Below are 55690 nucleotides of genomic sequence, written 5' to 3' on the forward strand. Positions count from 1 at the left end.
ACATTCCGATGCACATCACCGGCGGCGTCGGCATGATCCAGCTGTCGATCCGCAAGCAGTTTCCCGATTTCGTGCCGCCGCCGCGTCGCCGCGCGGCGATCGCCGAAAGCGCCGGCCCCGGCGAGAGCGAATATACCCGCTATGATCGCCGTGTCGCCGACATCGCCGTGGATTGGCTGCGTGATGCCGCGACCTCGGAAACACCCTGGGTGCTATTCGTCAGCTTCGTCACGCCGCATTATCCGCTGGTTGCGCCGAAAGAGTTCTTTGATCTCTATCCGGTCGAGCGGATGCCGGAGGCGAAGTTCGGGCCGGGCTCCGGTTATCAGCCGCATCCGTGGCTTGCTGACCTCACCGCCGGTGGCCCGCCCAGGCCGGAAGACCAGCGCGTTGCCTACGCCGCCTATCTCGGCCTCATCAGCTTCATGGACGCGCAAGTCGGCCGCGTGCTGGGCGCGCTCGATGCCGCGGGCCTGCGCGACACCACGCGCATCATCTACACGTCGGATCACGGCGAGAATGCCGGGGCGCGCGGCATCTGGGGCAAATCCAATCATTATCAGGAGGCGGTCGCCGTTCCCATGATCGTGGCGGGGCCGAACGTTCCGGCCGGAAAGCTGTCGGCGACCCCGGCCTCGCTCGCCGATGCCTATCCTTCCGTGCTCGACTGCGCCGGCCTGCCTGCGGAAGCCGGCATACCGGGCCGCTCGCTGTTCGAGCTTGCGACGAAGACCGACGATCGCGACCGCATCGTGTTCAGCGAATATCACGCCGCAGCCTCGCCCTCGGCGTCCTACATGATCCGCAAGGGCCGCTTCAAATTCATCTACTATGTCCGCTTCGCGCCGGAGCTGTTCGATCTCGAGGCCGATCCGGCGGAGAGCGAGAACCTCGCCGCACGGCCTGAATATGCGGCAACCGTCCGCGAACTGGAGGCCGAGCTCCGCCGCATCCTCGACCCCGAAGAACAGGATCGCCGCGCCAACGAGGCGCAGCGGCTCCTGATCGAGAGCAAAGGCGGCCCGGACGCCGTCATGGCCAATCTGCCGACCAAGAAGCTCTACACGCCGGTGCCGCCCGAACTGCTGTCGTAAGCGAATACGGAGCGCAAGATGAGCAACGTCTCCTCCGTATCCGCAGCGGCCGTCGAGAGCAGCGGCGCGCTCATTCGCAACCGCTGGGTTCGCATCCTCGGCGTTTCTTTCGTGATGTATGTGCTGGCCCATGTCGACCGTGTGAACCTGTCGATGGCGGCACCTTACGTCCGCGAGGAGCTGTCGCTGTCGCCGGCAAGTCTCGGCTTTGCCACCGGCCTGTTCTTCTGGGGCTACATCGTCCTGCAGATCCCGGCCGGCCGCCTGGCCTCGACCTGGAGCCCGAAACGGGTGCTGCTGTGCCTGCTCTTGCTGTGGAGCTCGGCCTCGTTGACCACCGCCTTCGTCCACACCCAGACCGAGCTCAGCATCAATCGCTTCGCGCTGGGACTATCCGAAGGCGGCGTGCTGACCTGCACATTGGTGCTGATCCGCAACTGGTTCACCCGGGCCGAACGTGCCCGGGCCAACGCGCTGTTTCTGCTCAGCCTGCCGATCGGCCCGATGATCGCAAGCCCGATCTCCGGACTGATCCTGTCCTATGCGGATTGGCGCTGGATGTTCGTGATCGAGGCGGTGCCTGGTTTCTTCTGGGCGCTGGTCTGGGCCTGGGCAATCGACGATCGCCCGCAGGATGCAAGCTGGCTCACCGAGGATGAGCGCGTGCGGCTCGTCCGGCAACTGGCGGAGGAGGATGATGCGACGGTGCGTATCACCGGCCACTGGCTGTCGACGCTCTGGCATCCGAGCGTGCTGCTGCTGGCGCTCTATAATTTCTTCGCACTGATGGCCGAGTGGGGCGTCAATTTCTGGTTTCCGACGGTGCTCAAGGAAACCGGCCTGCCGATCGGCGTGGTCGGGCTGCTGGCCGCATTGCCGCCGGCGCTCGGGATCGCGCTGATGATCGGCATGGCTGCCAGCTCCGATCGCCTCCGCGAGCGCAAATGGCACATGATTGGCACCACCGCGCTGTCCGGCCTGCCGCTGCTGGCCATGCAGTTCACCGGCGGCGGCGCGATGTGGACCGTGCTCTGCCTGTCGCTGGCAATCGCGATCTTTCTCGGCCGCTTCGGGCCGTTCTGGACCTTGCCCGGCGAGGTGCTGCCCCCGACGGTGATCGGCGTCGGTATCGGCCTGATCAACGGCGCCGGCAATCTCGGCGGGACGGTCGGTCCCTATTTCTTCGGCGTGGTGAAGACGCAGACCGGCACGTTCACACTGGCGCTCGCCGCGGCCGGAATCTCGCTGGTGCTGAGCGCGTTGATCGCCGTGCCGATCAGGGCAAGACGCGCGCCGTGATGTCGGGGCCGGCTCGTCGCACGTGACCGGCTCTGTTATAGATTTCGGGATGGAGCTTCGACATCTCGAACAGATCGTCGCGGTCTGCCGCTCCGGCAGTTTCAGCGGCGCAGCCAAGGCACTCGGCATCGCACAGCCGACGCTCAGCAAGAGCATCAGCCGCTTGGAGGCCAAGCTCGGCGTCAAGCTGTTCGAGCGCACCAACGCCAATGCGCGGCCAACGGTCTATGCGCAGTTCGTCGCCGACCACGCCGCGACCCTGCTCCAGAACGTCACGGCGCTCAGCCATGAGCTCGAGCAGATGGCCAAGGGCGAAGCCGGGCTGTTGCGTATCGGGGTCGGACCCGCAACGCGGCTGCGTCCGCTGCCGCAATTGATTCGCAAGGCGACGGAGGCCTTCCCGCAGCTTCAAATCGTCACCCGTTATGCCGGGCCGAATCTGATGATGCGGGCGCTGCGTGCAGGAACGTTCGATGTCGTGTTCTGTCACCGCGAGATCGCAGCGTCGCAGGCCGACCTGATCCGGATCAAGATTTTTGAGGATCGCTACGTCGTCGTGGCGCGGCGCGATCATCCGGCCTGCCAGGGCACGCCGCTGTCGGCGCAGGAATTTTCCGGGCTGCCGCTGGCAAGCGCCGGGATCACGCCGGACTTCGGCGCCTGGCTGGGCGAGCCCGGCGACCACCGGCAGCGCAAGCTCGAGGCGTTCCTGTCCGACGACTATGACCTGATCAAGCAGGTGGCGCTGATGCCGGGCTATGTCGCGCGCGGCCCGCGCTTCGTGTTCGAGCAGGAGCTGGCGCGTGGCGATCTCGTGGAAATCCCGCTCGAGCGGGATTTCCAGTATGAGTGCTGGATGCTGACGACCAGCGCGCTGTGGCGCTCGCCGATCGTCAAGGCCGTGGCGCGCCTGGCGAAATGACCGCTACTGCGCGGCGGCTTCGCGCTTGCGGGCGGCCGTGGCGGCGGCGTGCTCGCGGTCCATCACGGCGCGGCAGCCGGGGCTGACCTGCGACCTGTTGCGGACCATGCAGGCGGTGATGCGCGGGATGTCGGGGATTTCACTGGAGCACAGCCGCATCGCATCGCCCGAGCACATCTGCTGCGCTTCGGGCGAGAAGGCGAGGCCGGGCGATGTCTGGAGGGTGATGGCGGCGGTGGCGAAGGCCAGCAGCGAAGCGATGGTCTGGTAGCGTGTCATGAAGAACGGATCCCCGAGTTCCGTGGGTTGAACCACTTTGTTTTGGGGCGCCGCACGCGGTTTGACCTGCCGCATGTCACAACCTTCACGCCGGGAACTCAGTCCCGCATGTGGTCGCTCGATCTCTTGATGTTCGAATCGGAAAGTGCTGCGCCGCCCGATTCGAGTATGCGCCAAAGTCGCCAAGCTTCAATGGGAGATGCGAAGGAATTCGCAGCTGTTGCGCGAGCGTCACGCAAAATGGCGGCGCGAGCTCACATGCCGTGGCTCGCGAACACCTTGCTGCATGACCTCGACAGCTTGGCGCGGTTGGCCTGCAGGCAGCCTTGCACCGCCCCGTCATTGCCGAGATCCTTGCGGCACAGCCGCGAGGCATCGCGCGAGCAGGCGTTCTGCTCCTGCGGTGTGCCCATATGGCCCTGCGCAAAGGCGGGTGCGTTCGACAGGCCGCCGAGGGCCGTGAGGGTGATCGTCGCCAGCAACAACAGTTTACGAGACATCGGCGGCTCCAGATCTGACAGGTGAATTTCAGGTCCTGTCTGAACTCGTCGCCTTGCCACTTGTTCCCCCAAAGGCGCCCGTAGCCGCTATCCAAGGTTCCCGCTGCGCTGCTATAAAAGCCGCTGAGGATGAGGAGTCATCGATGAAGCGCTATCTAGTGTTTGCACTCGTTGGCCCGTTCGTGGGCGGCTTCCTGTTGTTGCTGACGACGACCTACCAGTCCGGCTATTGGACGCAGACCAATCTTGGCGAGGTCGGCAAGCTGTTCGTCGTGTTCTTCAAGACGCTGCAATACAGCTATCTGTTCGGCTTCCTGCCGTCGCTGATGATCGGCGCGGTCGATGACATCCTGATCCATGTCAGGCGGATCCGGCCAGGCTTGCGCATGCTGCTGGTCGGCCTGGTCGCCTTCATCCTCGCCGCGTTCACCTACGGCTCGCGCGGGGCGGATTCGGGTGCGGTGCAGTTCGTCCTGTATGGCCTCGTCGGCTTCGTGCCGTCGGTGCTCTCATCCTGGTTCGTGCACCATTATGTCGAGGAGCCGCAACCGGCGGCAGCGACGAGCTGAGCGCGCGACCTTTGGACTCGAGGCAGCAACCTCTGCTGCGCCCGTGCGTTTGCTGATGGCATGACCATGACCGACGACGACATTCTCACGCCACGCAGGTCCCGTTCCGGAACGCATTCGCGTGCCGACTTTTCGGGCCGCGAGGCGCGTGGACCGATCATCGACCAGGACGGCCAAGAAATCCGCCCTGAGCAGATCCGTTCCGAAACCCTGGAGCAGGGGTTTCGAGAGTTTCGCTTCGAATTCGGGCAAGGCAGCCCGTTCGGCAATCTGACAAGGGAGCAGCGGATCCTCAGGCTCGAGGCGATCGCAAAACTGCTCGATGTCGCCTTCATCCTGCCCGGCACCAATATCCGCTATGGCATCGACGGGCTGATCGGCCTGATCCCCGTCATCGGCGACATCATCACCACCGCGATCTCGCTGTGGCTGGTACGCGAGGCCCGCGCGCTGGGCGCGCCCTGGTACATCACCGCGCGCATGCTCGGCAATGTCGCGATCGACGGCGTGGTCGGCATGGTGCCGCTCGCGGGCGATGCCTTCGACGTCATGTTTCGCGCCAACATGCGCAACGTGCGCCTGTTGCGCCGCTGGCTCGACAAGCAGCCGCGGATGTAGCTCTTCGCCCGTCCTGCCTTCCTCTACGTGTCCCGGACAAGGTGCGGCGCGTCAGCGCTGCGCCGCAGAGCGGGACCCAGAAACCACCGGGGATGTCGACGCGTGGCCCCGGCTCTGCAGCGCACCGCTGTAGGAGCGCTGCCATAGCGCGTCGTAGACGCGCGTAAACGTGCTGATGGCGTCCGGGGCACGAAAGTCGTCGCCTCGCTTCCGTAAGCGGGAGAACCAGAAACGCAAAAAGCGCGACAGCCTTTCGGCCGTCGCGCTTCCTGCGCACATCGGACTTTGCGAAAAACTTACGCCGCGTCGGCGTCGGTCTCTGCGGCCGGCGCCGGCTTGGGGCGGCGCGGCAGCGGGAAGGCTTCGCTCTCATAGAGGGAGCGGATGCCGTTCTGATCGAAACGAGCTTCCTCGACCTGGAGATACGCGCCGTTCAGCGAATCCGTCGGCAACTGCTCCATCGCGAACTGCACGGCCTCGGCCGCGGTGCCGAACCGGCGATAGGTGAAGCCGGCACGCTTCTTCTTGCGGATGGCAGCGGGGAAGAGCTCGGCGGAAGTATTGAAGTTGAACGGACGCAGTGGACGCATGGTCAAAGACCTCGTGATCTTCTCTGGGGCTTTAAGCGCGTGGGGTTTGGGAGGGCAGGGGCCGCGATGGAGCGGGCCCGCCGCATGTCATTTTCGCCCCCTAATATAGGCTGTTTTGACAGAAATGCGACCCCTGCGATGGGAGATGATGAATCCGCGCATGGCAGCCCCGCAGGGGCTATAATCCAAGTAATTTCAATAGCTTATATGGTTTACAATTTGCCAAGAAGCAGCAGGACGATCAGCACCACGAGCACGACGCCGCCGATCCCCATGCCGGAATGGCCCATGCCGTAGCCATAGCCGCCGATCCGGCCGGACATGCCGCCCAGCAGATAAATGATCACCAGGATGATCAGGATGGTCCCGAGTGACATGGCATCCCTCCCTGGCGGCCGCCGGATAAGGCTCACGGCGCGCCGCCATAGAAGAAAAGCATATCGCGGCGCCGGGTTCCATGGCGGAACCAGGCGCCGCGTCATCTTATTTCGGCTCGAGCTTCAGCGCTGCCGAATTGATGCAGTAGCGCAGGCCGGTCGGCCCCGGTCCGTCCGGGAAGACATGGCCGAGATGGCCGCTGCATTTGGAGCAGAGCACCTCGGTGCGGATCATGCCGTGGCTGCTGTCCCGCTCCTCGTCGATATGGCTCTCGACGGCAGGCGCGGTGAAGCTCGGCCAGCCGCAGCCGGAATCGAACTTGGCATCGGATTCGAACAGCACGTTGCCGCAGCCGGCGCAGACATAGGTGCCGGCACGGTGATCGTGCTCATACTCGCCCGTGAAGGGACGCTCGGTCGCCTTCTCGCGCAGCACCGCGTATTGCATCGGCGTCAGCTCGCGCCGCCACTGGTCTTCGCTCTTGACGACTTTGTCGGTGGTTTTCGTCTTGGTGTCGGGCATGGGTCTCCCGTTTTTCTGATGGTCTTGCGATCAGTTGGTGGCTTTGCTGGCACTCACCAGCGTCGGCTTCTCGATGTAGTTATCCGCGAACAGCTTTTTCAGGTTCTCGACCTTCGGGATGTCGTTATAGGCGATGTAGGGCTGGTTCGGGTGCAGCGTCAGATAGTCCTGGTGATAGGCCTCGGCCGGATAAAACGCCTCCAGCGCACTGATCTTGGTCACGATCGGCTTGCTGAACACCTTGGCGCCGTCGAGCTGGGCGATATAGGCCTCGGCGATCTTCTTCTGCTCGTCAGACGTGGTGAAGATGGCCGAGCGATATTGCGTGCCGGTGTCCGGTCCCTGGCGGTTGAGCTGGGTCGGATCGTGCGCCACCGAGAAGTAGATCTGGAGGATCTTGCCGTAGGAGATCTTCTTCGGGTCGAACTTGATCTCGACCGACTCGGCGTGGCCGGTGCGGCCGGTCGAGACGGTCTGGTAGTCGGCGGTCGCCTTGGTGCCGCCGGCATAGCCGGAGACGGCGTTGACGACACCGGCGGTGTGCTGGAATACGCCCTGCACGCCCCAGAAGCATCCGCCGGCGACAACAGCAGTCTGGATCCCGCTCGCGGGGCTTGCGTCCATCGCAGGGGCGGGGATCACGACGGCGTCTTCTGCGGCCCGGGTCGGGGCGGCAAAGCCCAGCGACAAGGCGGCGGTGGCGGCGAGCAGGGACAGGACGGAGCGGCGCATGGCGGATCCTCTTTCGGAAGGCCTGACAGTCTAGGGCGGTTGAGGGCGGGCGAACAGCCTGCCCGGCGATTTCGGACATTTCAGATACGGACCGACCGGGCGATTGTTACGGCCGGGGCGACACGAGTCCGTGAAAAAGCCGCGCCCCGCAGCCCGGCTTGGCGGGATAGGGAACTCCGGCTAGATGAACCGGCGCGATCGCCGTTCCGACTCAAAAATGTGGTGGCTGGAGCTGATCTGACAACATGCTGCGCCTCGTCCCCCTGATCTCGGTCGTGCTCCTCGCCGGCGTCGCGATCGCTGCGGCCGAGCCGCAAGCCGGCGACGATCTCGCCATTTGCCGCGACCGTCAGGCCGAGACCCAGGCGCGGGTGACGGCCTGCGAGAATCTGCTCAACGCCGACCGCGTCACCGGCAAGGACAAGTCGCTGGCGCTCGTCGTTCACGGCAACGCGCTGATCGGCAAGCACAACTACGACAGCGCCATCGAGGCCCTGTCCTCGGCCATCGAGCTCGATCCGGACAATATCGGCGCCATCAATGTGCGCGGCGTCGCCCACGAGCACAAGGGCGAGGACGATCTCGCAATGGCCGACTACAATCTCGCCATCCAGAAGCGGTCGAATTTCGGCTTCGCGTACAACAACCGCGGAACGATCCAGCTGCGCCGGGGCGCGCTGCAAAGTGCGCTCGACGATTTCAACCTGTCGATCAAGTACACGCCCAAATTCCTGTTCGGCTGGACCAACCGCGCCCGCGTGCGCACCCTGATGAAGGACTATGACGGCGCGATCGCCGATTTCGCGGAGGCCGAGAAGATCGATCCGACCGCGCAGCAGATCGCCAGCAATCGCTGCATCACCTATGGCCTGATGGGCAAGTTCGACCAGGCCCTGGCCGATTGCAACGGCCTGATCGAGAAGCAGCCCGGCAATGTCTACGCGATCAACAATCGCGCCGACGTCTACGTCCTGAAGGGCGATTTCGACGGCGCGCTGAAGGACTACAATGCGGCGGTCGAGCTGAACCCGAACAGCATCCGCGCGCATTCCGGCCGTGGCCAGCTCTACGAGCGCAAGAAGGATCTGGCCCAGGCCCGCGCCGACTATCGCGCCGCGGCCTATTCGCTGACGAAGTTCGACGAGCCCGACGTCGCCCGCGCCCGCGCCATCGCGCAGGAGCGGCTCGCCGCGCTGACGCCGCAAGTGCCCGTGGGCGCGCCCGGCGGGCGCCGCGTTGCGCTGGTGATCGGCAATGGGGCCTACAAGAATGTCCATGCCTTGCCCAATCCGCCACGCGACTCGAAGCTGATTGCGCGCGTGTTGAAAGATGTCGGCTTCCAGACCGTGATCGCGGCCAGCGATCTCACCCGCGACAAGTTCTTCGATGCGCTGAAGGCTTTCGCCGACGAGGCGGAGAAGGCCGACTGGGCGGTGGTCTATTATGCCGGCCACGGTTTCGAGATCGGCGGGGTGAATTATCTCGTCCCAATCGACGCCAAGCTTGCCGTCGACCGCGATGCCGAGACCCAGGCGGTCGCGCTGGAGCAGGTGATCGCAGCGGTGGGCGCTGCGAAAAAAGTCCGTCTGGTGATCCTGGATGCCTGCCGCGACAATCCATTCGCGCCGGGCATGCAGCACACGCTGTCGCTGAAGCTGGTCGAGAAGGGCTTTTCCAACATCGAGCCCGGCGCCGGTTTCATGGTGGTCTACGCCGCCAAGCACGGCGAGACCGCGATCGACGGCGACAATGGCGCCGACAGCCCGTTCTCCACCGCGCTCGCCCGCGAGATCAGGGTGCCGAAGGTCGAGATCCGAAAGCTGTTCGACATCGTTCGCGACGACGTCTGGTCCGCGACCAGGCACGTGCAGCAGCCGTTCACCTACGGCTCGCCGCCGGGGAGAGAGGATTTTTATTTTGTCGCGGGGAAGTGAGGGCGGCGTGCGGGGTGCGATGTTAGCGTCTCACATTCAGTTGTCGTCCCGGCGAAGGCCGGGACCCATACCCCCAGGTAGGAGTGCGGGGCAAAGCTGGCAACTCCGAGTCTTCGCAAAACGATCGCTGCGGCGTATGGGTCCCGGATCTGCGCTTCGCTTGTCCGGGACGACGAGCGGGGATTGACGCCGCGGCGATACCAAAGCATCGCGCTTACACCACGATACTCAACCGTTTCGCCGCGCGCGTGATGCCCGTGTACAGCCACCGCTGCCGCGACTCCTGAAACGCAAAGCTCTCGTCGAACAGCACGACGTCGTCCCATTGCGAGCCCTGCGACTTGTGCACGGTCAGCACGTAGCCGTAGTCGAACTCGTCATAAGGCTTGCGCTGCTCCCAGGCGATCTGCTCGACGCCACCTTCGAAGCAGTCGGCGCGCACCGAGACCTTCGTCACCTTGTGCCCGAAATCCTCGTCCGGCGACAGCCGCATCGAGAGGATGCGCGATTTCGAGCGCGAGGCGTTGCGTGACTTGACGCGCCACAGGCCGCCATTGAACAGGCCCTTCTTGCGGTTGTTGCGCAGGCACACCAGCTTGTCGCCGGCGACCGGAAACACGTCCTCGATGTTCTGGCGCTGGCGCACCCGCATGTTGTAGGCGCGGCGGGTGTTGTTGCGGCCGACCAGGACCTGGTCGGCGCCCATGACGCGATCAGGATCGAGTTCTTTCCGCGACACCACCTCGCTCTCGCCGTAGCGGCCGATGTCGAGCTCGCGCCCCTCGCGCACGTCCATCGACATCCGCACGATCGGATCGTCTTGGGCCTGGCGGTGCACCTCGGTCAGCATCGCGTCCGGCTCTGAATTGGTGAAGAAGCCGCCGCCCTGGATCGGCGGCAGCTGCGCGGGATCGCCCAGCACCAGCAGCGGGCAGTCGAATGACATCAGGTCGCGCCCCAGTTCGGCGTCGACCATCGAGCATTCGTCGATCACGATCAGCTTGGCCTTGGAGGCCGGCGCATCGTCCCACAATTCGAAGCTCGGCTGCTCCTCGCCGGATTCCCGGGCGCGGTAGATCAGCGAATGGATGGTGGAGGCTTCGTCGCAACCCTTGTTGCGCATGACGAGCGCGGCCTTGCCGGTGAATGCCGCAAACTTCACCTCGCCGTCGACGCCTTCGGCGATGTGCCGCGCCAGCGTGGTCTTGCCGGTGCCGGCAAAGCCGAACAGGCGGAAAATCGGCGGCGTGCCGTTCCGGCCGGGCTTGGCCTTGAGCCAGTCGCCGACGGCCTTGAGAGCGGCATCCTGATGCGGAGTGAAAGTGGCCATATCTGTCTTGAGGAGGGACGGAATCGGGGCGATTCGTCGCTCCTCAAGGTAACCATTCGACCCACCCTTTCAAGGCAGATGAGCGCTCGAGGATCGATGTGGGCCACCTCTCCGATCCGCGTCCTTCCGCCGTCCCTGCCGGCCTCGTCGGCGCTGAAATGAAGGTCGGGTAAAGGCCTGCGTTGATTGATGCAATTTCGTGCAGCGACGATGCAGGGCTTCATCGTTTCTCGAGCGTCGGCGCGATGCCTGGTTGATCTAGCGCAAGGTGATCTCGACGGCACGAACCTATGTTCCGCAGCGGTGACAATGGCGTCGACCGAGATGCGCCCGAAGGGGCGCATCTCCTGGACAATTCCTGAAGCGGGTCTGCCCGCGGGGATTCGGATATGCCGAGACCAATGTCACGACGCTCGCTCTTCTCCGCCGTTCTGCCTTTTTCATCCGGCCGCGACGCGCTTGTGCCGCGCATGGAGGATGCGCGCCCCGAACAGGTGGCGACCGTCTCCAGTGCGAGCGCCTGCGTCGAAAGACATGGCGTGGTCTGTCGCCGGTGCGTCGAGGCTTGTGAGCATTCCGCCATCCGCATTCTCGCGCGCGAGAAGCTGGGCGCCGTGATCGATGCTGCAGCCTGCACGGGCTGCGGCGATTGCATCCCGGTCTGCCCGGTCGAAGCCATCGCGCTCGCGCCGCGCGATCGAATTGCGCTCGTATCCGAACTTGCAAACCTGGTCGTGCAAAATGGCTGAAGCCACCAACATCTGCGGCGTTGCCGTCTATCTCGCACCGGACAGAGCGAGCGATCTGATGGACCGGATCCTGGCGCTGCCCGGCGTCGAGCTGGAAGCTGCATCCGGCGAAAACAGGCTTGCTTTGACCGTCGTCGACACCGCGGCCTCGCTCGCGATCGACCAGATCGCGGCCATGCATCGCCTGCCCGGTGTCGTCGCCGCCTCCCTGATCTTTCACGCATTCGATGCGCCCGACGACGAGAGCGCTGTCGAGACCGCGGCGGCCGCATGCTGCGGCGGCCTCTGCCAGGAGTCCGGCGCGCACGCGCGCGCTTCCGCAATTTGAGATTCGTTGAGCCGGAGAGACCGACGATGGTGACGAAACTGACGAACAAGAATGAAGCCACGGCGAGCCGCCGCGATGCGCTGAAGGCGGCCGCCGCGGTCGCCGCCGCCTCGACGATCGGCGTGACGCTGCCGGGTGTGGTGGCCGCGCAGCCCGGCAAGACCGACGGCATCCGCTGGGACAAGGGCGTGTGCCGCTTCTGCGGCACCGGTTGCGGCGTCATCGTCGGCACCAAGAACGGCAAGGTCGTGGCGACGCAGGGCGATCCCGATGCGCCGGTCAATCGCGGCCTCAATTGCATCAAGGGCTATTTCCTGTCGAAGATCATGTACGGCGAGGACCGGCTGACCCAGCCGATGCTGCGCATGAAGAACGGCAAGTTCGACAAGAACGGCGAGTTCACGCCGATCTCCTGGGACGAGGCCTTCAGGCTCATGGCCGAGAAGTGGAAGGCGGCGTTGAAGGCCGGCGGTCCCTCGACCATCGGCATGTTCGGCTCGGGCCAGTGGACGATCTGGGAAGGCTATGCCGCAGCCAAGCTGCACAAGGCCGGCTTCCGCACCAACAACCTCGATCCGAACGCGCGCCACTGCATGGCCTCGGCCGTCACCGGCTTCATGCGCACCTTCGGCATCGACGAGCCGATGGGCTGTTACGACGACATCGAGCAGGCCGACGCCTTCGTGCTGTGGGGCTCGAACATGGCGGAGATGCATCCGATCCTGTGGTCGCGCCTGACCGACCGCCGCCTCACCCACGAGGGATGCGAGGTCCACGTGCTTTCCACCTTCGAGCATCGCTCGTTCGAGCTTGCCGACAATCCGCTGGTGTTCACGCCGCAGAGCGATCTGGCGATCCTCAACTACATCCAGAACTACATCGTCAATTCCGGCGCTGTTAACAAGGACTTCGTCGAGAAGCACGTCGAGTTCGCCTCCACCGTGACCGACATCGGCTACGGGCTGCGTCCGACCCATGCGCTCGAGGTCAAGGCGGTCAACGCCGCGCACAAGGCCGGCAAGGACGGCGCGCTCGATCCGGCCGGCTTCAAGGACAAGATCGGCTTCGAGGAATACAAGAAGCTGCTCGAGCCCTACACGCTCGACTACGCCAACAAGATGTCGGGCGTGCCGAAGGAGAATCTGGAGCGGCTCGCCAAGCTCTACGCCGATCCGAAGAAGAAGGTCGTCTCGTACTGGACGATGGGCTTCAACCAGCATGCGCGCGGCACGTGGGTCAACAACATGATCTACAACGTGCACCTCTTGGTCGGTAAGATCTCCGAACCCGGCAACGGCCCGTTCTCGCTGACCGGCCAGCCCTCGGCCTGCGGCACCGCGCGCGAGGTCGGCACGTTCGCGCATCGCCTGCCGGCCGATCTGGTCGTCACCAACCCGAAGCATCGCGAGACGGCCGAGAAGCTGTGGCAGCTGCCCGAAGGCACCATCCCGGCCAACATCGGCTACCACGCCGTGCTGCAGAACCGGATGCTGAAGGACGGCAAGCTGAACGCCTATTGGGTTCAGTGCAACAACAACATGCAGACCGGCGCCAACATGAACGAGGAGGGCTATCCCGGCTACCGCAATCCGGCCGCCTTCGTCGTCGTCTCCGATCCCTATCCGACCGTGACCACGCTGGCCGCGGACCTCATCCTGCCGACCGCGATGTGGATGGAGAAGGAAGGCGCCTATGGCAACGCCGAGCGCCGCACCCAGTTCTGGCGCCAGCAGGTGAAGGCGCCGGGCGAAGCCCGGTCCGATCTCTGGCAGCTGATCGAGTTCTCGAAATACTTCAAGGTCGAGGAGGTCTGGCCCGAGGAACTGATCGCGAAGAAGCCGGAGGTTCGCGGCAAGACGCTTTACGACGTGCTCTACGCCAACGGCGAGGTGAACAAGTTTCCGATCACCGAATGCCAGAAGGGTTTTGACAATTCCGAGAGCGCGGCGTTCGGCTTCTATGTGCAGAAGGGCCTGTTCGAGGAATACGCGAAATTCGGCCGCGGCCATGGCCACGATCTCGCGGATTTCGAGCAGTATCACCAGGCGCGCGGCCTGCGCTGGCCTGTGGTCAACAACAAGGAGACGCTCTGGCGCTTCCGCGAGGGCTACGATCCCTACGTCAAGCCGGGCGAGGGCGTCTCGTTCTACGGCAAGCCGGACAACAAGGCGCGCATCATCTTCTGCCCGTTCGAGCCGGCGGCCGAAACGCCCGACAAGGATTTTGACCTGTGGCTGTGCACCGGCCGCGTGCTGGAGCACTGGCATTCCGGCTCGATGACGCGCCGCGTGCCGGAGCTGCACCGTGCGGTGCCCGCGGCGACGCTGTTCATGCATCCGGACGATGCGGCCGAGCGCAAGCTCTTGCGCGGCCAGCCGGTGAAGATCCAGACGCGGCGCGGCGAGGTGGTCACGCGGGTCGAGACCAAGGGCCGCAACAAGCCGCCGCGCGGCCTCGTCTACTTCCCCTTCTTCGATGAGAACCAGCTCGCCAATCAGCTCACGCTGGATGCGACCTGCCCGATCTCGAAGGAGACCGACTACAAGAAATGCGCCTGCCGCGTGACGTCGGCTTAAACCCTCGATGGACGAGCCATGTCGGATTCGAGCTCAAGCATCCCGCGTGATCCGCGGCGCCGCAAGGCGCTGCAGGACATGACACGCTTCGGCGGCGGCGCAGCCGTCGCCGCGACGATGCTGACCGGATTCGGCGTGTCGTCGCGGGCTAGACCTGCGCAGGCGCTGCGGCCGCCGGGGGCGCTGCCCGAGAAGGATTTCCTGGCGGCCTGCGTCCGCTGCGGCCTTTGCGTCCGCGATTGTCCCTATGACACGCTGAAGCTGTCGGATTGGGCGGACGGTCTGGCTCTGGGCACGCCCTTCTTCCAGGCGCGCAACGTGCCATGCGAGATGTGCGACACCATTCCCTGCGTCAAGGCCTGCCCGACGGGCGCGCTCGATCATGCGCTCACGGACATCGCCAAGGCCAAGATGGGCGTCGCCGTCATCACCAGCCGCGAGACCTGTCTCAACCTGCAGGGCCTGCGCTGCGACGTCTGCTATCGGGTGTGTCCGGCGATCGACAAGGCGATCACGCTCGAGCTTTCGCATAACGCGCGCACCACCAAGCATGCGATCTTCGAGCCGGTCATCCACGCCGAGTACTGCACCGGCTGCGGCAAATGCGAGAAATCGTGCGTGCTGACCGAGGCCGCAATCAAGGTGCTGCCGCTCGAGATCGCCGCGCTGAAGCAGGACGAGCACTACAAGCGCGGCTGGGAAGAGAAGTCCAAGGCAGGCGGAGCCCTGGTCGATGCGCCGCTCAAGCTGCCGGTGCGCAGGCCCGAGGGAGGCGCGCCATGACGGCAAACGCCAGGCCCTACGTCGAAGCGCGCGCGGCGAAGGGGCTTTGGGCCGCCTCGCGCTTTCTCGTGCTGCGGCGGACCAGCCAGCTGTTCTTCCTCGCGCTGTTCCTGTCCGGGCCGCTGCTCGGCATCTGGATTGCCAAGGGCACGCTGGCCTCGTCGATGACGCTCGGCACGCTGCCCTTGACCGATCCGTTCGTTTTCCTGCAATCGCTGGCGGCACGGCATTGGCCGGAAGGCCTTTCGGCGATCGGCGCGGCCATCGTGCTCGCCTCCTATCTGCTGTTCGGCGGCCGCACCTATTGCTCCTGGGTCTGTCCCGTCAATCCGGTGACGGATCTCGCCGCCTGGCTGCGGCGGCGGCTGGGCATCACCGTCACGGCCAAGGTCCGCTCGAACCTCAGACTCTATTTTGTGGGCGCGGTGCTGGCGGCCTCCGCATTGTCGGGCTCGATCGCCTGGGAGCTGATCAACCCGGTGACGGCGCTGCATCGCGCGCTGGTCTTCGGCCTCTGGTTCGGTGCCGGTGGCACGGTGGCGATCTTCATTTTCGATCTCCTGGTCGTCAAGCACGGCTGGTGCGGGCATCTTTGCCCGATCGGCGCGTTCTACGGCCAGATCGGCAAGGTCGCGCTGCTGCGCATCACCGCCGACAACCGCGCCGCCTGCAACGACTGCATGGATTGCTTTGCGGTCTGCCCCGAGCCGCATGTCATCAGCCCGGCGCTCAACGGCGAGCGCACCGGTGCGACGCCTGTCATCACCGCGGGCGACTGCACACTCTGCGGCGCCTGCATCGATGTCTGCTCCAAGCAGGTCTTCCATCTCGGTCTGCGCGGCCGCAATGCCGTGCGGCCGGAATCTTCCACGACCGCGCTGCCGCCAGCGGCCCGCGTCTTCTCTTCCCCGCCGGCCGTCCTTGAAAGGGACCTCCCATGACGTTTGTTCGACTGATTCCGTTGCTCGCGGCCACGGCCGTCGTTCTTGCCATTCCGTTTGCCGTGTCGGGCCCGCTTGCGCAGGAAGCCAAGCCGGTGAAGGCCTTGCGCGAAGCGCCCTTGACCGAGCTGTCGGCGCCGCCCGACGTGACCAAGCAGTCCGTGCCGGCCGGCGGCTTCGATCGCGCCTATCGTCAGCAGCCGCCGCTGATCCCGCACAAGATCGACGGCTATCAGATCACCACCCAGAACAATGCGTGCATGGGCTGCCATGACTGGCCCGGCAATACCCGCGTCAACGCGCCGAAGATCTCGGAAACTCACTATGTCGACCGCCAGGGCGTGCGGCTCGATAAGGTCGCAGGCACCCGCTATTTCTGCCAGCAATGCCACGTGCCGCAGGCCGACGCGAAGCCGCTGGTCGGCAACATCTTCCAGAACGCGACGCAGGCGAAGTGAGGCTGATATGCAGGACAGCAGCACTCCCGCCGCAATCGCAGCAGCGCAGCCGGGGCGCCTCAAGCGGCTGTGGCGCTGGTTCTTCTCGCCGACGGCCCGCTATGCCTGGGGGCTGATCGTCATCGTCGCCTTCGCCGCCGGCGTCGTGTTCTGGGGCGGCTTCAACTGGGCGATGGAGATGACGAACAACGAGCAGTTCTGCACCTCCTGTCACGAGATGAAGGAGAACGTGTACCTCGAATACCGCAACACGATTCACTACTCCAACCGCACCGGCGTCCGCGCCAGCTGTCCGGATTGCCACGTGCCCCACGAATGGGGACACAAGGTCGTCCGCAAGATTCAGGCCTCGAACGAGGTGCTGCACAAGATCCTCGGCACCATCGGCACGCCGGAGAAGTTCAACGCGCACCGCATCGAGCTGGCCCGAAGCGTCTGGCGCGGCATGAAGACGACCGACTCGCGCGAGTGCCGCAACTGCCACAAGTTCGACCACATGGAGTACGCGGCGCAGGAGCCTCGCGCCTCCAAGCTGCACCAGACGGCGTTCGCACAGGGCAAGACCTGCATCGATTGCCACCAGGGCATCGCGCACAAGCTGCCGCCCAGGGCACAGGAGGAGTATCGCGACATGCTCGACCATATCGACGAGGTTGGCCCCGTGCAGCGCCTGATCGACTTCCTGCAGGATGCCGACGTCGCCAAGGCGAAGGCGGCAAGGTGATGGAGATGCTTGCACAAGGTCGCGACGCGACGGACGCCGCCGCCGGGCATTCCGCCGCCCTCTGCGTTGCCCTGGTCTATGATTCCAGCGCCGACCTGAACCGGTGGTTCGCCGGCCTCGTTGCCGAGCTGCGCCGTTCGGGCAAGGCGCTGGCCGGGTTGATCCAGGAGGACGTGCCCCAGGCGGGCCGGTCGCGCTGCGACATGGTTCTGCACGAGCTCGCCACCGGGCGGGCGATGTCGATCTCCGAGGATCTCGGCGCGGGCGCGATCTCCTGCCGCCTGTCGACGCCGCGGCTGCTTGAGGCGGCGCAACTGGTCGAGGCCCAGCTCGCTGATGCCGAAATCGTCTTTCTCAACAAGTTCGGCAAGGCCGAGGCGGAAGGCGGCGGGCTGCGCGACTTGATTGCGCATGGCATCGAGTCCGGCAAGAGCCTCGTGATCGGCATTCCCCGCGTCAACCTGAAGGCCTGGAGCGAGTTCTGCGGCGAGTTCTTCAGGACGGTCGAGGCGACGCTGGAGCCGCGCCCGGAGGCGATTGCCGCGCTTGCGGCTCTGCTTGGTCAGCCTCCGGTCGACGGCGAGCATCTGCACGTGATCTGACGTTGCATCCAGCTCCGCTTCTTCCATGCCGCGGAATTGGCGGCGGGTGGACAGGATCGCGTCGCTCAATAGAATACCCGCAACAAGACAGTGCGGGAGAGCGACGCCATGAAGTTCGGCATCTTCTACGAGCTGCAATTGCCCCGTCCCTGGGTGGCGGGCGACGAGCTCGCCCTCTACCAGAATGCGCTCTCGCAGATGGAGCTCGCCGATCAGCTCGGCTACGACCACGCCTGGGTGGTCGAGCATCACTTCCTCGAGGAATATTCGCACTCGCCGTCGCCGGAATCGTTCCTCGCCGCGGCGAGCCAGCGCACCAGGAACATCCGGCTCGGCCACGGCATCCTCCAACTCACGACGAACCATCCGGCGCGCGTCGCCGAGCGCGTCGCGGTGCTCGATCTGCTCAGCGACGGCCGCTGCGAATTCGGCATGGGCGAGAGCGCCTCCATCACCGAGCTGACGCCGTTCGGCCGCGACATGGAAACCAAGAAGGAGGTGTTCGAGGAAGCGGTTGCCGCGATCTTCCCGATGTTCAAGGACGCAGGCGCCGAGCACCACGGCAAGTATTTCGACATCCCCTTGCGCAACGTCGTGCCGAAGCCGGTGCAGAATCCGCATCCGCCGCTGTGGATGGCTTGCTCGCAATTGCCGACCATCGAGCGCGCCGGCCGCCACGGCTTTGGTGCGCTCGGCTTCCAGTTCGTCAGCGCCGATGCCGCGCATGCCTGGGTGCATGCCTATTACAACGCGATGACCAAGCGGCTCGCCAAGCTCGCCGATTACGAGATCAACCCCAACATGGCGCTGGTCTCGTTCTTCATGTGCGCGAAGACGGACGAGGAGGCGCGCGCCCGCGCCGACGGCGCCACCTTCTTCCAGTTCGCGCTGCGCTTCTACGGCGCCTCGCAGAACCGCCAGCGTCCCGCGCCCTACACCGTCAACATGTGGGACGAGTACAACAAATGGAAGCGCGACAACCCGGAGGCGCAGGAGGCGGCGCTGCGCGGCGGCCTGATCGGCTCGCCCGAAACCATCCGCAGGAAACTGAAGCGCTTCCAGTCGTCGCATATCGACCAGGTCATCTTGCTGAACCAGGCCGGCAAGAACAGCCACGAGCACATCTGCGAATCGCTCGAACTGTTCGGCCGCGAGGTGATGCCGGAGTTCCAGAACGATCCGGAACAGGCCGCCTGGAAGCAGGGCGTGATGAGCGGCGAGATCCAGCTGGAAGAGATCGACACACAGGCGTTCACCGACCGCTACGGCAAGCTCGCGATCAATGTCGCGCCGGCGAAGGCGGCTGCGGGGTAGACCACTTGCTTTTTTTTGGGGGAGACATGGGCCCCGGCTCGGCAGCGCACCGCACCGGACGATGCTTCGCATCGCCGGAGCGCTGCGCTGCGTCCGGGGCACGAATCCGGTGAGGCGCGTGTCCCGGACGCGCTGCAGCGTGTAACGCTGCTGCGCAGAGCCGGGACCCGGAAGCGGCAACAGCCGGCGTTGCCGACTTTCAGTAGAAGCTCCTCGCTGTTATTCTCCGTCAAAACATATCAGGCGGAGGACTTCCATGCGGCCCCACGCGATGGCCTCAACTCCAGCGGCCGGCGATGTCACGCCCGCGGTGCTCGCTATCGGCCGCCCTGATTTCCGGGACATCCTCATCGACACGCTGCGCCGGCAGGCCGGTGTCGGCCATTGCATGGTGTTCGCGCTCACGCGCGCCGGCGCTGCGAGCTGTTTGCTCGATGCGGGCAACATCCCGACCGGCGCCGATCTCGGCGCGGCCTATGCCGGGCAATTCCACGAATCTGATCCCAATCGCGATGCGCTGTTCGAAGGCGAGGGCGGTGCGCCGATCATGCTGCCCTCGTTCACGCCGCGCATGTACAGTGCGCGCTACCGGAAAATCTTCTTCAACGATTCCGATATCGTCGACAAATGCGCCACCGCGATCTGGACCGGCGACACCTGCTTCTACGTCAATTTCTACCGCATCACGTCGCAGGGCCGTTTTGGCGATGCCGAGCGTTCGCGGCTTCAGACCATTGCGCCGGCGATTGGCGCCAGCGTCGCGCGTCATTTCCAGCAGGCGGCCACCGCGGCGCCCGACCAGAACCTCGCCAAATTGTTCGCGACGCGCGCGCCACTCTCCGTGCTGACGCCGCGTGAGCAGGAGGTCTGCCGGCACATCCTGCTCGGGCTAAGCTCCGAGGCGATCTCGCAAGCGCTCGGCATCAGCCTGCATTCGATCCTGACCTACCGCAAGCGCGCCTATCAGCGGCTCGGCATTTCCGCGCAGAACGAATTGTTCGGAATCGTGCTGCGCTTGATTGCGGGGCCATGTGATCTGAACTGAGACCGCACTTCGTCTTGGAACCGTTCGACAAGACTGCTATCGAAGACTCCCTATCCTGTTCTGGTCTCCGGAGACGCGGAGATGGCAGTCATTTGGAAAGCTCGAGCAGGAGATCAGCGTTCTCTCGCGACCCCTGATGTCTGCGGAAGGGGTGGCTTGCGTTCGGGGAGCTTCTTCTTCGGAGGCGCCGGCAACAAGCCTTCCCTGATGGCTTGCTTCCTGGCGAGCTTGCGGGCCCGCCGAATGGCCTCGGACTTCTCGCGCGTCTTTCTCTCGGAAGGTTTCTCATAGGCGCGCCGCTGCTTCATTTCGCGGAACACGCCTTCCCGCTGCATCTTCTTCTTCAGAACACGAAGCGCCTGATCGACATTGTTGTCGCGGACGAGAACCTGCATTGAAACTCCTGGCTGGGCTGCGAAACGGGGCGATCCTGCACGCAGCCGATAGCGCAGGAGACTCGATGAATGGGAGAACGGGAGCCACCGCGCATGTCTTCGCCGGCCTCGAACGAGCAGGTATGCGCGTTACGGCGATGCGGTTCAGTGGGAACGACGTGACCACCCGCACGCGGTCAAGTCAATCGATAAAGGCCTTGGCGCGTGTCGGCGTCTCATCTGGAACTGCGCCCGTCAGCGCCAAAACCGCGGGGTCTGAAAACAAATTGGCCGCCTTCCTTGTAAAAGCGCAAATGTCGTATATATTGACGTCATTCGATTAGCCGCTGTGCCTTGTTGATCGCGCCTGCGGGCTCCTTTTCCAAAGACATCGACGAAGTTGAAACGACCGCGTGATTGTCACGCGGCACGCGCTTGCGCGCTTTGGAGAAGAGAATGACGACAGGGACCGTGAAGTGGTTTAACGGCCAAAAGGGCTTCGGATTCATCCAGCCGGACGATGGCGGCAACGATGTGTTCGTTCACATCAGCGCGGTGGAACGCGCCGGACTTTCGGGTCTCGCCGAGGGCCAGAAGGTCAATTTCGAAGCCAAGACCGACAAGATGCGGGGCAAAGTCAGCGCAGAGAATCTCTCGCTGGCCTGATCTCGTAGCGCCGTTTCACGGATGTACTGAAACGGCAGTGATGCCCGCTCGATCCCCGGATTGAGCGGGTTTTGCCCGTTGCACGAGAGGGTGAAGGATGAGCGCGAAATCGACAGTACCGTCGCCCGAAGCAATTGCGCGCTCTCAACGTCAGCGCTTGGCTGCCGAAGAGGGCGCACGCGCCATCGCCGATGTCGCACGCCAAGCCGTCGAGGTTCGCAAGAACATGGCACGACTGCGTGAGTTGCGCGAGGCCAAGGAAGCGGCTGATGCCGTTGTTGCGGAAGCCTTGCCGGCGTCGCCGCTCAAGAGGCGTGCAAGGAAGTCGCAGCAATAACCCAGTTTATCGATCGTCCCAAGCCGGAGTGCTGATCGTGCCCAGAGCGAAGTCGGACGGCGGTGGAACCATCACCTTTACTCTCGCACTCGGAGCCGCGCGACAGATATGCAGACTTACGACGACGTTTCAGACCGACAAGCAGGCCTTCAACTATCTCCGCAAATATCGCACTGAATTCGAGCGGATCGCGCGGGCGCGGCTCGCTTCCGGAGAGCTTGAAGACGGGGTCATCGCTCTCTCCATGCTCTAGATCGAGGCCAGGTGACGCGAGGCTATTTTGAAGAGTCCCTTGCGCGGGCTTCCCGTGCCAGACGCTCCGCCTTCAGACGTTCGCGATTTTCCTGAAAGGATTGCTCCGCTTTCGCGTAGTCGGTCAGTGGCTTGGCTTTGCTGGTCGCCTTGAAAGCTTTGTTGGCGTCCCGCAAGTGACGGGCATTCGCTTCGTTCCTGATCATTTTTCCCTCCACGTGCTCCACTATCCTCCATTTGACCGCCGGCATCGTCGCGACCCGCGCCCGGTTGGTTGAAATCGTCCTGTTGACGAGCACGAGCTTTCGTCGCTTGCCCTTGCGCAGCTGCTGCTCGATCGAATTCAGAATGATGTCTGCGGCCTTCGCCGCACCTCTCAGCTCGCCGGATCTCTCCGGAAAGCTCCAGGCGATGTCGAACGACGCTTCCAGCGCGCTGGCTTCCAGCGCGCTGACAGATGTCATGGTTGTCAACTCTGCTGCCTCACGCCTGTTCCCCACTCTCATGGCACGGACGCGCAGCCCCGGGGCCGGTCTGCATCTACAGCAACGCCGGCGGCGGCTTGATCTGACTTTGATGCCAACAGCTGTGTTCAGGATGGCGGCTGCAATCCAGGCGACGTCAGCCACTTGTTGACCTCGCCGGCAACGTCAAGCTGTCGCGCTTTTTGCAACAGCTCCGTTCGGCGGATACCAACGGGCATTTCCCTGGCCTGTTGGCGCAAGCTTATCGCCTCTTGCGCCAGGCGGTATTCGAATGTGTTCGATTGCTCTGGGGATCGTCGAGTCGACATGCACATGCTCCGCTGGGGGTTGAGCGGGAGCGCGATTTGCGTTCACACCACCGATAGATGCTAAGGGCCGCTCGATGGTCGCAAGACTGTGCGCCGTTATCTGCCGGATAGCGAGCGCTTTGTTCTGGTTCCCGGCAGGAACCATCTGCCATTGCCGATGTCTGCCGGCAACAATGGGAAGGGCGCCGATCGGCATCGTGCCGCAGCCCGGCCGACATTGCTGACGATCCTAGGCTTCGAAGAAGCCTGCCAATTCATGGGCGGTTTGCGCCGGAAACTCTTCAGGGAAGAAGTGACCACCCGCGACGGCATGTCCGGCCACGGTCTCGCACCATCCGCGCCAGATCGCCAATGGACCGCCTTCTCCAACATACCACTTCGCCAGGCCGCCGCCGCGGCTCCAAAGCGCCAGCGTCGGGCAGACAATCTTCTTCCCGGCATCGCGATCGGCGGCATCGTGATCGCGGTCGAGCGTTGCTGCCGCACGGTATTCTTCGCATATCGCATGGAGATGTTCGCGATCTCTCAGCATTGCCGCGTAGCTTGCGCGAACCGCTGGCGGGAAGATCGAAGACGGTGAGCCCCAGCCGGAGAGCGCGCCTTGAATAACGGCATCTGCCGCGACGCCGATCATGTCTTCCGGCAGTGGAGCGGGTTGAGCAAGCAAGCTCCACGGCCAGAAGCTCAACGCAAGGCGAACATCGGCCCGGTCCCACGCATCCGCGGTCGGGATGATATCGAGAACGGCAAGCTTTCGAACGATTGACGGACAATCGAGCGCCATTCGATACGCAACGCGTCCTCCGCGGTCATGCCCAGCCACCATGAAGCGGTCATGACCAAGCCTCTTCATGAGCTTGACCATATCGTCAGCCATCGCACGCTTTGCGTAAGGGCGATGATCAGGGTCCGACGCCGGAGTGCCGCTCTGCCCATACCCGCGAAGATCGGCGCAGACGACCGTAAATCGTTGCGCCAGAATTGGCGCAATATCCCGCCACGTCAAATGGGTTTCCGGGAAACCGTGCAACAGGAGTAGCGGCGGACCATCCCCTGCGATCCTTGCGAAGATTGGCGCCGCTTCAAGGTCTACCAGACGGGATTCAAAGCCGACGAACATGGAGCGCCTCCTTGTTCAGGTCATGCGTCTTGTTCGATCCAACCGGCCGGATTGTTACCGGAACCGACACGGATGGTTCTGAGACTGTCCCAATCGAAGGGGACAGACGACAGTTCCTGAAGGCGCTAGCATCTGGCAGGATCCAGCAAAGCAGGATTCAGCAAAAGGGAGCCTAGCTTGAGCACCGCGCCGCGCATCGACATCGACCCTGCCGCGTTATGGGCCGACCCCTATCCGATGCTCGCGAAAATGCGCAAAGAGGCGCCGATCGCCTTCGTGCCGCAGCTCGGCTCGACGCTGCTGACGAGCCGCGACGACATCTCCATCTCCGAGAAACAGATCGACGTGTTCTCCTCGCACCAGCCTGCCGGCCTGATGAACCGGCTGATGGGCCACAACATGATGCGCAAGGACGGCGAGGCGCATCAGGTCGAGCGCCGTGCGATGTTTCCGACGGTATCGCCGAAGACCGTGAAAGCGCACTGGACCGCGCTGTTCCAGGCCCATGCCGACCGCATCATCGACGCGATCGAGCCCGGGGCGCGGATCGATTTCATGCGCGATTTCGCGCTGCCGTTCTCCGGCGAGTGTCTGAAGTCGATCACCGGCCTCACCAATATCGGCTTTGCCGACATGGATGCGTGGTCGCAAGGCATGATCGAGGGCATCGCCAATTACGGTGGCGATCCCGCCATCGAGGCGCGTTGCCACGCGGCGACGTCGGGCATCGATGCTGCGATCGACGATATCCTGCCGGTGATGCGCAAGCATCCCGACCAGAGTATCCTCGGCGTGCTCCTCGCCTCCGGCATGCCGATGGAGAGCGTGCGCGCCAACGTCAAGCTCGCGATCTCGGGCGGCCAGAACGAGCCGCGCAAGGCGATCGCCGGCACGGTGTGGGCGCTGCTGACGCATCCCGCGCAGCTCGATCTCGTGCGCAAGGGAGAGGTGAGCTGGCTGCAGGCGTTCGAAGAATATGCCCGCTGGATCTCGCCGATCGGCATGTCGCCGCGGCGGATCGCAAAGCCGTGGACGATCCGCGATGTCGCGTTCGAGACGGACGAGCGCGTGTTCCTGATGTTCGGTTCGGCCAATCGCGACGAGAAACATTTCGAGCGCGCCGACCAGTTCGACGTGCGACGCGATACCTCGAAGAGCGTCGCCTTCGGCGCCGGCCCGCATTTCTGCGCCGGCGCCTTCGCCTCGCGCGCCATGATCGCTGACGTCGCGCTGCCGACCGTATTCGCGCGCGCCGAAAAGTTGGAGATCGCAGAAGACGAGAAAGTGCGGATCGGCGGCTGGGCGTTCCGCGGGCTGCTCAACCTGCCCATCAGATGGCTGCACTGACAGGCAAGAGCCTGGTCCGTCCTATGGCGTATGGTGCCTTCCTGCCACTGTTTTGCCCGACGCGTCAACCGGATTTCGAAAAATAAGAAATTGCTCTTCCGGTGGAAGACGTTGGCTACTGTGCATGGGGTTGTTTTCGCAAGCGGCGGGCCGCGCATGCGTGGCTCGACCGGGCTTACCGGCTTCGAGGCCGGATCCTGACCCATCTTTTATCGGCGGATGATCGTACCTAAATAGACGGGGACCCCGTTTCGGGGAGGATGCCATGAATGTAGTGCCCCGCGATCTCATGACCCAAATTCCCGTCTCGTCTGCCGATTTCCGCGGCGCCATGCGCCACCTCACCGGCGGGGTCAGCATTATCACCGCCGGGCGGGGCAAGGACATCACCGGCATGACGGTCACCTCGGTGACGTCGCTGTCGGTCGATCCGCCGACGCTTCTGGTCAGCATCAACCGCGATGCCTCGTCCTTCCCGCTGATCAGGCGCTACGCCGCCTTCGGCGTGAACATCCTGGCGGCCGATCAGCGCGATGTCGCCGAGCGCTTTGCCGGCATGGCTGGCCTGAAGGGGGCCGACCGGTTTGCCGGCAGCCAATGGGTCACGTCTGCCTCCGGCGTTCCGCTGCTGGTCGGCGCCTTGTCCGCGGTCGATTGCGAGGTCGAGGAGATCGTCGAGCGCCACTCGCACGGCATTGTCATCGGCCGTGTCAGGACCATCAAGAACTCGGTGCGTACCGCGGCGCTCGCCTACTGGCACGGCCAGTATGTGGCAGTCGACCAGAACGAGGACGCAGCAAGGCTCGCCGAGGTCAGCCTTCCCGCGCGCAGCCTTCGCGGCGTGTGATCGCCGCAAAGCGAGGCCGCGCAGGCTGGCCTTTTTTCCACCGCCGCTCTAGAAGCGCCGTGAGCTGTCCCGCCGGGACGGCAACGGAGCGGAACGAATGAAGCGCGTCGGGACCTGGGCCTTCTACGCCGTCAGCGCGCTGGCGATCGCGTATCTTGTGCTCTATGCCTATGCGATGTTCCGCGGCCAGCCGTTCGTGCCGGGCGATCCCATCCACATTTTCCGCAAGCCGGACGCGCCGAGTTATTCGTAGAGCTCGGGAGGTCTCGTAGGGTGGGCAAAGCGGAGCGTGCCCACGCATTCTCGCGATCGAGAGAGATGGTGGGCACGGCGCTTCGCACCTTTGCCCACCCTACGACACCGTCAGCGTGGCACCATCATCCCTTCAAAATCGCCAGTGCCAGCGCCTGCGCGCGCGGCACGATGCTGTCGAGCTCGAGATATTCCTCCGGCGAATGCGCGAGCCCGCCGACCGGCCCGACGCCGCAGATGGTCGGCGTCCCCACCGCGGCGGTGAAGCCGGAATCGGCGCAGCCGCCGGAGAACTCGCCCTGCAGCGTGGTGAGGCCGGCCTGCCTGGCGGCGGCCTGATATCCTTCGAACAGCGCCTTCGAGCTCTCGCTCTGCACCACAGGCACGAACTCGCCCTTGATGGTCAGCGTCGCGCTGGTGCCGGGCACATAGGGCGTTGCGATGATGCGCTCGATTTCGGCCATGACAGTGGCGCGATCCCTGGGATCGACATAGCGCATGTCGATCTGGCCCTCGGCGTAAGGCGCCGTCGTGTTGACCGACTGGCCGCCCGAGATCAGGCCGACATTGAGCGTGATGCCCTTGGTGAGGTCGGTCAGCGCGTGGATCTGGATGATCTTGTGCGCGAGCTCGCCGATCGCGCTGATACCGGCGGCGAAGTTGGCGCCGGAATGCGCGGCCTTCCCGGTAATGGCCATATGCATGAAGATGCCGCCCTTGCGGCTGGTGACGACATTGCCCGTGGGGCGGCCCGGCTCGGAATTGAACACGGCGCGCGCCGAGCGGCCCTCGCGCTCGATCACCGGCCGCGACGAAGGCGAGCCGATCTCCTCGTCCGAGGTGATCAGCAGCTTGATCGGATGCGAGTTGCCGCCGAATTTGTGGAAGGCGGTGGCGACGAAGATGTTCATGACGACGCCGGCCTTCATGTCGGCGACGCCGGGTCCGTAGGCGCGGTTGTCGCGAATCGTGAACGGGCGCTTCCCGGCCTCGCCCTTGCCGAACACGGTGTCGCGATGCCCCATCAACAGCACCGGCTTTTCGTTGCTGCCGGGCTTGGCCACGTCGGCGTGGATCGCATCGCCAAAGGTGTCATTGGCCTCGCGCCGGAACGGAATTCCATGCTCGGCAAAATGCCGCTCGAACCGCGCACCGACCGCGTCGACGCCCGCTTTGTCATAGGACCCGGAATCGATGTTCACGACGTCGCGCAACAGATCGATCATCGCCTGCCGCTGCGACGCCAGCCAGTCCGTGATTTGAGCTTCCGACATAAGGTTCCTCGCGTGGTTCTCGCGACCGTTATAGGGCCTGGCGTCGCGGCGACCTAGTCGCCGGATGCGGTGCGGCCATGTGTTCGCTCTGTCACCCTGAGGTGCCCGCGAAGCGGGCCTCGAAGGGCGACGGGTCTGGCACTGGCGCGCATGAAAAATGCCCGGGACCAAGCCCGGGCATTCACATCGTCAACAGTAGCCAGAAGCCCTACGCCCCCATCATCCGCGGATATTCACCCGGCGTGCCCGCCGGTGTGATCGGGATGCCGCCGTCGGCATATTCGTTGAGCTTGTTGCGCAGCGTGCGGATCGAGATGCCGAGGATGTTGGCGGCATGGGTCCGGTTGCCGAGGCAGTGCTTGAGCGTCTCCAGGATCAGGTCCCGCTCGACATCGGCGACGGTGCGCCCGACGAGTGCGCGCGTCACCTGCTCGGCGGCCATGGTGGCGTGCGCCACGGCCGGTGGGGTCTTGGCAAGGTCGAGGCGGTCGCCGTCGGGGGTGAGGATCGCATCGGGGCCGATCTCGTCGCCCTGCGCCATCAGCACCGCGCGGTGCATGGTGTTTTCGAGCTCGCGGACGTTGCCCTGCCAGCGGTTGGCGGACAGCACGCGTTTGGCTTCGGCCGAGATGGGACGCAGCGGCACGCCGTTGGCCTCGGCATATTTCTTCACGAAATGCTGGGCGAGCTCCATGATGTCGGCGGGACGCTCGCGCAGCGGCGGAATCTTCAAATTCACGACGTTGAGGCGGAACAGCAGGTCCTCGCGGAAGGTGCCTTCGCGCACGGCATCCGCCAGGTTGCGGTTCGAGGTCGCGATGATGCGGATGTCAACCGGCACCGGCTTGGTGCCGCCGACGCGATCGATCACGCGCTCCTGGATGGCGCGCAGCAGTTTCGATTGCAGACGGACGTCCATCTCGGAGATTTCGTCCAGCAGCAGCGTGCCGCCGGTCGCCTCCTCGAACTTGCCGATGCGGCGGGCGACCGCGCCGGTGAAGGCGCCCTTCTCATGGCCGAACAGCTCGGATTCCAGGAGATGCTCGGGGATCGCGGCGCAGTTGATCGAGATGAACGGACGCTTGGCGCGGGCCGAGCGAGTGTGGACGTAGCGCGCCAGCACCTCCTTGCCCGTGCCGGATTCGCCGGTGATCATCACCGAGGCATCCGAGCCTGCGATCTGCTGGGCGAGCTTGATGACGCGCGCCATGGCGTCGTCGCGATAGACCAGCTCGCGGGAATCGTTGGCGACGGCGGCCAGCACCGCGGCGATCAGCTCCGGCTCCGGCGGCAGCGGGATGTATTCCTTGGCGCCGGCGTGGATCGCGGCGACCGCGGCGCGAGCGTCGTTGGTAATGCCGCAGGCGACGATCGGGGCGTGGATGTGCTCGGCCTCGAGCCGCATCACGAGGTCGCGGATGTCGAGGGCGACGTCGACCAGCAGGAGGTCGGCGCCCTTGCCGCCGCGCAGCACGCGCATCGCCTGCTCGTGATCCTCGGCATGGGTCACGGTGGCGCCGTTGTCCATCGCGATCTTGGTAGCGGTGGTGAGCTGGCCCTTCAATGTGCCAACGATGAGAAGCCGCATGTCAGTCTCCTGTCCGTCTGTTTGCGCTGGCGCGCATCATTCTCCAAGCGAGCGCTAGCCGCGTTCCGTCTTGATGATTTCCGTCATGGTCACGCCGAGCTTGTCCTCGACCAGGACGACCTCGCCGCGGGCGACCAGCTTGTTGTTGACATAGATGTCGATGGCCTCGCCGACGCGGCGGTCGAGCTCGAGCACGGTGCCGGGTCCGAGCTTCAAGAGCTCGCCGACATCCATCTTGGACCGGCCGAGCACCGCCGACACCTGCACCGGCACGTCGAAGACGGCCTCGAGGTCGGCGGCAACGCGCGCGGCATATTCGTCCTCGTTGTAGCCGACATCGGTGCCGCCGGGCGGCAGCGGGCCGTTGAGGTCGGGCAGCGGGACCTGTCCGTCGGTGTCGCTCATGGCTTAGTTCCCCTTGCGGGACGCGATATAGCGTCCGACCATGTCGTCGATTTTGGCCGCGATGGCGCTGCGCTCCAGCACGACGCCGCCATCGGCCCACTCGATCCGGCAATCGCCGGTGGCAATTTCGGGCTCGGCCAGGATCACCAGTCGCCCCTCGAAGCCGCTCTGCTTGGCGAGCCGCTCGATCTTCTCGCGGGCGCTCTCGTAGAGCGAATCGTTGATGCGGACGACGAGATGCGGCGTCGCGACCAGGTGCGAGAAGCAATCCTTGACCAGCGCCATGATCTCGCCGAGCGGCTCGGCAGCGACCAGATCGGCGCACAGCTTTCGCGCCACCGCGACGGCGACGTCGACCGCTTCGGTCTCCATCTTGCTCTCGATGTTGCCGATGCCCGCGGCAATGCCCCGGATCGCGATGTTGATCTCTTCCATGGCGAGCGCGACGCGGCGGTCGCTCTCGGCCTTGGCCTCGTGCTGGCCCGCGGCAAAGCCGTCCTGATAGGCGCGCGCTTCGGCCTCCGCGACCTTCTGCGCGATCTCGGCCGCGGTCGCGGCCTTCTCGCGCGTCCGGTCGGGTGCGGCGAAGTCGGTATCGAACAGGAATTTGGCCGGAGCGCCCATCAGTACACCAGTTCGTCGTCAGCGCGGTTCTTGGTCAGCATGATCTCGCCCTTGGCGGCGAGGTCCTTGGCGAGGTTGACCAGCAGAGCCTGGGCCTCGTCGACATCGCGCAGCCGCACCGGACCCATCGCCGCCATGTCGTCCTGCAGCATTTTTGCGGCGCGCGAGGACATGTTGCCGAAGAAGAAGTTGCGGACGTCCTCGTTGGCACTCTTCAGCGCCACGCCGAGCTTGTCCTTGTCGACGTTGCGCATCAAGGTCTGGGCCGAGCCGGAGTCGAGCTTGACGAGGTCGTCGAAGGTGAACATCAGCGCCTTGATGCGCTCGGCCGATTCCCGGTTGTCTTCTTCGAGCGAGGTGATGAAGCGGGTTTCGGTCTGGCGGTCGAAGTTGTTGAAGATTTCCGCCATCACCTCGTGGGCGTCGCGGCGGCGGGTCTGCGACAGGTTCGACATGAATTCGGTGCGCAGCGTCTTCTCCACGCTCTCGATCACCTCCTTCTGCACGGCTTCCATCTTCAGCATGCGGTTGACGACGTCGAGCGCGAGATCTTCGGGGAAGATGCCGAGCACGCGTGCGGCATGTTCCGGCTTCAGCTTCGACAGCACCACGGCGATGGTCTGCGGATATTCGTTCTTGAGGTAGTTGGCGAGGACCTCTTCCTGCACGTTGGAGAGTTTTTCCCACATGTTGCGCCCCGCGGGGCCGCGGATCTCGTCCATGATGCCGTTGACGCGCTCCGGCGGCAGGTACTGCTGGAGCAGGCGTTCGGTGGCGTCGAAATTGCCCATCAGCGCGCCCGAGGCGGACATGCGCGAGACGAATTCGAGCAGCATGTCCTCGACGGTGTCGACCTCGACGGTGCCGAGGGTGGACATTTCCAGCGAGAGCTGACGCACCTCGTCGTCGTCGAGCAGGCCCCAGATCTTGCCGCCATACTGCTCGCCGAGTGCCAGCATCAGGATCGCGGCGCGGCGCGGGCCGGTCAGTTGCTCGGTGCCCCTCCCATCCTTGGACCGGTTGCCGGCGCGCTGGCCGAGCGTCGAGATCACGCTGGTGATGTCGTTCGAGTTGGCGTTTTGCAGGGAAGCGGCCATGTCAGTTCACTCGATCATTTCGTGGGTTCGGTCAGCCACTGACGGATGATGGCGACGGTTTCGTTGGGGTTGCGCTCGGCGAGCTCGCCGACGCGATGAACGGATTGGGCGTGGACCTGGCCCTGGATGGTGGCGACGTCGATTGCGCTGGCGGCGCCGCTTGGCAAGAGCGCCTGGCCGCCGGCCGGCGCGGCCTCTTCGGAAGCCGCAGGGCCGGCGAGGACGCCGCTGATGGCGGCTGCGACTTCGTCAGAGGCGAGAATGCGCTTCACCAGCGGGCGGATCACCATGAACATGACGACCAGGCCGAGCAGCATCATCACGCCGAGCTCGACGAAATACATGATGTCGTCCTTGGTGAACTGCAGCGAGCCAAGAAAGCCGGAGGGCTCGGTGATCGGGGCGGTGGAGGGCGCGTCGGCGAAGCGCAGATTGACGACCTCGACCTGGTCGCCGCGCTTCTGGTCGAAGCCGATTGCCGAGCGCACCAGGGTGGCGATGCGATCGAGCTGTTCCTTGCTGCGGTCGGTGTAGGCGAGCTCGCCCTTGTCGTTCTTGGTGTAGATGCCGTCGACCAGCACCGCGACCGAGATGCGGTTGACCCGGCCGGCCTCGGTCACCTCGGTCTTGGTGGTGCGGGAGATCTCGTAATTGTTGGTCTCTTCGGTCTTCTTGCTCTGGTCCTTCGCCGGCAGGCCGTTGTTCTGCTGGTTGCCGGGCAGCTCGTTGTTGACCGTGACCTGACCGTTGTTGTCGGTGGTGAGGCTGCTCTCTTCCCGGGTCTGGGTCGAACGCAGCACGCGACCTTCGGGATCGAACTTGTCCGAGGTCTGGGTGATCTTGTTGAAGTCGAAATCGGCGGAGAGCTGGACGCGGGCGCGGCCGGAGCCGACCACGGAGGAGACGATGTCCTCGACCTCCTTGCGCAGCCGCTTTTCGAAGGCGATGCGCCGGTCGTCGCCTGCGGCCTGCTCCGGATCGGTCTGGGCGCCGTCGGCGAGCAGCTGGCCGGCCTCATCCACGATCGAGACGCGCTGCGGCTTCAGCCCGTTGACCGCGGAGGCGACGAGGTGGCGGATGGCGCGGATCTGCTGGGCTTCGAGCGAGCCGCGGACCCGCACCACGATCGAGGCCGACGGCTCCGGCGCCTCGCGCGCGAACAGCGGGCGCTCGGGCAGCACGAGATGGACGCGGGCGGCCTGGATCCGGTCGATGGCGCGGATGGTGCGGGCGAGCTCGCCCTCCAGCGCGCGCAAGTGATTGATGTTCTGGACGAAAGAGGTGGTGCCGAGTGCGTCCGACTTGTCGAAGACCTCGTAGCCGACGCCGCCGCCCTTGGGCAGGCCGCCTTCGGCGAGCTTCATCCGCAAGCGGGTGACCTTGTCCTTCGGCACCATGATGATGGAGCCTTCATTGCGCAGCTCGAACTGGATGCCTTGGCGTTCCAGATCCTTGATAATGCTGGAGGAATCTTCGACGCTGAGGTCGGTGAACAGCGTCGTCATTTGCGGCGTGGTGACCCGCATGATGACGAAGGCAAAGAAGCCGATGAGCGCGGCGGTGACCGCGATCATCGCCCCGAAGCGGGCGGCGCCGATACCTTTTAAAAAGTCCGCAAGACCTTGCAAGTAACCGCCTCGACAGATTCGGCCCGCATTTCAGGACGGCCGAGTGGGCAATTATTGCCTAGGTGATGGTTTCGATATGGTTAACGAAGGTTAAGAGCTCGGACAAAAGTAGCGACATGACAAAAATCGGCCTCGCGGGGCGGGGCCGATTTTCGTCAAAAGCAGCAGATTTCCGGATTGCTTACTGGCGATATTGCTGGATGCGGGTGGTGCGAAGACCCGCCAGACCATGCTGGTCAATGGAAAACTGCCAGGAGAGGAATTCGTCGACCGTCAGGGTATAACGGCTGCAGGCCTCCTCGAGGGAGAGAAGTCCACCGCGAACTGCGGCGACGACTTCGGCCTTGCGGCGGATGACCCAGCGTTTGGTGCCGGGTGCGGGCAGATCTGCAATCGTCAGCGGACTGCCGTCCGGCCCGATGACGTATTTTACCCTCGGGCGATGGGGTTCTGTCATGGCGTACTCACAAACTCTCAACCACTGAACTCACGCCGTAACCCTACGCGTGGCGGCTTAAAAATCCGCTAAGCCTAAGGCTTCAATACAATTCTCGTTGAATCCGGCTGGGACGAAAGCGGCCCGGCGGCTGAAAGCGCAATTTCAGCGAGCCGAGCGGGGTCTGCGTAAATACTTTGCTAAGGAATGAGGCGGGCGTTGACGTCGCGAGGGCCTCAATTGTCGTCCTGGCGAAAGTCAGGACCCATTACCCCAGGGAGTAGTTTGGCGAAGACTCGGGGTTACCTCTTCGCCTCAAATGACGTTCGGTGGTTTTGGGTCCTGGCGTTCGCCAGGACGATACCGAGTAGGTCGCAGCGGAATCGCCCTCAATCAATTGCTGCTGGTCGCCACAATGCTCTTCACCTGGCTCAGCGTGTAGCTGTTGCCGTCAATCGAGAGCAGCGGCGGCGATTGGGTCAGGTCGACCGACGACACCACGCCCTGCACCTGCGCTGCGATGCCGACATTGTTGCCCGCGACGTCTTTGCCGGTCGCCGTGATCGTGTACTTGCCATCAGGCCATTGCGTGCCGTCATTGCCCTGGCCGTTCCAGGTGAAGGGAACATCCGAGGCGGCGCCGGCGGTATATTTGCCGGTGAACACGGTCTGGCCGCTGGAATTGGCGATGGAGATGTCCACGGTCGCGTCGCTCGGCACGTTGAGGTGCCAGGTCGCCGACGAGTTCTTCATGGTTGCGGTGGTGCCGTCGACCACAGCGGTCTTGCCGACGAACCCGAGCGCCTGGGTCGCCTGCGTGGTCTGCTGCAGGGTGACGAGCTGGGACAGCGAATCGTTGGTCTTGAGCTGCTGTTCGACGCCAGCGAACTGCACCAACTGCTGCGTGAACTGGTTGGTGTCGAGCGGATCGAGCGGGTTCTGGTTCTGTAGCTGCGTGGTCAGCAGCGTCAGGAAGGTCTGGAAGTTGCCGGCGAGCGTCGCGCCCGTGGACGAGCTCAGGCTCGAGCTTGACGAGGACGACGATGACGAGGTCGGCGTCGTACCGGAGACGACTGATGGCGCGGTGGCGGCATTCGTGGTGGTCATGGCCTGATACTCCTCACACTCTGATATCGACGCCGCTGCTCGAGCCGAGCATGCGGCCATAGCTGCGGCTGACGGGCGCGCTTGCGGCCTGATCGTCCTCGCTGATGATCAGGCGGCGGGCATTGCCGGAATTGTCGTTGTTCTGGCCGGCGTTCTGGCCTGACGAATTCTGGTCGCGCAGGCTGAAGGAGAGTCCGTTGCTGCCGGTCTTGAGGCCGGCATTGTCGAGCGCGCGCTGCAATTGCGGCGCATCCTGCCTCAGCATCGACAGAGTCTCCGGCTTCTCGACGGTGAGATGCGAGGTGACCTGCCCGTTGCGGTCGACATTGATGCGCACGTCGATGCGGCCGAGATCGGCCGGGTCGAGGCTGATGTCGAACCGGGTTTTTCCGGCGCGCGCGGCGGCCGCGATCTCGATCGGAATGCCGCTGATCGGCACCGCGTTGGGGTTCGCCGCGGTCGCGGTCAGCGTTGCCGTCGAGGCGGTCGCGGCCGAGGTCGTATTCGTTAGCGGCGCCTGCACGGCGCTGGCGGCCTGCGCGCTGGTGTCGGTCGTTGCGCCGGCGAGGCCTTGCGTATCGGCATGCACGTGCGTCGTCGGCGCGGCCGGCGCCGCGTCAGCGGTGCGATCGGTTGCGGTCTTCGCATCGGCAGTGGTCGTGTCAGCCTGCGACTTTGCGGCTTGCGGATGCGCGGCGGCGCCCGCCGCGGTCGCGGGATTTTGCGCAGGTGTCGCGGTCTGCGCGCTCTTGCCGGCGTCCTGGCCTATATTGGAGACGTCGGTCTGACCTTGCGCTGTTACGGCCGCCTTGAACGAGGTCTTCGGCGTGCCCTGATCGACCGCGGTGATCTGCGCGGCCTTCGCCGTGACATCGGTTGCGGTGGCGTCGGTGTTCGCAACAGCCACCTCGGTGAGCGCGGCCTTTGCGTCGGTGGTGCTGGCCACGCCGGTCTTGGCAGTCTTGCCGGTCGCATCCGCCTTGATGCCGACGATCTGCGCCGCGGTCGAAGCGCTGGCGGCGATGCCGGCGGCTGCGATCGTCAGCGGCGAGGAGGTGGCGTTGGCAGCAGCCTGGTTCGCCACAGCATTCGGGTCGACTGGCACCGCGGGCGCGGCAACAGGTACGGTGGTCGGAACGGGCGTTGCCGCCGGCGTCGCAGCGGCTTGAGCGGCAGCCGCGGCATCCACGGCTGCGGCGAGGCCGTCGGTGGCGTTGTCGGTCTTGTCGCTCTTGGTGCTGTCGGACTTGTCGCCCGACTTGGCGGCCGAGGCGTCAGTCTTGTCGTTAGGTTTGCCGTCGGTCTTGGCCGGAGCGGCCGGCGTGTCGCTCGTGGCTGTCGTCGCGGTATCCGGGCCGTCGCTCGCCTTGCTCCGCGAGGACTGGTCGGTCGAGGAGCTGTCCCGCGCGCTCTTGTCGGACGAGGACGAGGCGGAATCGCTTCGCCGCGGCGCGGGTTCCTGGGTCGAGGACGGGGCGCTGTTGCTGATGGCCTGGGTGTTGCTGTCGACCAGATCGCCGAAGGAGGAGCTGGGCGTCTGGTCCTTGGTCTGCGACCGGGCAGGTTTCTGCTGCGCGCTGGAGACTTGCGCACTAGCCGCTACGTCTGACGTGACACCAACCACGGGCGACCCCTTGAAAACATCTTCGGACCAAGAGGTTAGCAAGGAGCGGGCCAGAGTCGTCTTGAGCTATTTTATACAGCAAAATCAATGTCTTGATGGGGTGCGGTTGATGCTGCGGGGCTTCCCAAAACCCCATCATTTCTGCCGCCCCGGCAAGAATTGCCCCTCGCTCACCGCCCGCCCGATTGCTTCACCGGAATGCCACCTATATTAAAGGGTGCTCTCAGCCGCTTTCGACCGGGCAAGCCGTGCCCTTCGGGAACCTCGGTTCCCGGGGAGCGCCGATGTCCCGGTCAAAGGCGAAGGAAAATCGCGGATCGCCGCACGCCGTCACAACCGCTTTAGGCCCATGCTCAACAGTCTGGATCTCGAAGGCCGTCCTGAGGATACCAGGGTCGTCGTTGCCATGTCGGGCGGCGTCGATTCCTCGACCACGGCTGCGCTGCTCAAGGCGGAAGGCTACGACGTCGTCGGCATCACGCTGCAGCTCTACGACCACGGCGCGGCCACCCACCGCAAGGGCGCCTGCTGCGCCGGCCAGGACATCCACGATGCCCGCGACGTCGCCGCCAAGCTCGGCATTCCCCATTACGTGCTCGATTACGAGGATCGCTTTCGCGAGTCCGTCATCGATGTCTTCGCCGACTCCTACGCGCTCGGCGAGACGCCGGTGCCCTGCATCGAGTGCAACCGCAGCGTCAAGTTCCGCGACCTGTTGAAGACTGCGCGCGAGCTCGGTGCGCAGGCGCTCGCCACCGGCCATTACGTCGCCTCGCGCCGTCAGGGCGACGGCTCGCGCGCGCTGGTCTGCGCGGCCGACGCCGATCGCGACCAGAGCTATTTCCTGTTCGCGACGACGCAGGAACAGCTCGACTTCCTGCGCTTCCCGCTCGGCGACATGACCAAGCCCGAGACGCGCGAGCTCGCGCGCCGCTTCGGTCTCTCGGTCGCCGACAAGCACGACAGCCAGGACATCTGCTTCGTGCCGACGGGTCGCTACACCGACATCGTGACGCGCCTGCGTCCAAACGCGATGGACCCCGGCGACATCGTCGATCTCGACGGCCGCGTGCTCGGCCAGCATCACGGCATCGCCAATTTCACCGTCGGCCAGCGTCGTGGTCTCGGCATCGCCGCGAGTGCGCCGCTGTTCGTGGTGCGGCTGGATGCCGCCAACCGCCGTGTCGTGGTCGGCCCGCGCGATGCGCTGAAGATGCACCGCATCGCCTTGCGTGACGTCAACTGGATCGGCGGCGGCGATATCGACCGCGCCATCGGAGGCGGCCTCGAGCTGTTCGTGCGCGTGCGCTCGACCCGCGCGCCGCAGCCGGCGTGGCTGCGCGGCGCAAACGGCCACTACGAGGTCGAGCTCGTCGCCGGCGAAGAGGGCGTCTCGCCGGGACAAGCCTGCGTGTTCTACGACGCAGCCAGCGGGCAGGCGCGCGTGCTCGGCGGCGGCTTCATCCAGAGCGCTGCTGCGAAGGTCGCTACGAGCACGACGAGGCCGCTCGTCGAGGCGGTCCGCGGCTAAAGAATTTCCGGGGCAGGGGGCATGGCAGCAGACATCTCGCGGGCCGGGGTCGAGAAGGCCTATGGCCGCTGGGCGCCGGTCTATGATCTCGTGTTCGGCAAGGTGTTCGATGCCGGCCGGCAGTCGACCATCGCCGAGGCCGATCGCATCGGCGGCCGTATTCTCGACGTCGGCGTCGGCACCGGGCTTTCGCTGTCCGATTACTCGCGCACCACGAAGATCTGCGGCGTCGACATTTCCGAGCCGATGCTGCGCAAGGCGCAACAACGCGTGCGTGCGCTTCGCCTCTCCAATGTCGAAGTGCTCTCGGTGATGGACGCGAAGAATCTCGCCTTTCCCGACGGTGCTTTCGATGCGGTGGTCGCGCAATATGTCATCACCGCGGTGCCAGATCCCGAAGGCACGCTCGATGAGTTCGTGCGCGTGCTGAGGCCGGGCGGCGAGCTGATCCTGGTCAACCACATCGGCGCCGAGAGTGGCCCGCGAAAGCTGTTCGAGCTGGCCTTCGCGCCGATCGCCCGCCGCCTCGGCTGGCGCCCGGAATTCCCGTGGGATCGCCTCGTCAACTGGGCCGCCAGGCACGGCGGCGTCACGCTCGCCGAGCGCCGCCCCATGCCGCCGATGGGTCACTTCTCGCTGATCCGCTACCACAAATCGTAATGTTCAGCGGTGGGAACAGCGCGCGGGCTCCGCGCGTTTCCTTCCCATGCGCACGACATCAAACCTCATTTTTGCGGGCCTCGTGATCGCAGCCTCTGCGCCAGCGATCGCGCAGGCCCCGCCCGCCCCGGCGACGCCGCCGCAAGCGACCGCGCCGCCATCCCCGCAACACGCAGCCGCCGACTGCGCCCCGCAGGACCGCCCGAACCGCGCCACCGCGCCGGACGGCACCACCACCGGGCAATCGAGGGAACTGCTTGGCGACAAGCTGGCCAAATCCGACGGCGTGCTCTGCCCGCCCGCAGGCGTCGACCCCGAAATGCACGCCCCTGCGCCGAGCACGGACGGCAAAATGCCCGTGATCCCGCCCCCCGGCAGCCCCGGCGGCGACCCCAATGTGAAGCCGAAATAGGGTGTTTCGGCGCAAGTGTGCTTCCTCGCCTCTCCCCGCCTGCGCGGAGAGGCCGGACTCTGCGCAACAGCGCCCGGGTGAGGGGGACTCTCCACGAGTCTGGTGTGAGAAAGCGCCTGATTCCGATGCCAAAATCACTCTATGGGCTCAAGCGACCTTAGCTTGACTTCCCACCGCCCCCTTCCTTATATGCCGCGCGTTCGCGAGATCGGCCGTTTCGGCCTCCGCGATCCCTGTGGCGGGGTAGCTCAGCTGGTTAGAGCACGGGAATCATAATCCTGGGGTCGGGGGTTCGAGTCCCTCCCCCGCTACCAATTCTGCGATTTTGCACTCCAAACTGTGGTTTGCTGCGATTTTCCGCGCAGTACGCCCGTTCCGGTGTACCCAGCCGTTACCAACGGGATCCGAAAAGTTTGCGAGGCAGCGTAGTCCTTGCGTGCGGAATCGAGCCCGGGGTGCGGCGCTGCCCCAGGCGGCAATGGGTGTCTTGTGCCGGATTTCACCGACTTGGACTCTATGCCTGCTCTAGCCACCTGCGCTGACGAGCAGTGGATCGGCTGACATGACGAGCTTCAGGCTCCGCAGCGAAAAGGTCGATCGGGTGTGCCTGATGCCCTGAATCCGGTAGAGCTTCTCACGTAGAAAGCGCTCGTAGTGCGTGGTGTCGGCGACCGCAACCTTGACCAGATAGTCATAGTCGCCGGTGACGAGGTTGGCTTCGATCACCTCCGGGATCTTGGCAAGGGAATCGCCAAACCGCGCGAGCACCTTGTCGTCGTGCTTGTCGAGTGTGACTTCGATGAAGACGATATCCTTCAGGCCGATGGCGGCGTGATCGATGACGGCCGCGTAGTGTTTGATCACACCGATCTCCTCCAGGCGTCTGACCCGCGACCAGCATGGGGAAGATGACAGCCCGACGCGATCGGCCAGTTCGTTGATCGTCAGCCGTCCTTCGTTACGAAGAATCGAAAGGATCTTTCGGTCGATCAGGTCGAGCTGCGCCTTGGTTCGCGCTTTCGTGCTGGAAGACGATTTCATCGAAAATCTCCGAAATGGCAGATGATCCTTCTGCAATCTGACATTCTTGCACAAAAGATCGGGAGAATCACCTGATCACCCGGCAGTAGAGTCCTGGCGAGGAGATCAGCCCATGCCTGCTTCGGCGCACCGCGCTTCATCTGTCGTCTTCAGGGCCTTCGCAACGGACTCGCTCGCTGCGGCATCGCAACTTCTGACCGATGTGCAGCGGTTCGGCTTGCAGATGGTCGAATTCCGCATGACGGTTGATGTGGAAGGAGGCGCGGCCATCGACTTCGGCATCGACGGAACGCCGGGCCGTGATCACGCGGTTCTCTGCTCCCGCTTCGCGCGGCATCCCGCGCTTCGTTCGGTCGAGATCGTCGGGGGATCTCCGACCGGAACCGACGGCACGGCATCATGAATGTCCTGCCTCTCGGTTTGCATATTCCCGAGCCGCAGCCTTGCTTCGGCCGCGCCGATGTCAGCGGCTCGCATCTTTCGGATGCGGGACGGGTGCCTCGCCCGGCGGTCGATGTCGAGGCGCGTGAGATCCGTCATCTCGCCTATGATCTGATCCGGGTGCTGGATGGCGATGGCCGTGCGGTCGGTCCGTGGTCAGGCGCATGCACCGCCGATCAACTCCGCTCGGGCCTGCGTGCGATGCTCAAGACAAGAGCTTACGACGCCCGCATGACCATGATGCAGCGGCAGCGCAAGACGTCCTTCTACATGCAGTGCACCGGAGAAGAGGCGATCGCGTGCGGCTCTCTGACGGCACTGCAGGCGGGGGACATGAACTTCCCGACCTACCGCCAGCAGGGGCTGCTCATCGCGCAGGACTGGCCGGTGGTCGACATGATGTGCCAGGTCCTGTCGAACGAAAAGGACCGTATGAAAGGCCGCCAGCTTCCGGTGTTCTATTCGGCGCGCGAGGCGGGCTTCTTCTCCATTTCCGGCAATCTCGCTACCCAATATGTGCAGGCTGTCGGCTGGGCAATGGCATCGGCGATGCGCGGCGAGGGGCGTGTCGCTGCCGCATGGATCGGCGAGGGAGCCACCGCCGAGAATGACTTTCATGCCGCGCTGGTGTTCGCCTCGGTATATCGCCCGCCAGTCATTCTCAATGTCGTCAACAATCAGTGGGCGATCTCGACAGCTCAATCCGTCGCCGGCGGGGAGGGAGCCACCTTTGCAGCCCGGGCGCTGGGCTACGGCATTCCCGCGCTCCGGGTCGATGGAAACGACTATCTCGCGGTTCACGCCGCCGCTTGTTGGGCGGTGGAGCGGGCTCGCCGGAATTTCGGGCCGACCCTGATCGAGTGGGTGACCTATCGGGCCGCGCCGCATTCGACCTCCGACGATCCCTCAAAATATCGCGCGCAGGAAGACCAGGCGGCCTGGCCGCTCGGCGATCCCATTGAGCGGCTCAAGGACCATCTGATCGGGCGTGGAGCCTGGAGCGAGCCGCGCCATGTGCAGCTCAAGGCCGAGCTCGACGAGGAGATCGCCGTCGCGGCGAAGGAAGCGCAGAGCTACGGGACCCTCATGGAGGGAACAAAATGCAGCCCGGCCTCGATGTTCGACGATGTCTACAAGCAGATGCCAACCCATTTGCGCGAACAGCGCCAGGAGCTCGGTTTTTGACATGCCGTCCTTGACGATGATCGAAGCGGTGCGCGACGCCATGGACGTGATGATGGCGCGTGACGACCGCGTCGTCGCATTCGGCCAGGATGTCGGCCGCTTCGGCGGCGTCTTTCGCTGCACGGACGGGCTGCAAGGCAAATACGGAGCATCACGCTGTTTCGACACGCCGATCTCCGAAAGCGGCATTGTCGGCATCGCCGTCGGCATGGGCGCGTATGGGCTGAGGCCGGTCGCCGAGATCCAGTTCGCCGACTATATGTATCCGGCCTACGACCAGATCGTCTCGGAGGCGGCGCGTCTGCGATTTCGTTCGGCCGGCGAATTCAGCGCGCCCATCGTGGTGCGCATGCCCTGCGGCGGCGGCATCTTCGGAGCGCAGACGCATAGCCAGAGTCCGGAGGCGTTGTTCACCCACGTGGCGGGGTTGAAGACGGTCATTCCATCGAATCCGTATGATGCGAAAGGCCTGCTCATCGCCGCCATCGAGGACGACGATCCCGTCGTGTTTCTCGAGCCGAAGCGGATCTACAATGGCCCGTTCGATGGGCACCATGATCGGCCGATCGTGCCCTGGTCGAAGCACGAGCTGAGCGAAACTCCGCAAGGCCATTACACCGTGCCGATCGGCGAAGCCGTGGTCCGCAGGGAAGGAAGTGAGGTATCCGTCCTTGCGTACGGCACCATGGTCCACGTCGCCGAAGCGGCGCGCCGATCGGTCGGCATCGACGCCGAGATCATCGATCTCAGGTCCCTCGTCCCGCTCGACATCGACACCATCGTGCGATCGGTGACCAAGACCGGGCGCTGTCTCATTGTGCACGAAGCGACCCGCACGTCGGGCTTCGGCGCCGAACTCTCCGCGCTGGTCCAGGAACGCTGCTTCTATCACCTCGAAACGCCGGTGGTTCGGGTCACCGGATGGGACACGCCTTACCCGCACGCGCAGGAGTGGGACTATTTTCCGGGACCGAATCGCGTCGGCCGCGCGCTCATGCGGTTGATGGAGGCCTGAAGATGCCTGTCGAACTGGTCAAGCTCCCCGATGTGGGAGAGGGCGTGGCGGAGGCGGAGATCGTCGAATGGCACGTCGCGGTAGGTATGGCGGTCCAGGAGGACCAGATCCTCGCTGCCGTGATGACCGACAAGGCGACCGTCGAGATCCCCTCACCAAGAGCCGGCGTGGTCGTTGAGTTGGGTGCAGAGCTTGGCGCCCGTCTCGCCGTAGGCAGTCCGCTGGTCGGGATCAAGTTTGGCTCCGATGCTCAAGAGCCGGACCAGATTGCGCGGCCCGATGGTCATGCTGGAACAGGCGAGAGCCGCATCGATCCGCAAGTCAGGCCAACGATCGACGAGGGACGTGATCGTGCTCCTCGACCACACAGCGAGAATTGCGGTCCTGCGGCGAATGGCGAGCCGAGATTGGAGCCGGTGCGGCCCGTCGCATCGCCCGCCGTCAGGGCCCGGGCGCGCGAGGCGGGGGTCGATCTCCGCCTGGTCTCAGGCTCCGGGCCCGCTGGCAGGATCACGCATGATGATCTCGTCAGCCATCTGCGAGGCCGATCCAAGGTGCCGATCAAGGCGCCGATCGAGCAATGCGATGACAAGATCGACCCGATCAAGGTCATTGGTCTGCGCCGCAGGATCGCGGAGAGAATGGCGGAAGCGACCAGGCGTGTGGCGCATTTCTCGTATGTCGAGGAAATCGACGTCACGGATCTCGAGGCGTTGCGCCAGCAATTGAATACGGGATTTGCCGACACGCGGCCGAAATTGACCGTCCTGCCCTTTGTCGTTGCGGCACTTGCTCGCGCGGTCCGCGAGTTTCCCCAGGTCAACGGAACCTACGACGACGACAACGAGGTCATCGTCCGGCACAGCGCCGTGCATGTCGGCATTGCCACACAAACGGCGTCGGGCCTGATGGTGCCCGTGCTCTTTCACGCCGAAGCGCGTGATCCCTGGAGCTGCGCGGAAGAGATCAGGCGGCTGGCTACCGCCGCACGTGACGGTACCGTGCTGCGCCAAGAATTGAGCGGCTCGACCATCACCGTCACCAGCCTCGGTGATCTCGGCGGCATCGCGACCACGCCCGTCGTCAATCGGCCGGAGCTCGCAATCATCGGCGTCAACAGAATGATGATCCGCCCTTTATGGCGGGGCACACAATTCGTGCCCCGCTGGATGATGAACCTGTCGTCCTCATTCGATCATCGCATCATCGACGGTTATGAGGCCGCGCAATTCATTCGGCGCATGAAGGAATTGCTTGAAGCACCGGCCCTTCTTCTGGTTGGAAACTGAGATGCAGGAGCACGTCGCGGAGGTCGTAATCATCGGCGGAGGGCCGGGCGGCTATGTCGCGGCGATCCGTGCCGGGCAGTTGGGCCTGCGAACCGTCCTGATCGAAAGAGCCGCCTTGGGTGGGACCTGCCTGAATGTCGGCTGCATCCCTTCCAAGGCGCTGATCCACGCCGCGGATGCGTTTCATGCTGCGACGCGTCAGCGCGAATCGTCGCCGTTCGGCCTCAGGGTCAAGGACGTCGAATTGGATTTCGCGCGCACCATCGCGTGGAAGGACTCGATCGTGACGCGGCTGGCGGGCGGCGTTGCGGGGTTGCTGAAGAAAAGCGGCGTGTCCGTGATCTCCGGCCAGGCCGAAATTCTGGACGGCAAGACCGTCAGGATCGAAACCGCCGACGCGACAGCGCGGGTTCGGGCCAGGCATCTCGTTCTCGCGACAGGCTCGTCGCCACAAGCCGTAACGACCCTGCCGTTCGGCGGCAACGTCATTTCGTCGACCGAGGCGCTTTCGCTTCGGGAGCGACCCAAACGGCTTGTCGTTGTCGGGGGCGGCTACATCGGCCTCGAACTCGGCATTGCCTTTGCAAAGCTGGGATCGGAAGTGACCGTGGTCGAATCCGACGAACGCATCCTGCCGAGATGGGATGCGGCCTTGACGCGTCCCGTGGCGAGAAGGCTCGAAGACCTGAATGTGAGCGTCATCACCTCGGCGCATGCGCGAGGATTGACACGCGGTGGCGAGTGCCTCCTGGTCCAGCAGCGCGGACATGGGTCGCGCGAGTTGGCGGCGGACAAGTTTCTCGTCGCCGTCGGCCGCGAACCTTGCACGAAAGGTTTCGGGCTGGAGCGTTTGGACCTCGCGATGGAAGGGAAATTCGTCAAGATCAACGCGCGCTGCGAGACGTCCATGTCGAACGTCTGGGCAATCGGCGATCTCACGGGGGAACCGATGCTGGCGCACCGCGCCATGGCGCAGGGCGTGATGGTGGCGGAGATCATTGCGGGACACCGCCGCTCCTTCGATGCCCTCGCTATCCCGTCCGTCTGCTTCACGGATCCCGAACTGGTCTGCGTGGGATATTCGCCGGAGCAGGCCAAGGCGGAGGGCCTCGATATCAAGGTCGCGACATTCCCCTTCGCCGCCAATGGTCGGGCCCTGACGCAGATGGATGATGAAGGTTTTGTGCGGATCGTTGCGCGGTCCGATGATCACCTCGTCATAGGAGGGCAGGCGGTCGGGGCCGGAGTGTCGGAATTGACGTCGTCGCTCGCGCTTGCCATTGAAATGGGGGCCGTGCTCGAGGATCTCGCCAGAACCATCGGCGCCCATCCGACAAGGAGCGAGGCGATCCACGAGGCGGCGTTTGGTGCGTTGGGTCAGGGCTTGCATATCTGATGGGAACAAATCAAACGTGATGGAAACGCCCTGCATCGTGTGCAGCGCGATCAACTCTGGAGCGCATCGTGTCGAAATCTGAATTGGTATACCGCAACTACATCTCCGGCCGCTGGGTCGATGCGGCCGACGGCCGGCGTTTCGAACTACTGGATCCCTCCGACGGTTCGCATCTTGCCGAACTTGCCCGTGGCAGCAGCGAGGACGTCGATCGCGCGGTGCAGGCAGCAAGGGCATCGCTGGCCGGTGAGTGGGGCCGCATGTCGGCGACCGATCGCGGTCGTATCCTGCATCGGATCGGCGAGGCCGTTTTGAAGAACGTCCATCTGCTGGCCGAACTTGAGGCACGCGATGTCGGCAAGCCTCTCAAGCAAGCGCGGGCCGACGTCGAGGCGCTGGCGCGTTACTTCGAATTCTACGGCGCTGCCGCCGACAAGGTTCATGGCGATACCATCCCCTATCGATCGGGATTCACGGCGATCACGCTTCATGAACCGCACGGCGTGACCGCCCATATCATTCCTTGGAACTATCCAATGCAGATCATCGGGCGCAGCCTCGGTGCGGCGCTCGCGATGGGCAACGCCACCGTCGTGAAGCCGGCGGAGGAAGCCTGCCTCACGGTGCTGGAGTTTACTCGCATCGCGGAGGAGGCGGGATTGCCACCTGGCGCGCTCAATGTCGTCACCGGGACCGGCGAGGAGGCCGGCGCGGCCTTGTCCGGCCATCCCGGCATCAATCACATTTCATTCACGGGCTCGGTGAGGACGGGTGCTCTGGTGCAGGCGGCGGCCGCGCGCAACGCGGTTCCGGTTACGCTGGAGCTCGGCGGCAAATCGCCACAACTGGTCTTTGCGGATGCCGATCTCGATCGGGCGCTGCCGTTCCTGGTGATGGCGGGTATTCAGAACGCGGGCCAGACCTGCTCCGCCTCGTCGCGAATCCTGGTCGAGCGGTCGATCTATGAAGAGGTGGCCGCACGCATGGCCGACGCCTATCGGAAGCTCAAAGTCGGGCCGGCGCTGGCCGATCTTGATGTCGGTCCCGTGGTCTCCCGTCGTCAGAAGGATATCGTCGAAGGCTACATCGGCCTGGCCGAGCGTGGCGATGCGCGTCTCGCCGCGCAAGGGAGCATCGTGCCCGATGCGCCTGCCGGCGGCGCTTACGTGACGCCGACGCTGATCCGCGACGTCCCGGCCAGCCATCGCCTGGCACAGGAGGAAATCTTCGGACCGGTTCAGGTGATGATGCCCTTCGACGACGAGCGGCAGGCGATCGATCTGGCGAATGGCACGCCCTTTGGACTTGTCTGCGGTATCTGGACGCTCGATGGCGCGCGGCAATTCCGCCTGGCACGCAGCATTCAGTCGGGACAGGTCTTCATCAACAATTACGGCGCAGGCGGCGGAATCGAGTTGCCGTTCGGCGGCGTCAAGCGCTCGGGCCATGGCCGCGAGAAGGGCTTTGAAGCCCTTTACGGCTTTGCAACGACCAAAACCATCTCAATCTATCACGGCTGACGGCCACGAAGTGCCGGCGGCAAGCACGCCGCCGGCCTTCACATGCCGAGCTCGCCGTCAATTGTGGTCAACCAACCTCGCACAGAGAACATCAGTGATCTCCTGCGAGCCGGCCGTCCCGCCGATATCCCGGCTCAACGCCGATCGATCGGCAAGTGCATGCATTACGGCCGCCTCGATACGACGGGCCGTCTCGATCAATCTCGAATCGGCATGACGCCGGCCAAGCCAGTTCAGCATGAGCGCGGCAGCCAGCACGGTTCCGTAGGGATTGGCGACCCCTTTGCCGGCGATGTCGGGAGCCGACCCGTGGGATGCCTGAAAGAAGCCGTGACCGTCACCCAGTTCGGCGGATGGTGACATGCCCATGCCGCCGATGGTCGCCGCGCCAAGATCGGAGATGATGTCCCCGAACATGTTCTCGGTGACGATGACGTCGTAATGCGAGGGCCGATTGATCAGGTGGACGGTCATGGCGTCGATCAAGACGTGCTCGGTCTCGACGTCAGGATATTGTGCTGCGATCTCGTCGAACACGCTGCGGAAGAAGGCGTAGCTGCGGAGCACATTGGCCTTGTCGCAACAGGTGAGACGACGGCGTCCGTCACGCGGAGCCCCGTCTCGCGAGCGCGCGAGTTCGAAAGCGAACCGCACGATCCGCTCGATGCCCTTGCGGGTCTGCACAAGCGGATCAACGGCGATCTCGCCGCGAAGCAGCGTTCCGGCGCCGCGCGCGGCGTAGAGTCCTTCACTGTTCTCGCGCACTATGACGTAGTCGATGGAATCCGGCCCCGCCCCGCGCAGCGGCGATCGTACGCCCGGCAGCAGCTTGATCGGCCGGACATTGGCGTAGAGGTCGAGCTTCGAGCGCAGCGTCAAGGTAAAATCGAGCCCTGCTTCGGTGCCGTCAGGGTGCACCACGCCGGGCATCCCGGCCGCGCCGTGCAGGACGGCATCGGCGGCGCGACACGCCTCGAATGTCTCCTTGGGAAACGACTCGCCGGTTTCCAGGAAGTGCTGGGCGCCGGCGGGATATTCGCTAAAGCGAAGGGGCGTGCTTTCGCCGAACGCCGCTTCCAACACCCGGAGGGTTGCCTTGCCGACCTCCGGTCCAATGCCGTCCCCGTGGACGACGCAGATGTCGTACGTCGCTTTCATGACAAATGTCTCGCGTCAGATGCAGCGGCCGCCGTCGACCTCCATGGCGACGCCTGTGATCATGCTTGCCTCATCGGAGCACAGGAAAGCTGCGGCGTTGCCCATGTCCTCCGGCGTGGAGAAGCGGCCGATGGGAATTGTCGACAGGAACTTGGCGCGGATCTCCGGCGTGTCCTGCCCCATGAAGGTCTTCAAGAGCGGCGTTTCGCCGGCCACGGGATTGATGGCGTTGACGCGGATGCCGAACGGCGCAAGCTCCACGGCCATCGCGCGCGTGGCCGTGATGACCCAGCCTTTTGACGCATTGTACCAGGTCAGATTCGGCCGCGGACTGACACCGCCGGTGGAGGCTACATTCAATATGGCGCCACGCTTCTGCTGCTTGAAATGCGGAACGATAATCTTGGCGCCGTAGTAGATGGACTTCATGTTGACGTGCGCGATCCGATCGAACACTTCGTCCGTCACGGTTTCGAGCGGTTGCGGCGTGTGACCGACGCCGGCATTGTTGACGAGGATATCGAGCCCTCCGAAGGTGCGATGGGCTTTTTCTACGACGGCCATAAAACCGGATTCCGTGGAGATGTCTGCAACCGCAGCGATCGCTTGACCGCGCAACGAGCCTGCCACGCGCTCTGCGGCCGCTTCGTCGCGATCGGCGACGACGACCCGGGCGCCTTCCACCGCGAATTTGCGGACGATGCCCTCGCCGAAGCCTGAACCGCCGCCTGTCACGATCGCGATCTTGTCTGTCAGTCTCATGGCGTCCTCCGTTGTTGGATGTTGTCGAGATTGGCCGGCCACCGCGGAGCACAGCAGTGCATCACCCGCGCGGGTGCGAGAACTGGGTGGTCTTGCAGGCGGACGGGTGAAGGAGAGGGGGCGTTGCGATCAGGGCGAGCCGTCGAGAATGCCGACGCTCTGAGTGGTGGCGCCGTGCCTGTCGCCCCACACACCGCGCGACCTTTCGAGATGGCGTCGAATGGTTGCTTCGGCCCCGCTGCGATCCTGTTCCGAGATGTAGTCGAGCAGCTTGAAATGCTCGCCTGCGGACTGCCTGAGAAAGTCGCGCGGCGAATCGCCGCTCACGAAGCCCTGCAATCGTACCCGATCTCGGAGCGTCTCGACCATCTTGGTGAGATAGTGATTGCCGAGCGTGGCGATCAGATGGACGTGGAATTTGAGATCCGTATCGAGAAAGGCGATCAGGTCGCCGGTGTCTGCCGTCTCTCGGGTAGCTTCGGCCAATTGATAGAGCTCTCGGAGCTGTCGCTCCGAGAGACCGTCCTGGGCGATGTCGCCGACACTCGGCACTTCCAGCAGCAGCCGGACGGCGAAGATGTCGTTGAGCTCGTTAAGAGAGAGGGACACCACGCGGAAGCCGCGGTTACGCTCGGCTTCGAGCAGCCCTTCGCGCTCGAGATCGAGCAGCGCTTCCCGCACCGGAGTTGCGGAGACACCGAGGTCGGCCGCCAACCTCGGCACTGAATAGAGCTGATCCGGCCGCATCTGTCCGGTGATGACCAGCCCGCGGATCACCTGTCGGGCCTGCTCTCGCAAGCTAGGCGCCGAAACCAGCCCCGCCGAACTCTTTTGCGACGTTTCCATAGGGATCTCCTATCACGCTGGGCGGTCGATCTGCAATATAAAATGTGATGTGTGATATGTTACCTGTTGACGATCGAAGTGTGATGTGTGATATTTTACTCAACAACGACATCAGGGAGGTATTCTCAAGTGGCCATAGATCGCATTCTCATGATCGTTTCCGACACCGTTCGCACCGACATGCTCGGCTACAACGGCGGTCATGTCCGCACACCGAATCTCGACCGGCTTGCCGCCAAGTCGATGGTGTTCGATCGCTATTATGCGTCTAGCTTTCCGACGGTCCCCGCCCGCTACGACTACCTCACCGGCAAGCCCGCGTTCGCCGGCGTCGGTTGGGGAGCCTTGCCGCGCTCCGACCGCTCGATCGCGACCGCATTGACGGAGGTGGGCTATACCACGCTCGGAGTGGTGGACACGCCGTTCTATCAGGTCAACGGCTACTCTTACGATCGCGGCTTCAACTTCTTCTACGACATGAAGTCCCAGCTTCTGGGAACGCCGCACTACAGCTCCTATAGCGCTCCCAACAAGACCAAGCGTCAGGGCGAAGGCAAGCTGCCGCAATGGCCGATCACCGGCAAGGTGAAACCCGATCCCCGCACTGGCGAGATGGATTGCCCGGCGCCGCTCACCATGGTGCAGGCGGCAAGGTGCCTTGAGGAAATCTACGCGGATAAATTCTTCGCGCTGGTCGACACCTGGGATCCGCACGAGCCCTGGGATCCGCCGGCCTATTACACTCGCCACTACCTTCCCGATTACGCTGGCGAGCGTGTGCATCCGCCCTACGGCGACTGCAAGAAGCATGGCATGACCGATCGTGACATAGCCGTGGGGCGCGCGCTCTATAGCGGCGAGCTCGAGCTCGTCGATCGCTGGATCGGGCATCTGCTCGATCAGGTTGCCTATCTCGGCATAGAGGATTCAACTGCCATCATCTTTGCCTCCGACCACGGCTTCCTGCTTGGCGAGCACGGGCTGATGGGCAAGATGGTTCGCCGCGCGCCCGGCGAGGCGACATGGATGCGTTCGCCGCTCTACGAAGAGATCGTCAAGGTACCGTTGTTGATCCATGTGCCCGGCGCCAAACCTGGTCGAACCAGCAAGCTTGCCTGTGCGCTCGATCTCGCGCCGACGATCTGCGATATGGCCGGCTTGCAACGTCTCCCCGAAATGCAGGGCCATTCGCTGCTGCCCGCTGCAAGAGGTGAGGCCTTCGAAGGGCGCGACCATGTCCTGACCGCCCTTCCGCTCGCCAATCCCGGCGATACCGTCGAAGTAGTCGACGATCTCATGCGGACGGTCGTCGAGTGGCAGCCCGTCACCATCACCACGCAAGACTGGTCGCTGCTCTACGCCACCCCGAGCGAGCCGATCGAGCTCTACGATCTGCGCACTGATCCCAAACAGACGACGAACGTTGCGGCCAAGCATCCCGACGTCATCGCGAAGTTGCTGGAGTTCTACGCCGAGGACCTGCGCCGTGCCGGAGTCGCGAAGAAGTACAGCGATCCACGTCTCATCGGCTCCCTCAAGGCCGCGTCCTAGGTCTCCCCTGCCTTGCGGGATTCCACGCAAGGCCGGAAATCCCGCTCAGATCGGTGGAGAGAGACATGAAGGCCAGCATTACGCGAAGGCAATTCCTCGGCTCCACCGGCGTAGGGCTCGTCGCCCTTGGATACGGCGCCGGTGCGGCGGTCGCTTCGGACGAAGCGCCGACCCCAACGCGGGGTGGCGTGCTGACCATTGGTCAGGATGAGAATCCGATCGGGCTCGACCCGCACAAGACGGCAGCATTTTCGACCGGCAATATCGTCGAACACGTCTATACCTGCCTGCTGAGGTGGGATGCGACGGCAAGTCGCGTCGAGCCCGATCTTGCCGTCGCATGGGAAAATCCGGATCCGCAGACCTTTGTCTTCCATCTGCGTGACGGCGTCAAATTCCACGATGGAAACGCCCTCACGAGCGACGACGTCAAGTTCACATTCCAGCGTCTGGTCGATCCCGCGACGCGCTCACCTTGGGTGTCGATTTTCTCGGTTGTCAGCGCGATCGACACTCCAGATCCGCGGACGGTGGTCTTTCGCTTGGCCCATCCGTTCTCTCCGTTCCTCAATTATCTCGCCACGATCAAATACACCGCGATCGTCAGCCGCGAGGACGTCATGCGCCGTGGCGATCTCGTCCAAGGCGGCGTCGGCACAGGACCGTTTATGCTGGAGGACTTCCAGCCGAATTCGCTGGTGCGGCTGAAGCGCAACCCGAGCTATTACGAGCCGGGATTGCCCTATCTCGATGGCCTCGACTTTCGCATCATCCCCGATGAGGGCAGCCGCATGGCGGCTCTTCGGGCAGGCAGCGCGCAATTGACCTGGTTTAGTCGTCCCGATTCGGCCGCCCAGCTGCGCGACGTGACAGACATCGTAGCGCCTGAACCGGAATCCTATTCGCGATTGCTGCTGCTCGAGTTCGATCAGCGCCGTCCGCCCTTCAACGATGTCCGCGTTCGCCGTGCCTTCAGCATGGCGCTGAACCGGGAATTGATCGTCAAGGTGGTCTGGCGTGGCCGCGCCGGCCTATCGGCTGCGCTGCCACCGATACAGGCGCCTTTCGCGGTTCCGAGCGGCGAGGTGCCCGGCTTGCCCTACGCCAAGGAAGACGTTGCCGCGGCCAAGGCGCTCATGGCCGAGGCCGGCCACGCCGCCGGCTTCGACACCGTATTTGCCGTCTCGCCGGCGAACTATGGTGACGTTCAGATTGCCCAAATCATGCAGCAGATGGTCGGGCGCATCGGCATCAGGATCAAGATCCTGCAGAAGGAGTGGAGCAATCTCGTCACCGACTTCCAGTCGACGGAATCTCCGATCTCGATGGCGGGTTTGGTTTGGGGGCCCGACCCCGACACCAACATTTCGATACGGCTGGATTCCCACTCCACGGTCAATCCGGGCAAGACGGCCGATCCCGTGCTGGACGATCTGCTCGCCAAGGCTCGGCGGAGCGGGGATGAGGCCGAACGAACCAAGCTCTATCGCGAGGTTCAGCAACGCATCGCCGACATGGCCTACGTCATCACGCCCTGTGCCGCTGCGATACGGTGGGAGATGTGGTCGACGAAACTGCAAGGCTACCGCGCCGTGCCATCGGCGCAGCGTGTATATCTGCGGCAGGCTTGGCTGAAATAGCCCGAAACGGACCGGGTCGAATGGAGTAGTCGATGTTGAGATATGCCGCGGCGCGCATCGCTTACACAGTGCCGGTGCTCATCGGCGTTTCGCTGATGAGCTTCGCGGTCATCCATTTGATTCCCGGTGACATCGTGAGCGTGCTGGCGGGCCCGACGGTTGCGCCCGATTCGGAGGCTGCTCAGAACATCCGTCACGCCCTTCATCTCGATCAGTCACTGCCGCTCCAGTACGGCCTTTGGCTGATCGGCGCGCTTCACGGCGACTTCGGTAATTCGCTGGTGATGGGACTGCCGGTCGGCCCACAGATCGCCTCACATCTTCCGGTCACGCTGATCCTGACCGCCATGTCACTCGTCATCGCGATCCTGATTGGCTTGCCCGGGGGGGTCATCGCGGCGAGAAGCCGTGGGCGCTGGCCGGATCTCGCCATTCGCGGTGTTGCGCTGCTCGGCCTCTCGACCCCGCCGTTTTTCGTCGGCGTGGCCGCTGTGTTGCTGCTCTCGATCTACCTGCCGTCATTCAAGACCCTTGGTGCGGTCGACCTGCATCGCGATCCGCTCGGCGGGCTCCAAACCTTGCTGCTGCCGGCCTTCGTCCTTTCGCTGGCGTCGGCCACGACCATCATGCGCTACACGCGCGCCGCCATGCTGGAAGTGCTGGCGGAACCCTATATGGCGACGGCACGCGCCAAGGGTGCCGGCCGTGTTCGCGTGTTGATCAAGCACGGACTTCGCAATGCCCTGTTGCCGGTGGTGACCGCGGTCGGCGTGTCCGCCGCGCACCTCATTGCCGGCGCGGTCGTCGTCGAGCAGGTCTTTGGCCTACCCGGTGTCGGCCAGTTGATGCTCAACGCCATCTACCACCGCGACTATACACAGGTTCAGGCTACGGTGCTCGTGGTTACCACGCTCGTGGTCCTAATCAACGTCGTCATCGATCTCAGCTACTACGTGCTCGATCCGAGGATTCAGCAACATGGCTGACGCGCATCCGACGATCATCGAGGTGCCGAACCAATCGGGTGCGCCGAGCGAGCCGGCGATCGGCGGCGAACTCGGTCTGGTTTCCCTCCGTTTCCGGCTTCGCCTGAACCTGCCGCTCGCAGTCGGTGCCGCAATTGTTTTGCTGTCGGTCGGTCTCGCGTTAACCGCGCCCTGGCTGACCTCGCATGATCCTCTGGAGATCGCCGACGCGTCGCTCTCCGCGCCCTCGAGCCAATACCTGCTCGGGACTGATCAACTTGGACGCGACGTCCTCACACGTATCCTTTACGCGGCCCGCAGCTCGCTTGCCGCATCCTGCCTGAGCGCCGCGCTGGCATTTGCATCGGGCACGATGATCGGCCTCCTCGCCGGATACTCGAGCGGGCTGGTCGATGCCTGCCTGATGCGCATCCTCGATGTGCTGCAGGCCTTTCCCGCATTGCTGCTGGCGATTGCACTCGTGGCCGTGCTCGGCCCGAACCTGCCCAATCTGGTGTTCACCATGGGTTTGCTGTTCATGCCGCGTTTCGCTCGTGTTGCGCGCGCCTCGACGCTGTCGGTGCGGGAGCGGGATTATATCGCCGCGGCCATCGGCCTTGGCGTGTCCCGCGTGCGGATCTTGTACCGGCACGTGCTGCCCAATATTGCCGCGCCGTTGATCGTCGAAGCGTCGCTGACGGTGACGCTCGCGATTCTGACCGAGGCTTCGCTGTCGTTTCTCGGGCTCGGCGTGCAGCCGCCCGATCCGACCTGGGGCGGTATGATCGCTGAATCCACATCGGTGATGGCGCTCGCGCCATGGCTCGCCCTCAGTCCGGGATTGGCAATCGTATTCGTCGTGGTCGGCTTCACGCTGATGGGCGATGGCCTGCGCGATGCGCTGGATCCGAGGAGCTGACCAAGTCATGAACAAGCGTGAGACCGTGTTTCCGACCGATCTTCACTGGGCCCCCGCCTGGCAAATCCGAGACGCGATCATAGAGCGTCGGTTGTCGGCAACGGAGGTGACGCGCCACTTCATCGCCCGTGTTGCCGCGTTCGATCCGGCAATTCATTCGTTCATCACGGTGGCGGAGAAACAGGCGCTGGCCCAGGCGGAGGCGATCGATCAGCAGATCCAGCGTGGTGAAAGTGTGGGCTCATTGGCCGGCGTACCGGTCTCGATCAAGGACCAGTTTTGGACCAGGGGTATTCGGACGACAGGCGGATCGCGCGTCTACGCTGATCACGTGCCGGAACAGGATTCGCTTCACGTTGCCCGCCTCAAGGAAGCCGGCGCCATCATCATCGGCAAGACGAACACGCCGGAATTCGGCACGTTCTGGAGAACGGTGAATCGGGTCGCAAAGGAATGCCTCAATCCCTGGGACTCGAAACGCACGTCCGGTGGCTCCAGCGGGGGCGCAGCGGCGAGTGTCGCCGCAGGGCTCGGACCTCTTGCGCTTGGCAGCGATTCCGGCGGCTCGATCCGTTTGCCGTCGGCTATGTGCGGCGTGCTCGGTATGTTACCGAGCAATGGACGAGTACCGAGTCACGGCTGCTTCGGCAGTAGCACGCTATTCCTTTCAGGTGTGGGACCGATCGCGCGCGATGTGCGCGACGCTGCGACTTTCCTACAACTGGTGGCGCGGCCTTCGTCGGCCGATCCCCTGTGTCGGACTGACGAGGCGCCGGATTATCTCGCGAGCCTCGACGTCGGCGTCGCCGGATTACGGCTGGGATGGTGGGAAATCAAAGGCATCAGCGATCTAGTGGAGGCGGATGTAGTTGCTGCAACCGGGAAGGCGGCGCTCGGCCTCGAATCGCTCGGCGCGCGGTTCAACGATCCGGTCGTACTCGATACCACCGGCCTCGACGAGGCGTGGAAGGTGCTCGATTTCGTCGATCGCTATGCGGCACTCGGGGAAAAGCTTTACGCGGAAGCTGCCCTTCGCCGCAAACTGTCGCCTTATGCCCGCACTCGCTTCGCCGAGGCCAAGAGGGCAACCGCCGTCCAGTATTCGCGTGCCGTCCTTCGCCGTGCTGAATTCATCCGCGCCGTCGAAAAAGCGTTCGAGACGTGTGACGTCTTGCTGGCACCGACCGTCGGATATGTCGCGCCGGTGATCAAATCAGTTGGTCCAACGGAACGCATCCCGGCACTCGTTGCCTACACGCTGGCCGTCAATGTCGCCGGCTGTACGGCGGCGTCGATTCCCT

59 protein-coding genes and 1 tRNA gene (2 of these 60 cut by a window edge) are annotated in these 55690 nt (G+C 64.2%); 37 read left to right on the forward strand and 23 right to left on the reverse strand.

What is annotated here, in order from left to right; genetic code table 11:
- The 3 genes in view from XH89_RS06625 to XH89_RS06635 are tightly spaced (at most 49 nt apart) and all read left to right on the forward strand, a layout consistent with a single transcriptional unit that may run on beyond the window.
- Positions 1-1094, forward strand: partial view of a sulfatase-like hydrolase/transferase gene (locus tag XH89_RS06625; protein WP_194466303.1) — the 3' portion only. 346 nt of this gene lie to the left of the window's left edge; 1094 of the gene's 1440 nt are visible here — the last part of the coding sequence; its start codon lies beyond the left edge, outside the window; the stop codon is at positions 1092-1094.
- An 18-nt stretch (positions 1095-1112) separates the two neighbouring features.
- The gene (locus XH89_RS06630; protein WP_194466304.1) at positions 1113-2393 is read left to right on the forward strand and encodes an MFS transporter; all 1281 of its coding nucleotides are present in this window, start codon (positions 1113-1115) and stop codon (positions 2391-2393) included.
- A gap of 49 nt (positions 2394-2442) precedes the next feature.
- Entirely contained in the window at positions 2443-3315 is an 873-nt protein-coding gene (locus XH89_RS06635) for a LysR family transcriptional regulator (RefSeq protein WP_194466305.1), read from the forward strand.
- Between the two features lie 3 nt (positions 3316-3318).
- On the opposite strand, the gene XH89_RS06640 is transcribed toward XH89_RS06635, so the two are convergent.
- The gene (locus XH89_RS06640; protein ID WP_194466306.1) at positions 3319-3594 is read right to left on the reverse strand and encodes a hypothetical protein; all 276 of its coding nucleotides are present in this window, start codon (positions 3592-3594) and stop codon (positions 3319-3321) included.
- A gap of 254 nt (positions 3595-3848) precedes the next feature.
- Positions 3849-4094, reverse strand: coding sequence for a hypothetical protein (locus XH89_RS06645; RefSeq protein WP_194466307.1), 246 nt, complete (start codon positions 4092-4094; stop codon positions 3849-3851).
- A 143-nt stretch (positions 4095-4237) separates the two neighbouring features.
- Between XH89_RS06645 and XH89_RS06650 the strand changes: the two genes are divergently transcribed.
- Together XH89_RS06650 and XH89_RS06655 are read left to right on the forward strand one after the other, a co-directional pair.
- Positions 4238-4663, forward strand: a complete 426-nt coding sequence (locus XH89_RS06650; protein ID WP_194466308.1) for a DUF5413 family protein — start codon at positions 4238-4240, stop codon at positions 4661-4663.
- A gap of 60 nt (positions 4664-4723) precedes the next feature.
- Positions 4724-5281 carry a DUF4112 domain-containing protein gene (locus XH89_RS06655; RefSeq protein WP_194466309.1) on the forward strand — a complete coding sequence of 186 codons (558 nt, stop codon included), beginning with the start codon at positions 4724-4726 and terminating at the stop codon, positions 5279-5281.
- A 296-nt stretch (positions 5282-5577) separates the two neighbouring features.
- Here XH89_RS06655 and XH89_RS06660 read toward each other — a convergent pair whose 3' ends face one another.
- The 4 genes from XH89_RS06660 to msrA form a co-directional block, all read right to left on the reverse strand.
- Positions 5578-5871, reverse strand: a complete 294-nt coding sequence (locus XH89_RS06660) for a hypothetical protein (RefSeq protein WP_027560969.1) — start codon at positions 5869-5871, stop codon at positions 5578-5580.
- 212 nt (positions 5872-6083) lie between these two features.
- The gene (locus XH89_RS06665) at positions 6084-6248 is read right to left on the reverse strand and encodes a DUF3309 family protein (protein WP_074122648.1); all 165 of its coding nucleotides are present in this window, start codon (positions 6246-6248) and stop codon (positions 6084-6086) included.
- Between the two features lie 106 nt (positions 6249-6354).
- The gene (gene msrB / locus XH89_RS06670; RefSeq protein ID WP_194466310.1) at positions 6355-6771 is read right to left on the reverse strand and encodes a peptide-methionine (R)-S-oxide reductase MsrB; all 417 of its coding nucleotides are present in this window, start codon (positions 6769-6771) and stop codon (positions 6355-6357) included.
- Positions 6772-6801: 30 nt separating this feature from the next.
- Entirely contained in the window at positions 6802-7503 is a 702-nt protein-coding gene (msrA, locus tag XH89_RS06675) for a peptide-methionine (S)-S-oxide reductase MsrA (protein ID WP_194466311.1), read from the reverse strand.
- A gap of 245 nt (positions 7504-7748) precedes the next feature.
- On the opposite strand from msrA, the gene XH89_RS06680 reads away from it, so the two are divergent.
- Entirely contained in the window at positions 7749-9437 is a 1689-nt protein-coding gene (locus tag XH89_RS06680; protein ID WP_194466312.1) for a caspase family protein, read from the forward strand.
- Between the two features lie 214 nt (positions 9438-9651).
- On the opposite strand, the gene XH89_RS06685 is transcribed toward XH89_RS06680, so the two are convergent.
- Positions 9652-10767 (reverse strand): ATP-dependent RecD-like DNA helicase, encoded by a 1116-nt coding sequence (locus XH89_RS06685; RefSeq protein WP_194466313.1) that lies wholly within the window; start codon positions 10765-10767, stop codon positions 9652-9654.
- Between the two features lie 470 nt (positions 10768-11237).
- Between XH89_RS06685 and XH89_RS06690 the strand changes: the two genes are divergently transcribed.
- From XH89_RS06690 to XH89_RS06735, 10 genes are all read left to right on the forward strand, one after another.
- Positions 11238-11516, forward strand: coding sequence for a 4Fe-4S dicluster domain-containing protein (locus XH89_RS06690; RefSeq protein WP_194466314.1), 279 nt, complete (start codon positions 11238-11240; stop codon positions 11514-11516).
- Positions 11509-11844 (forward strand): chaperone NapD, encoded by a 336-nt coding sequence (locus XH89_RS06695; RefSeq protein ID WP_194466315.1) that lies wholly within the window; start codon positions 11509-11511, stop codon positions 11842-11844. Before XH89_RS06690 ends, XH89_RS06695 begins: the two co-directional genes overlap by 8 nt.
- 26 nt (positions 11845-11870) lie before the next feature.
- Complete coding sequence (napA, locus tag XH89_RS06700) at positions 11871-14420, forward strand: nitrate reductase catalytic subunit NapA (RefSeq protein ID WP_194466316.1); 2550 nt, start codon at positions 11871-11873, stop codon at positions 14418-14420.
- Between the two features lie 18 nt (positions 14421-14438).
- Positions 14439-15203 carry a ferredoxin-type protein NapG gene (napG, locus tag XH89_RS06705; protein WP_194466317.1) on the forward strand — a complete coding sequence of 255 codons (765 nt, stop codon included), beginning with the start codon at positions 14439-14441 and terminating at the stop codon, positions 15201-15203.
- Positions 15200-16144, forward strand: coding sequence for a quinol dehydrogenase ferredoxin subunit NapH (gene napH, locus XH89_RS06710; protein WP_194466318.1), 945 nt, complete (start codon positions 15200-15202; stop codon positions 16142-16144). Before napG ends, napH begins: the two co-directional genes overlap by 4 nt.
- On the forward strand, positions 16141-16602 hold the full coding sequence (locus XH89_RS06715) for a nitrate reductase cytochrome c-type subunit (RefSeq protein ID WP_194466319.1): 462 nt from the start codon (positions 16141-16143) through the stop codon (positions 16600-16602). Before napH ends, XH89_RS06715 begins: the two co-directional genes overlap by 4 nt.
- Before the next feature lie 7 nt (positions 16603-16609).
- Positions 16610-17326, forward strand: coding sequence for a NapC/NirT family cytochrome c (locus XH89_RS06720; protein ID WP_194466320.1), 717 nt, complete (start codon positions 16610-16612; stop codon positions 17324-17326).
- A 5-nt stretch (positions 17327-17331) separates the two neighbouring features.
- Entirely contained in the window at positions 17332-17928 is a 597-nt protein-coding gene (locus XH89_RS06725; RefSeq protein ID WP_194466321.1) for a DUF2478 domain-containing protein, read from the forward strand.
- A gap of 108 nt (positions 17929-18036) precedes the next feature.
- Positions 18037-19242, forward strand: a complete 1206-nt coding sequence (locus tag XH89_RS06730; RefSeq protein WP_194466322.1) for an LLM class flavin-dependent oxidoreductase — start codon at positions 18037-18039, stop codon at positions 19240-19242.
- A gap of 256 nt (positions 19243-19498) precedes the next feature.
- The gene (locus tag XH89_RS06735; RefSeq protein WP_194466323.1) at positions 19499-20287 is read left to right on the forward strand and encodes a helix-turn-helix transcriptional regulator; all 789 of its coding nucleotides are present in this window, start codon (positions 19499-19501) and stop codon (positions 20285-20287) included.
- A 113-nt stretch (positions 20288-20400) separates the two neighbouring features.
- On the opposite strand, the gene rpsU is transcribed toward XH89_RS06735, so the two are convergent.
- Entirely contained in the window at positions 20401-20682 is a 282-nt protein-coding gene (gene rpsU, locus XH89_RS06740) for a 30S ribosomal protein S21 (RefSeq protein WP_194466324.1), read from the reverse strand.
- Positions 20683-21117: 435 nt separating this feature from the next.
- Between rpsU and XH89_RS06745 the strand changes: the two genes are divergently transcribed.
- The 3 genes from XH89_RS06745 (at position 21118) to XH89_RS06755 (ending at position 21917) form a co-directional block, all read left to right on the forward strand.
- Complete coding sequence (locus XH89_RS06745) at positions 21118-21327, forward strand: cold-shock protein (protein ID WP_028151479.1); 210 nt, start codon at positions 21118-21120, stop codon at positions 21325-21327.
- Between the two features lie 97 nt (positions 21328-21424).
- On the forward strand, positions 21425-21664 hold the full coding sequence (locus XH89_RS06750; RefSeq protein ID WP_194466325.1) for a transcriptional regulator: 240 nt from the start codon (positions 21425-21427) through the stop codon (positions 21662-21664).
- A 37-nt stretch (positions 21665-21701) separates the two neighbouring features.
- On the forward strand, positions 21702-21917 hold the full coding sequence (locus XH89_RS06755) for a hypothetical protein (protein WP_371825200.1): 216 nt from the start codon (positions 21702-21704) through the stop codon (positions 21915-21917).
- Between the two features lie 22 nt (positions 21918-21939).
- Here XH89_RS06755 and XH89_RS42050 read toward each other — a convergent pair whose 3' ends face one another.
- Both XH89_RS42050 and XH89_RS06765 read right to left on the reverse strand, forming a co-directional pair.
- Positions 21940-22389 carry a hypothetical protein gene (locus XH89_RS42050; RefSeq protein ID WP_371825201.1) on the reverse strand — a complete coding sequence of 150 codons (450 nt, stop codon included), beginning with the start codon at positions 22387-22389 and terminating at the stop codon, positions 21940-21942.
- A 549-nt stretch (positions 22390-22938) separates the two neighbouring features.
- Positions 22939-23829, reverse strand: coding sequence for an alpha/beta fold hydrolase (locus XH89_RS06765; RefSeq protein ID WP_194466327.1), 891 nt, complete (start codon positions 23827-23829; stop codon positions 22939-22941).
- 177 nt (positions 23830-24006) lie between these two features.
- On the opposite strand from XH89_RS06765, the gene XH89_RS06770 reads away from it, so the two are divergent.
- The 3 genes from XH89_RS06770 (at position 24007) to XH89_RS06780 (ending at position 26276) form a co-directional block, all read left to right on the forward strand.
- Positions 24007-25176: a cytochrome P450 gene (locus tag XH89_RS06770; protein ID WP_194466328.1), complete on the forward strand. Its 1170-nt coding sequence runs from the start codon at positions 24007-24009 to the stop codon at positions 25174-25176.
- Positions 25177-25441: 265 nt separating this feature from the next.
- Positions 25442-26023: a flavin reductase family protein gene (locus XH89_RS06775; RefSeq protein WP_194466329.1), complete on the forward strand. Its 582-nt coding sequence runs from the start codon at positions 25442-25444 to the stop codon at positions 26021-26023.
- A gap of 97 nt (positions 26024-26120) precedes the next feature.
- Positions 26121-26276, forward strand: coding sequence for a hypothetical protein (locus tag XH89_RS06780; RefSeq protein WP_194466330.1), 156 nt, complete (start codon positions 26121-26123; stop codon positions 26274-26276).
- A gap of 124 nt (positions 26277-26400) precedes the next feature.
- Here XH89_RS06780 and XH89_RS06785 read toward each other — a convergent pair whose 3' ends face one another.
- The 9 genes from XH89_RS06785 to XH89_RS06825 form a co-directional block, all read right to left on the reverse strand.
- Positions 26401-27549 (reverse strand): M20 family metallopeptidase, encoded by a 1149-nt coding sequence (locus XH89_RS06785; protein WP_194466331.1) that lies wholly within the window; start codon positions 27547-27549, stop codon positions 26401-26403.
- A gap of 208 nt (positions 27550-27757) precedes the next feature.
- Positions 27758-29137, reverse strand: a complete 1380-nt coding sequence (locus XH89_RS06790; protein ID WP_194466332.1) for a sigma-54-dependent Fis family transcriptional regulator — start codon at positions 29135-29137, stop codon at positions 27758-27760.
- A gap of 54 nt (positions 29138-29191) precedes the next feature.
- Positions 29192-29542 carry a flagellar motor switch protein FliN gene (gene fliN, locus XH89_RS06795; RefSeq protein ID WP_188106168.1) on the reverse strand — a complete coding sequence of 117 codons (351 nt, stop codon included), beginning with the start codon at positions 29540-29542 and terminating at the stop codon, positions 29192-29194.
- A gap of 3 nt (positions 29543-29545) precedes the next feature.
- On the reverse strand, positions 29546-30166 hold the full coding sequence (locus XH89_RS06800) for a FliH/SctL family protein (protein ID WP_194466333.1): 621 nt from the start codon (positions 30164-30166) through the stop codon (positions 29546-29548).
- Positions 30166-31263 (reverse strand): flagellar motor switch protein FliG, encoded by a 1098-nt coding sequence (gene fliG, locus XH89_RS06805; RefSeq protein ID WP_194466334.1) that lies wholly within the window; start codon positions 31261-31263, stop codon positions 30166-30168. The genes XH89_RS06800 and fliG overlap by 1 nt, the downstream gene beginning before the upstream one ends.
- Positions 31264-31277: 14 nt before the next feature.
- Positions 31278-32891: a flagellar basal-body MS-ring/collar protein FliF gene (gene fliF / locus XH89_RS06810; protein WP_194466335.1), complete on the reverse strand. Its 1614-nt coding sequence runs from the start codon at positions 32889-32891 to the stop codon at positions 31278-31280.
- A gap of 181 nt (positions 32892-33072) precedes the next feature.
- Entirely contained in the window at positions 33073-33348 is a 276-nt protein-coding gene (locus tag XH89_RS06815; RefSeq protein ID WP_002714638.1) for a DUF1153 domain-containing protein, read from the reverse strand.
- Positions 33349-33720: 372 nt separating this feature from the next.
- A complete protein-coding gene (locus XH89_RS06820; RefSeq protein ID WP_194466336.1) occupies positions 33721-34434 on the reverse strand; it encodes a flagellar hook assembly protein FlgD in 714 nt (237 codons plus the stop codon).
- Positions 34435-34447: 13 nt separating this feature from the next.
- Positions 34448-36058 (reverse strand): flagellar hook-length control protein FliK, encoded by a 1611-nt coding sequence (locus XH89_RS06825; RefSeq protein WP_194466337.1) that lies wholly within the window; start codon positions 36056-36058, stop codon positions 34448-34450.
- A 349-nt stretch (positions 36059-36407) separates the two neighbouring features.
- On the opposite strand from XH89_RS06825, the gene mnmA reads away from it, so the two are divergent.
- The 4 genes from mnmA to XH89_RS06845 all read left to right on the forward strand — a co-directional run bounded on the left by mnmA (position 36408) and on the right by XH89_RS06845 (position 38975).
- Positions 36408-37589 (forward strand): tRNA 2-thiouridine(34) synthase MnmA, encoded by a 1182-nt coding sequence (mnmA, locus tag XH89_RS06830; RefSeq protein ID WP_194466338.1) that lies wholly within the window; start codon positions 36408-36410, stop codon positions 37587-37589.
- A gap of 21 nt (positions 37590-37610) precedes the next feature.
- Positions 37611-38249: a class I SAM-dependent methyltransferase gene (locus XH89_RS06835; protein WP_194466339.1), complete on the forward strand. Its 639-nt coding sequence runs from the start codon at positions 37611-37613 to the stop codon at positions 38247-38249.
- Between the two features lie 46 nt (positions 38250-38295).
- On the forward strand, positions 38296-38661 hold the full coding sequence (locus XH89_RS06840) for a hypothetical protein (protein WP_194466340.1): 366 nt from the start codon (positions 38296-38298) through the stop codon (positions 38659-38661).
- Between the two features lie 237 nt (positions 38662-38898).
- Positions 38899-38975: transfer RNA gene (locus XH89_RS06845), tRNA-Met, on the forward strand.
- A gap of 211 nt (positions 38976-39186) precedes the next feature.
- On the opposite strand, the gene XH89_RS06850 is transcribed toward XH89_RS06845, so the two are convergent.
- Entirely contained in the window at positions 39187-39702 is a 516-nt protein-coding gene (locus XH89_RS06850; protein ID WP_194466341.1) for an Lrp/AsnC family transcriptional regulator, read from the reverse strand.
- A gap of 112 nt (positions 39703-39814) precedes the next feature.
- Here XH89_RS06850 and XH89_RS06855 point away from each other — a divergent pair, with 112 nt between their 5' ends.
- From XH89_RS06855 to XH89_RS06880, 6 genes are all read left to right on the forward strand, one after another.
- The gene (locus XH89_RS06855) at positions 39815-40105 is read left to right on the forward strand and encodes a hypothetical protein (RefSeq protein WP_194466342.1); all 291 of its coding nucleotides are present in this window, start codon (positions 39815-39817) and stop codon (positions 40103-40105) included.
- Positions 40099-41328 carry a thiamine pyrophosphate-dependent dehydrogenase E1 component subunit alpha gene (locus XH89_RS06860; RefSeq protein WP_194468390.1) on the forward strand — a complete coding sequence of 410 codons (1230 nt, stop codon included), beginning with the start codon at positions 40099-40101 and terminating at the stop codon, positions 41326-41328. The genes XH89_RS06855 and XH89_RS06860 overlap by 7 nt, the downstream gene beginning before the upstream one ends.
- A 1-nt stretch (position 41329) precedes the next feature.
- Complete coding sequence (locus XH89_RS06865; RefSeq protein WP_194466343.1) at positions 41330-42343, forward strand: alpha-ketoacid dehydrogenase subunit beta; 1014 nt, start codon at positions 41330-41332, stop codon at positions 42341-42343.
- Between the two features lie 2 nt (positions 42344-42345).
- On the forward strand, positions 42346-43632 hold the full coding sequence (locus XH89_RS06870) for a dihydrolipoamide acetyltransferase family protein (RefSeq protein WP_194466344.1): 1287 nt from the start codon (positions 42346-42348) through the stop codon (positions 43630-43632).
- 1 nt (position 43633) lies between these two features.
- The gene (gene lpdA / locus XH89_RS06875) at positions 43634-45028 is read left to right on the forward strand and encodes a dihydrolipoyl dehydrogenase (RefSeq protein ID WP_194466345.1); all 1395 of its coding nucleotides are present in this window, start codon (positions 43634-43636) and stop codon (positions 45026-45028) included.
- 68 nt (positions 45029-45096) lie between these two features.
- Positions 45097-46548: an aldehyde dehydrogenase family protein gene (locus tag XH89_RS06880; protein WP_246767753.1), complete on the forward strand. Its 1452-nt coding sequence runs from the start codon at positions 45097-45099 to the stop codon at positions 46546-46548.
- A gap of 57 nt (positions 46549-46605) precedes the next feature.
- Here the strand turns inward: XH89_RS06880 and XH89_RS06885 are convergent, their stop codons facing one another.
- From XH89_RS06885 to XH89_RS06895, 3 genes are all read right to left on the reverse strand, one after another.
- Positions 46606-47706, reverse strand: a complete 1101-nt coding sequence (locus tag XH89_RS06885; RefSeq protein ID WP_194466346.1) for an isocitrate/isopropylmalate dehydrogenase family protein — start codon at positions 47704-47706, stop codon at positions 46606-46608.
- A gap of 15 nt (positions 47707-47721) precedes the next feature.
- Positions 47722-48468 (reverse strand): glucose 1-dehydrogenase, encoded by a 747-nt coding sequence (locus tag XH89_RS06890; protein WP_194466347.1) that lies wholly within the window; start codon positions 48466-48468, stop codon positions 47722-47724.
- Positions 48469-48597: 129 nt separating this feature from the next.
- Positions 48598-49314 (reverse strand): GntR family transcriptional regulator, encoded by a 717-nt coding sequence (locus XH89_RS06895; RefSeq protein WP_194466348.1) that lies wholly within the window; start codon positions 49312-49314, stop codon positions 48598-48600.
- A 129-nt stretch (positions 49315-49443) separates the two neighbouring features.
- Between XH89_RS06895 and XH89_RS06900 the strand changes: the two genes are divergently transcribed.
- The 5 genes from XH89_RS06900 to XH89_RS06920 form a co-directional block, all read left to right on the forward strand.
- Entirely contained in the window at positions 49444-50865 is a 1422-nt protein-coding gene (locus XH89_RS06900) for a sulfatase (RefSeq protein WP_194466349.1), read from the forward strand.
- A gap of 65 nt (positions 50866-50930) precedes the next feature.
- A complete protein-coding gene (locus tag XH89_RS06905) occupies positions 50931-52505 on the forward strand; it encodes an ABC transporter substrate-binding protein (RefSeq protein ID WP_194466350.1) in 1575 nt (524 codons plus the stop codon).
- A gap of 35 nt (positions 52506-52540) precedes the next feature.
- Positions 52541-53491 carry an ABC transporter permease gene (locus XH89_RS06910; protein WP_194466351.1) on the forward strand — a complete coding sequence of 317 codons (951 nt, stop codon included), beginning with the start codon at positions 52541-52543 and terminating at the stop codon, positions 53489-53491.
- Complete coding sequence (locus tag XH89_RS06915; protein ID WP_194466352.1) at positions 53484-54389, forward strand: ABC transporter permease; 906 nt, start codon at positions 53484-53486, stop codon at positions 54387-54389. Before XH89_RS06910 ends, XH89_RS06915 begins: the two co-directional genes overlap by 8 nt.
- A 7-nt stretch (positions 54390-54396) precedes the next feature.
- A protein-coding gene (locus tag XH89_RS06920) for an amidase (RefSeq protein WP_194466353.1) crosses the window boundary here: on the forward strand, positions 54397-55690 show its 5' portion. 131 nt of this gene lie beyond the right edge of the window; the window shows 1294 of its 1425 coding nt (coding positions 1-1294); the start codon lies at positions 54397-54399; the stop codon falls past the right edge of the window.

The organism is Bradyrhizobium sp. CCBAU 53340 (genome assembly GCF_015291645.1).
Taxonomy (GTDB): domain Bacteria; phylum Pseudomonadota; class Alphaproteobacteria; order Rhizobiales; family Xanthobacteraceae; genus Bradyrhizobium.

Coding starts and splice junctions, on each gene's coding strand:
- XH89_RS06630 (WP_194466304.1), top strand. CDS start 1,113: ATGAGCAACGTCTCCTCCGTATCCGCAGCGGCCGTCGAGAGCAGCGGC.
- XH89_RS06635 (WP_194466305.1), top strand. CDS start 2,443: ATGGAGCTTCGACATCTCGAACAGATCGTCGCGGTCTGCCGCTCCGGC.
- XH89_RS06640 (WP_194466306.1), bottom strand. CDS start 3,594: ATGACACGCTACCAGACCATCGCTTCGCTGCTGGCCTTCGCCACCGCC.
- XH89_RS06645 (WP_194466307.1), bottom strand. CDS start 4,094: ATGTCTCGTAAACTGTTGTTGCTGGCGACGATCACCCTCACGGCCCTC.
- XH89_RS06650 (WP_194466308.1), top strand. CDS start 4,238: ATGAAGCGCTATCTAGTGTTTGCACTCGTTGGCCCGTTCGTGGGCGGC.
- XH89_RS06655 (WP_194466309.1), top strand. CDS start 4,724: ATGACCATGACCGACGACGACATTCTCACGCCACGCAGGTCCCGTTCC.
- XH89_RS06660 (WP_027560969.1), bottom strand. CDS start 5,871: ATGCGTCCACTGCGTCCGTTCAACTTCAATACTTCCGCCGAGCTCTTC.
- XH89_RS06665 (WP_074122648.1), bottom strand. CDS start 6,248: ATGTCACTCGGGACCATCCTGATCATCCTGGTGATCATTTATCTGCTG.
- msrB (WP_194466310.1), bottom strand. CDS start 6,771: ATGCCCGACACCAAGACGAAAACCACCGACAAAGTCGTCAAGAGCGAA.
- msrA (WP_194466311.1), bottom strand. CDS start 7,503: ATGCGCCGCTCCGTCCTGTCCCTGCTCGCCGCCACCGCCGCCTTGTCG.
- XH89_RS06680 (WP_194466312.1), top strand. CDS start 7,749: ATGCTGCGCCTCGTCCCCCTGATCTCGGTCGTGCTCCTCGCCGGCGTC.
- XH89_RS06685 (WP_194466313.1), bottom strand. CDS start 10,767: ATGGCCACTTTCACTCCGCATCAGGATGCCGCTCTCAAGGCCGTCGGC.
- XH89_RS06690 (WP_194466314.1), top strand. CDS start 11,238: ATGGAGGATGCGCGCCCCGAACAGGTGGCGACCGTCTCCAGTGCGAGC.
- XH89_RS06695 (WP_194466315.1), top strand. CDS start 11,509: ATGGCTGAAGCCACCAACATCTGCGGCGTTGCCGTCTATCTCGCACCG.
- napA (WP_194466316.1), top strand. CDS start 11,871: ATGGTGACGAAACTGACGAACAAGAATGAAGCCACGGCGAGCCGCCGC.
- napG (WP_194466317.1), top strand. CDS start 14,439: ATGTCGGATTCGAGCTCAAGCATCCCGCGTGATCCGCGGCGCCGCAAG.
- napH (WP_194466318.1), top strand. CDS start 15,200: ATGACGGCAAACGCCAGGCCCTACGTCGAAGCGCGCGCGGCGAAGGGG.
- XH89_RS06715 (WP_194466319.1), top strand. CDS start 16,141: ATGACGTTTGTTCGACTGATTCCGTTGCTCGCGGCCACGGCCGTCGTT.
- XH89_RS06720 (WP_194466320.1), top strand. CDS start 16,610: ATGCAGGACAGCAGCACTCCCGCCGCAATCGCAGCAGCGCAGCCGGGG.
- XH89_RS06725 (WP_194466321.1), top strand. CDS start 17,332: ATGCTTGCACAAGGTCGCGACGCGACGGACGCCGCCGCCGGGCATTCC.
- XH89_RS06730 (WP_194466322.1), top strand. CDS start 18,037: ATGAAGTTCGGCATCTTCTACGAGCTGCAATTGCCCCGTCCCTGGGTG.
- XH89_RS06735 (WP_194466323.1), top strand. CDS start 19,499: ATGCGGCCCCACGCGATGGCCTCAACTCCAGCGGCCGGCGATGTCACG.
- rpsU (WP_194466324.1), bottom strand. CDS start 20,682: ATGCAGGTTCTCGTCCGCGACAACAATGTCGATCAGGCGCTTCGTGTT.
- XH89_RS06745 (WP_028151479.1), top strand. CDS start 21,118: ATGACGACAGGGACCGTGAAGTGGTTTAACGGCCAAAAGGGCTTCGGA.
- XH89_RS06750 (WP_194466325.1), top strand. CDS start 21,425: ATGAGCGCGAAATCGACAGTACCGTCGCCCGAAGCAATTGCGCGCTCT.
- XH89_RS06765 (WP_194466327.1), bottom strand. CDS start 23,829: ATGTTCGTCGGCTTTGAATCCCGTCTGGTAGACCTTGAAGCGGCGCCA.
- XH89_RS06775 (WP_194466329.1), top strand. CDS start 25,442: ATGAATGTAGTGCCCCGCGATCTCATGACCCAAATTCCCGTCTCGTCT.
- XH89_RS06780 (WP_194466330.1), top strand. CDS start 26,121: ATGAAGCGCGTCGGGACCTGGGCCTTCTACGCCGTCAGCGCGCTGGCG.
- XH89_RS06785 (WP_194466331.1), bottom strand. CDS start 27,549: ATGTCGGAAGCTCAAATCACGGACTGGCTGGCGTCGCAGCGGCAGGCG.
- XH89_RS06790 (WP_194466332.1), bottom strand. CDS start 29,137: ATGCGGCTTCTCATCGTTGGCACATTGAAGGGCCAGCTCACCACCGCT.
- fliN (WP_188106168.1), bottom strand. CDS start 29,542: ATGAGCGACACCGACGGACAGGTCCCGCTGCCCGACCTCAACGGCCCG.
- XH89_RS06800 (WP_194466333.1), bottom strand. CDS start 30,166: ATGGGCGCTCCGGCCAAATTCCTGTTCGATACCGACTTCGCCGCACCC.
- fliG (WP_194466334.1), bottom strand. CDS start 31,263: ATGGCCGCTTCCCTGCAAAACGCCAACTCGAACGACATCACCAGCGTG.
- XH89_RS06815 (WP_002714638.1), bottom strand. CDS start 33,348: ATGACAGAACCCCATCGCCCGAGGGTAAAATACGTCATCGGGCCGGAC.
- XH89_RS06820 (WP_194466336.1), bottom strand. CDS start 34,434: ATGACCACCACGAATGCCGCCACCGCGCCATCAGTCGTCTCCGGTACG.
- mnmA (WP_194466338.1), top strand. CDS start 36,408: ATGCTCAACAGTCTGGATCTCGAAGGCCGTCCTGAGGATACCAGGGTC.
- XH89_RS06835 (WP_194466339.1), top strand. CDS start 37,611: ATGGCAGCAGACATCTCGCGGGCCGGGGTCGAGAAGGCCTATGGCCGC.
- XH89_RS06840 (WP_194466340.1), top strand. CDS start 38,296: ATGCGCACGACATCAAACCTCATTTTTGCGGGCCTCGTGATCGCAGCC.
- XH89_RS06850 (WP_194466341.1), bottom strand. CDS start 39,702: ATGAAATCGTCTTCCAGCACGAAAGCGCGAACCAAGGCGCAGCTCGAC.
- XH89_RS06855 (WP_194466342.1), top strand. CDS start 39,815: ATGCCTGCTTCGGCGCACCGCGCTTCATCTGTCGTCTTCAGGGCCTTC.
- XH89_RS06865 (WP_194466343.1), top strand. CDS start 41,330: ATGCCGTCCTTGACGATGATCGAAGCGGTGCGCGACGCCATGGACGTG.
- XH89_RS06870 (WP_194466344.1), top strand. CDS start 42,346: ATGCCTGTCGAACTGGTCAAGCTCCCCGATGTGGGAGAGGGCGTGGCG.
- lpdA (WP_194466345.1), top strand. CDS start 43,634: ATGCAGGAGCACGTCGCGGAGGTCGTAATCATCGGCGGAGGGCCGGGC.
- XH89_RS06885 (WP_194466346.1), bottom strand. CDS start 47,706: ATGAAAGCGACGTACGACATCTGCGTCGTCCACGGGGACGGCATTGGA.
- XH89_RS06890 (WP_194466347.1), bottom strand. CDS start 48,468: ATGAGACTGACAGACAAGATCGCGATCGTGACAGGCGGCGGTTCAGGC.
- XH89_RS06895 (WP_194466348.1), bottom strand. CDS start 49,314: ATGGAAACGTCGCAAAAGAGTTCGGCGGGGCTGGTTTCGGCGCCTAGC.
- XH89_RS06905 (WP_194466350.1), top strand. CDS start 50,931: ATGAAGGCCAGCATTACGCGAAGGCAATTCCTCGGCTCCACCGGCGTA.
- XH89_RS06915 (WP_194466352.1), top strand. CDS start 53,484: ATGGCTGACGCGCATCCGACGATCATCGAGGTGCCGAACCAATCGGGT.